This window comes from Microcoleus sp. S28C3 (assembly GCF_036700785.1).
Taxonomy (GTDB): Bacteria; Cyanobacteriota; Cyanobacteriia; order Cyanobacteriales; family Microcoleaceae; genus Microcoleus; species Microcoleus asticus.
Window position 1 is genome coordinate 1 of the sequence record NZ_JAUBPO010000066.1, and the last position, 44,970, is coordinate 44,970.

33 protein-coding genes are annotated in these 44,970 nt (G+C 47.5%); 19 read left to right on the forward strand and 14 right to left on the reverse strand.

Translation table 11 applies throughout. The features are described from left to right. Positions 1-97: 97 nt before the first annotated feature. The 3 genes from dcm to pyrE all read right to left on the reverse strand — a co-directional run bounded on the left by dcm (position 98) and on the right by pyrE (position 3,190). Complete coding sequence (gene dcm / locus QUA13_RS19545) at positions 98-1,384, reverse strand: DNA (cytosine-5-)-methyltransferase (RefSeq protein WP_333201104.1); 1,287 nt, start codon at positions 1,382-1,384, stop codon at positions 98-100. Between the two features lie 53 nt (positions 1,385-1,437). Continuing rightward, the gene (locus QUA13_RS19550; RefSeq protein ID WP_333201106.1) at positions 1,438-2,490 is read right to left on the reverse strand and encodes a restriction endonuclease; all 1,053 of its coding nucleotides are present in this window, start codon (positions 2,488-2,490) and stop codon (positions 1,438-1,440) included. A gap of 124 nt (positions 2,491-2,614) precedes the next feature. Continuing rightward, positions 2,615-3,190, reverse strand: coding sequence for an orotate phosphoribosyltransferase (gene pyrE / locus QUA13_RS19555; RefSeq protein ID WP_333201108.1), 576 nt, complete (start codon positions 3,188-3,190; stop codon positions 2,615-2,617). Between the two features lie 85 nt (positions 3,191-3,275). Here pyrE and QUA13_RS19560 point away from each other — a divergent pair, with 85 nt between their 5' ends. Beyond that, positions 3,276-3,803 carry a hypothetical protein gene (locus tag QUA13_RS19560; RefSeq protein WP_333201110.1) on the forward strand — a complete coding sequence of 176 codons (528 nt, stop codon included), beginning with the start codon at positions 3,276-3,278 and terminating at the stop codon, positions 3,801-3,803. A 176-nt stretch (positions 3,804-3,979) separates the two neighbouring features. On the opposite strand, the gene QUA13_RS19565 is transcribed toward QUA13_RS19560, so the two are convergent. Then, the gene (locus QUA13_RS19565; RefSeq protein WP_172192639.1) at positions 3,980-4,726 is read right to left on the reverse strand and encodes a pentapeptide repeat-containing protein; all 747 of its coding nucleotides are present in this window, start codon (positions 4,724-4,726) and stop codon (positions 3,980-3,982) included. A gap of 20 nt (positions 4,727-4,746) precedes the next feature. Then, positions 4,747-5,391, reverse strand: a complete 645-nt coding sequence (locus tag QUA13_RS19570; protein WP_172192637.1) for a hypothetical protein — start codon at positions 5,389-5,391, stop codon at positions 4,747-4,749. A gap of 322 nt (positions 5,392-5,713) precedes the next feature. Between QUA13_RS19570 and QUA13_RS19575 the strand changes: the two genes are divergently transcribed. Then, a complete protein-coding gene (locus QUA13_RS19575) occupies positions 5,714-6,037 on the forward strand; it encodes a WGxxGxxG family protein (protein WP_172192635.1) in 324 nt (107 codons plus the stop codon). A 373-nt stretch (positions 6,038-6,410) separates the two neighbouring features. On the opposite strand, the gene QUA13_RS19580 is transcribed toward QUA13_RS19575, so the two are convergent. Continuing rightward, on the reverse strand, positions 6,411-11,765 hold the full coding sequence (locus QUA13_RS19580; RefSeq protein ID WP_333201113.1) for a PAS domain S-box protein: 5,355 nt from the start codon (positions 11,763-11,765) through the stop codon (positions 6,411-6,413). A gap of 184 nt (positions 11,766-11,949) precedes the next feature. Between QUA13_RS19580 and QUA13_RS19585 the strand changes: the two genes are divergently transcribed. Both QUA13_RS19585 and QUA13_RS19590 read left to right on the forward strand, forming a co-directional pair. Then, positions 11,950-12,753 (forward strand): creatininase family protein, encoded by an 804-nt coding sequence (locus QUA13_RS19585; RefSeq protein ID WP_333201114.1) that lies wholly within the window; start codon positions 11,950-11,952, stop codon positions 12,751-12,753. 81 nt (positions 12,754-12,834) lie between these two features. Beyond that, entirely contained in the window at positions 12,835-13,590 is a 756-nt protein-coding gene (locus QUA13_RS19590) for a DUF561 domain-containing protein (RefSeq protein WP_333201116.1), read from the forward strand. A 110-nt stretch (positions 13,591-13,700) separates the two neighbouring features. Here QUA13_RS19590 and QUA13_RS19595 read toward each other — a convergent pair whose 3' ends face one another. Next, the gene (locus QUA13_RS19595; RefSeq protein WP_333201118.1) at positions 13,701-14,378 is read right to left on the reverse strand and encodes a hypothetical protein; all 678 of its coding nucleotides are present in this window, start codon (positions 14,376-14,378) and stop codon (positions 13,701-13,703) included. Positions 14,379-14,458: 80 nt separating this feature from the next. Between QUA13_RS19595 and QUA13_RS19600 the strand changes: the two genes are divergently transcribed. From QUA13_RS19600 to dprA, 3 genes are all read left to right on the forward strand, one after another. Then, entirely contained in the window at positions 14,459-15,106 is a 648-nt protein-coding gene (locus QUA13_RS19600) for a DUF2301 domain-containing membrane protein (RefSeq protein ID WP_172192465.1), read from the forward strand. 87 nt (positions 15,107-15,193) lie between these two features. Next, positions 15,194-15,838, forward strand: coding sequence for a YdcF family protein (locus tag QUA13_RS19605; protein WP_333201121.1), 645 nt, complete (start codon positions 15,194-15,196; stop codon positions 15,836-15,838). A 262-nt stretch (positions 15,839-16,100) separates the two neighbouring features. After that, entirely contained in the window at positions 16,101-17,252 is a 1,152-nt protein-coding gene (gene dprA, locus QUA13_RS19610; protein ID WP_333201123.1) for a DNA-processing protein DprA, read from the forward strand. A 400-nt stretch (positions 17,253-17,652) separates the two neighbouring features. Here dprA and QUA13_RS19615 read toward each other — a convergent pair whose 3' ends face one another. From QUA13_RS19615 to QUA13_RS19630, 4 genes are all read right to left on the reverse strand, one after another. Continuing rightward, the gene (locus QUA13_RS19615) at positions 17,653-26,103 is read right to left on the reverse strand and encodes an FG-GAP-like repeat-containing protein (protein ID WP_333201125.1); all 8,451 of its coding nucleotides are present in this window, start codon (positions 26,101-26,103) and stop codon (positions 17,653-17,655) included. A gap of 456 nt (positions 26,104-26,559) precedes the next feature. Further along, complete coding sequence (locus QUA13_RS19620) at positions 26,560-27,438, reverse strand: inositol monophosphatase family protein (RefSeq protein WP_333201127.1); 879 nt, start codon at positions 27,436-27,438, stop codon at positions 26,560-26,562. Between the two features lie 98 nt (positions 27,439-27,536). Then, positions 27,537-28,661 (reverse strand): cupin-like domain-containing protein, encoded by a 1,125-nt coding sequence (locus QUA13_RS19625; protein WP_333201129.1) that lies wholly within the window; start codon positions 28,659-28,661, stop codon positions 27,537-27,539. Positions 28,662-28,893: 232 nt separating this feature from the next. Further along, positions 28,894-29,751 carry a sugar kinase gene (locus QUA13_RS19630; protein WP_333201131.1) on the reverse strand — a complete coding sequence of 286 codons (858 nt, stop codon included), beginning with the start codon at positions 29,749-29,751 and terminating at the stop codon, positions 28,894-28,896. A gap of 70 nt (positions 29,752-29,821) precedes the next feature. Here QUA13_RS19630 and rsmI point away from each other — a divergent pair, with 70 nt between their 5' ends. From rsmI to QUA13_RS19665, 7 genes are all read left to right on the forward strand, one after another. Then, complete coding sequence (rsmI, locus tag QUA13_RS19635) at positions 29,822-30,703, forward strand: 16S rRNA (cytidine(1402)-2'-O)-methyltransferase (RefSeq protein ID WP_333201133.1); 882 nt, start codon at positions 29,822-29,824, stop codon at positions 30,701-30,703. Positions 30,704-30,805: 102 nt separating this feature from the next. Further along, the gene (locus QUA13_RS19640; RefSeq protein WP_333201136.1) at positions 30,806-32,029 is read left to right on the forward strand and encodes a glycosyltransferase; all 1,224 of its coding nucleotides are present in this window, start codon (positions 30,806-30,808) and stop codon (positions 32,027-32,029) included. Between the two features lie 232 nt (positions 32,030-32,261). Beyond that, entirely contained in the window at positions 32,262-33,422 is a 1,161-nt protein-coding gene (gene hpxO / locus QUA13_RS19645; RefSeq protein ID WP_333201138.1) for an FAD-dependent urate hydroxylase HpxO, read from the forward strand. A gap of 109 nt (positions 33,423-33,531) precedes the next feature. Next, on the forward strand, positions 33,532-33,894 hold the full coding sequence (gene uraH / locus QUA13_RS19650; RefSeq protein WP_172186179.1) for a hydroxyisourate hydrolase: 363 nt from the start codon (positions 33,532-33,534) through the stop codon (positions 33,892-33,894). Between the two features lie 205 nt (positions 33,895-34,099). Then, positions 34,100-34,315, forward strand: a complete 216-nt coding sequence (locus QUA13_RS19655) for a hypothetical protein (protein WP_333201142.1) — start codon at positions 34,100-34,102, stop codon at positions 34,313-34,315. A gap of 59 nt (positions 34,316-34,374) precedes the next feature. Beyond that, positions 34,375-34,875: a 2-oxo-4-hydroxy-4-carboxy-5-ureidoimidazoline decarboxylase gene (gene uraD, locus QUA13_RS19660; RefSeq protein WP_333201144.1), complete on the forward strand. Its 501-nt coding sequence runs from the start codon at positions 34,375-34,377 to the stop codon at positions 34,873-34,875. Between the two features lie 276 nt (positions 34,876-35,151). Beyond that, positions 35,152-35,307, forward strand: a complete 156-nt coding sequence (locus tag QUA13_RS19665) for a hypothetical protein (protein WP_172186176.1) — start codon at positions 35,152-35,154, stop codon at positions 35,305-35,307. Here the strand turns inward: QUA13_RS19665 and QUA13_RS19670 are convergent. Together QUA13_RS19670 and QUA13_RS19675 are read right to left on the reverse strand one after the other, a co-directional pair. After that, the gene (locus QUA13_RS19670) at positions 35,292-36,062 is read right to left on the reverse strand and encodes an ABC transporter permease (RefSeq protein ID WP_333201147.1); all 771 of its coding nucleotides are present in this window, start codon (positions 36,060-36,062) and stop codon (positions 35,292-35,294) included. The genes QUA13_RS19665 and QUA13_RS19670 overlap by 16 nt on opposite strands. Positions 36,063-36,075: 13 nt before the next feature. Continuing rightward, positions 36,076-36,903 (reverse strand): ABC transporter ATP-binding protein, encoded by an 828-nt coding sequence (locus QUA13_RS19675; protein WP_333201149.1) that lies wholly within the window; start codon positions 36,901-36,903, stop codon positions 36,076-36,078. A 421-nt stretch (positions 36,904-37,324) separates the two neighbouring features. On the opposite strand from QUA13_RS19675, the gene QUA13_RS19680 reads away from it, so the two are divergent. The 4 genes from QUA13_RS19680 to puuE all read left to right on the forward strand — a co-directional run bounded on the left by QUA13_RS19680 (position 37,325) and on the right by puuE (position 42,886). Then, positions 37,325-38,446, forward strand: a complete 1,122-nt coding sequence (locus QUA13_RS19680) for an ABC transporter substrate-binding protein (protein ID WP_333201152.1) — start codon at positions 37,325-37,327, stop codon at positions 38,444-38,446. A 182-nt stretch (positions 38,447-38,628) separates the two neighbouring features. Further along, a complete protein-coding gene (locus QUA13_RS19685) occupies positions 38,629-40,866 on the forward strand; it encodes an iron uptake porin (RefSeq protein WP_333201154.1) in 2,238 nt (745 codons plus the stop codon). A 277-nt stretch (positions 40,867-41,143) separates the two neighbouring features. Further along, complete coding sequence (locus tag QUA13_RS19690) at positions 41,144-41,857, forward strand: GntR family transcriptional regulator (RefSeq protein WP_333201157.1); 714 nt, start codon at positions 41,144-41,146, stop codon at positions 41,855-41,857. A 105-nt stretch (positions 41,858-41,962) separates the two neighbouring features. Continuing rightward, on the forward strand, positions 41,963-42,886 hold the full coding sequence (gene puuE / locus QUA13_RS19695) for an allantoinase PuuE (RefSeq protein WP_333201159.1): 924 nt from the start codon (positions 41,963-41,965) through the stop codon (positions 42,884-42,886). A gap of 82 nt (positions 42,887-42,968) precedes the next feature. Here the strand turns inward: puuE and QUA13_RS19700 are convergent, their stop codons facing one another. Continuing rightward, a complete protein-coding gene (locus QUA13_RS19700; RefSeq protein ID WP_333201162.1) occupies positions 42,969-43,472 on the reverse strand; it encodes an allophanate hydrolase-related protein in 504 nt (167 codons plus the stop codon). Between the two features lie 97 nt (positions 43,473-43,569). On the opposite strand from QUA13_RS19700, the gene QUA13_RS19705 reads away from it, so the two are divergent. After that, positions 43,570-44,808, forward strand: coding sequence for a Zn-dependent hydrolase (locus QUA13_RS19705; RefSeq protein WP_333201165.1), 1,239 nt, complete (start codon positions 43,570-43,572; stop codon positions 44,806-44,808). Positions 44,809-44,970 lie beyond the last annotated feature (162 nt).

Sequence of the window (44,970 nt, forward strand, 5' to 3'; positions counted from 1 at the left end):
GGAATCTCTCTCTAAATTCACCATAATTTCTACTCAGCTCCTTCTGAGTAAATTTGTGCTTAGTCTAAACTCCAGTACTCCGCCCACCCTTCCCAATTCACCAGGAGCTAACTTTTTGTTTGGTAGAACACAAAACATTCTGGATAACTTCTAGAGCAACAGCTTTAACTACATTAATACTTACACTATTACCCAGTTGATGATAAGCTTTATCATCATTAGGATGCAAAATAAAACTATCGGGAAAACCTTGTAATCGTGATGCTTCGCGGGGAGTAATCCTGCGAACTCGGTTATGAGAGTAAACCCCTAATCTATTAGCATCACTGGCAACAATTGTTACCGAAATCTTATGCGGATCGAGAAATTTATAGACTTCAAAGGAAAAGTTACCGGATACAGGTTTGTACTGATTGTTGTTCCGTTGCAGGTACTTTTTTGTTACCAAGGAATCCAGAATTTCAACGAGATTGGGATGAGCAAAAAAAGTAGCTATTTGCTCTTTAGTTAATAGCTTGCCATCTTGGTCAGCTCCAAATTCTTTATTGCGCCTTTTCAATATAAAAAGATTCATTAATTCAATTTCGTCTAAACTGCACTCGCCTCGCAAACCCAGTTCCCAAGAATGAATCGAATTGCCGCCGCGATAGTCAATTAGCCGCCTACCGTGCAAGCGACTAAAATCATTGTTAACTATTTGTTTCAAGGCCTTAACAAATTCTGGCGAACAATCATATTTTGGATCTGGATTGTCTTCCAAAATATCTGCAACTGTGACAGGTTTACTTAACGGGGAAAATAACGATAGCTGTTGATGACTAGAGGAATGCGAATCTTTTGGGCCTAAGTCGGAAATTAAGCCAAATTGGGGCGAAGCATTTAAAATTCCTACTAGGTAAACTCGGACACGGTTCTGAGGTAAGCTAAAGTTAGAGCTGTTGAGCAAGAAATAATCGAAGCTGTAACCTCGGCTTTTGATTTCGCCCTTAATAGTTTCGAGGGTTCTACCGCCGTCGTGGCTGACAAGCCCCCGCACGTTCTCGAAAATAAATGCTTGAGGTTTAAAGGTATCAATTAACCTTGCAATCTCAAAAAATAGGGTGCCTCTGGTGTCTCCAAAGCCCTCTTTTTTGCCAGCATAGGAGAAAGACTGACAAGGAAATCCCGCTAGTAAAATTTCATGTTCAGGCAGTTTGTCAATTAATCGGATGTCGCCTAAAGGTGTGTCGGCAAAGTTTTTCTGGTAAACTAATTGAGCGTCGGGATTGATTTCGCTGCTTAATACGCATTCTGTTTCCAGATTCAAGGAACGAGCGGCGGATTCAAACGCTAATCTCATGCCGCCTATTCCTGAGAATAAGTCAATAAAACGGATTTTTGGCATAATAATTTTAGTTAGTTGAGATTTTAACAGCATTTCTTCAGTATACCATCTCTTTACTCATTGTTAGGCACAAAGTAATCCCTCAAAAAATCGCAAAGTACATTAAGTTCATTGTGGGAAAATGCCACAGTGCAATGACTATACGTACACAAGGTTCTGATTGCATTTTCCCTCTCAAAGTTACCAGCACCATCAATGACATAAGCCATTTTATAACCTGCATTTTCAATCTGCTCAAATCTAGCTCTTGCTTGTCCAGCTTTACGTTCAATTACACTATTTGTTGTTACCTGAAAGCTAATCTCTATTGCAACAAACTTATCTTCTTTAGAAAGAACCAGATCAAATGTTGTTAGTCCTTTTTCGCTTTCTTGGTCAGTATGTCTAACGCCGGGTAAATGACCGTTAGGTCTAATAGCTATATCTATAACCCCTAAATTATCTTGTAAGTATTCTTTGACAAAGTTTTGAGCGATTTGACCTAAAGTATTGGCTTGTGACCCAGAGGTTATCCGGCTAACCCAGATATATCGTTGTTTAATAAACTTATTTAATTTATCGGGTTGACCTAAGTAATTACCAATTTCACATTTAGCTAAAACCTCAGCGCTTTTTTCATTCAGTGAACTAGCGCCGAACAAAAGAATTGCTATTAAATCTTTATGTGCCAAAGATAGAGATTGATTTTGGAGTATTTTTTTACCGTCAATCCCTAGTTTATTATTGGTTAGTTGACCTGATGCTGGTAGAAAAGTGAATTGATAAGAGTAAGTTTGCAGGTTCCAAAGGTAATCTAATCTCTTTAAGGGAAACATAGAATTAAACTGACTATTCACTCTTTTTATCATTTCTCCCCCAAAGTCCGCCAGTACAATTAAATGTTTCAGGAACATATTTGCCGAAAGTGTTGAAGCTTCTACTATTTGAAATAATCCGCTTAACTCCGAAACAGGGACGCTAAGAATAGCAATAAATTGCTCTTGAGTTTCTATCAATTTTGGTATGACACTGAGTTCTGCTTCCTTTTGAGATAAGTCGGAAGGCCAAAACATAGAAGCTAACTCACGGATTTCTTCAACTGTTCTTCTGTAATTGTGAGTTGACATTTTGGGCTTTGTGTGATATTGAGTGCTGTGAGTTTGATGAGATCGCCCGCCCTTCTCGCTATTAAATGTTCGGCGGCCGTTGACGCGATTTTTCAGGGGAGGAGGCTGGCGATCGCACTTTTCCCTATTTCTTGCTACTAATCCATTCCTTAAGATCCGCGATCGTAAAAATGGCTTGAAAATCCAATCCCGCCTCGCGATATAATTCCCCTCCACCTTGCTCCCTGTCAATCAGCGACAACACGCGATCGACTTTATAACCGGCACCCCGCAACCGTTCCACCGCCTGCATCGCCGACTTACCCGTCGTCACCACATCCTCCAAAACCGCCACATTTGTCCCCTCTGGCAACAGTGGACCCTCAATATACGCCATTGTCCCGTGTCCCTTCGTCTCCTTTCTGACAATTAAAGCTGGTATAGGTCGACCTTCGAGAGCCGAAACCACGCTCACCGCAGTTACAATCGGGTCAGCACCCAAAGTCAAACCGCCCACCGCTTGCACATCCGACGACAGCATCGACAACAGCAAACGTCCCGTTGCCAAAGCACCTTCAGCGTGCAGCGTCACCGGTTTGCAGTTAATGTAATAAGAACTTTTCTGCCCCGAAGACAGCACAAAATCGCCTTCACGATAAGCAAACTCGCACAACAAATCTAGAAGTCGATCGCGCAACACCTTTAAATCCGCAGCATCCATAACTCACACCGTGTAAAAAACACAAATAATCCGCCGATAATCAGTTTATAGTGGAATCGGAATTAATTAAGGAGGCTGAAATATTATGAGTCAAAAGTTAAAAAGCCTGAGCGGCGCGTTGATTCTCGCTGTCGCCTCTGCCGCACTGGCATCCGTCAAACCAGCTCAAGCACAAACAGCTCGATTTCACCCGATTGCCGACGACTTCAACCGACAATTCTTTGAAGCTTCAGGAGACTTTTACCACAACGTCAGCTTGCAAGGTTACTTGGGCGACTATTTAGGCATCGGTTCCCCCAGCGGCGTCGTTGCCTTTCCCGAAAAAGAAATCGAGCGGGATGCCAGTCGCGTCAACGGCTTCTACCGACGAGTAATGCAGCGCCAAGTTTCCAGCGATCCGATTCTCCGCGTCCCAGATGCCGTCAATCCCTTCGATGCCTCAGTCATGGCACTGCCTGCTGCTTGCCAGCTAGCACCTCAACCGAGCGGCTGTTTCCCCACTCCCGCCGGGCTTCAAGATCAGTTTACACTTCCAACACAGCAGCAAGATTCACAGACCGATCCAGGCCCCGTCAGAGGACTTTATCAAGTATCGCCGGCCGGCAAAAATTAGTCGATCGACAGTTGCGAGTTTTGAGCCGAGGCGGGTTTACTAAATCTCGGATTTGTATGAGAGAAAGTCTGAACCCGCCCCAAAATTTCATGTTTTGGCGATGCTGTCGGTAAACGCGCAACTGGATTTTTTTTAACTATCGCGGTTATTTTACAGGACTAAATATTATCCAATATTTATGAAATAATGCTGCCGTCAGGCATGATTGTTCCTTTCAAAATAGCTTCGCCCAGATTAGCTCCCGCCAAGTTCGCTCCTCTGAGATTTGCCCGGGTCAAATTCGCCCCTCTCAAATCAGCTTTGCCGAGGTTTGCCCACCGGAAATCGGCAGCGCTCAACTCCGCAAAACAGAGATTTGCCTTGAAAAGATAGGCGGCAGTGAAGTGAGCTTCCCCGAGGTTAGCCTTAGAGAAATTGGCTGCATAGCAATGTGTTTCAATGAATTCGGCTTGAGTGAGATTGGCTTGACTGAGATTAGCAAAATTGAGGTTCGCGCCGATCGCATTAACTCGAAACATTACCGCACCGATTAAATTCGCATCTGCGAAATCGGTTTGTTGGAGATTGGCCGCCGTGATGTCAGACCCAATTAAATTAGCACCGCTCAAATCAGCTCGCCTCATGTCGGCCGATCGCAGGTTGGTTCCAGTTAAATTAGCTTTAATTAAATTAGTTTCGAGCAGTTGCGCTCCGGCAAGATTTGCTAAACTAAGATTTGATTCGGCGAGGTTAGCCGCAATTAATTTAGCCTTAAACAAGTCTGTTTTAAAAAGATTTGAGCGCCAAAGATGCGCACCTCTTAGATTTGCTTCAGCGAGGTTAGCTTCGCTGAGATCCGGTTCTATATTTGGGTTGAGACTTCTCCATTCAATCCAAGTAACAGCACCTTTTTTTAACAGCGCTAAATGCTGTGTGTTTGCCATAATTGCATCTCCTTTAACGGCTATTCCTTGCGACCAAAAATTGCTTGATTTTCTCGACCCGTTACGTTTTCCACCGCCGCAATTGCTGCCTGGGAACCTGCTATAATATCTCGTTCTGCGCCGCCGAGGTAAAGCCGTCCGAAACTGCCTACAGCCTGAACCTCTAAGATGTTAATAGATGCGCCTTTTTCTGCTTCATTGGCCGCCAGCGCTGCATAAGCAGCCGGTTCTACTTCTAAAACGTAAAGCGTTTGTCCCGCCAGCAGCAACTGTCCGCGGCGGGTGCGGTTGATTAATTGTGTTTGGTGGGGGTCAATGTTGCGAATAATTTGACTGGAAATCACTCGCGGTTTGATACCTTCTTCTCTGCGGACTCCCATGAATTCTAGAATTGCTTTGCCTGCGGCCCGCGTTTCCCCTTGCTGACTTGAGTGTACTTCCAGAAGGCCGTACAAGCGTTCGACTATCTGCACTCCCGGGCGCACGGAGGCTGATTTTAAGGCGACATCGGTTATTCGGTTAATTTCGATACCGGGCGAGATTTCTATCCACAGCGACGCATCCCCCGGCAGCGGCAAGAATCCGGCGGCGACTGTACCGATGTATGCTGCGTGCTGCGGCTGCAAATTGTCTAGAAATACGTAGCTGCGTAGCTCTATTCCCAAAAGTTTTTATCTCCGTCGATCGAGTTCCAACAGTTGTCTGTGCAATATCTGAGTTTACCTTTTTTTGTCAACAACACCTTGTCTGTTGTCGGGAGCGCGGGAGTGCCTCACAACCGAGTCTGGTGCCAGACCCGCGATTTCTAGTGCCGGAGTGCCTCCGCGAGCAATCTTTAATTTCGTGCGCCTGCTAAAAATTTGATATCAATCTGTAGTTATACGTGGAACATAACAATGTTTACTGCTAGAGGTGGATTTAACTTTAATAGCCGATCGATATAGTGATGATAGTTAAAGATTTTTGCCAACAGAGAGCATTTGAATTATGAAACGTTCTGATTTATCCAAAGCAATCGGTGCAGGCATTCTAGCTGCTGGTTTAGCCATGGTACCAGGTAATCTGCCTGCTTCGGCTCAGACAGATACAACTGGCGGTACAACTGGCGGTACTAACAGCACTACCACCACCACAACTCCTCGCTCCGATGTCTACAATGCTGAGACAGATCGCGATTTTGACTGGGGATGGTTGGGATTGCTTGGCTTGTCCGGTTTGTTAGGTTTGATTCCCCGCAAACGCGAAGAAAATGTCCGCTATACCACTACAACGGGCGATCGCGATCCAGCCGTGCGTACTGACTACCGCTAATAATCGAGTATTAGGGCTGTGGGCATCATGCAGGGACAGGATGTTTTAACCTGTCCGACGATCGCCAATAATCATCAAAAAACCTCCATCTGTGAGGTTTTTTTGTTTGAGATGAGGCGCGATCGAACGACTGTAAAATTGGTTGCATCTGAGATATTGCACCATTGTCAAGGACTGGTTTTCCGGCCTGTTTCACAATAGATGGATTTTCTTATGTGCCGTTGCTCCGACGCTGCCTATAAAAGCTTTATTGAGAATGGTGCCACATCTCAAATCTAACCGGATTTGATATTATTTATTTCTTCCTTTCTTCTTCGCGTTATTTGCGTCTTGGCGGTTCGTTAAATAAAGACTTTTCAGACATAAAAAGACCTTAAATAATGTTGTTTCCGCCCGATCGACCGAGTACCTCCCAAATCGCCTGCACCAACTTGTCCACGTCAAAAGGCTTAGAAAGGTGCCGCTGGAAGCCTGCAGCCTGGGCCTGCTGATAGTTAATTTCTCCAGCATAAGCGGTGAGGGCGATCGCCGGAACCAGTCCCCCTTGCTCTGGCGCCAGAGCCCGAACCTGCCGCAGCAACAGATAACCGTTAGTGTCGGGCATTCCAATATCGCTCAACAGCACATCCGGCACAGACTGACCTAAAACCGCCAAGGCATCGTCGGCGTTAGAAACTGCTGTAACGCTTGCCCCACAATTTTCAAGCACAAAAACCACCAAATCTCGCGCATCGGCATTATCATCCACCGCTAACACGTTGATACCGCTCAAATTGAAGAATTGCTCCGGCGCAGCCGCTGCAGGACTTGTCTGAGGTTGCGCGGGCATCAGGGGTATCGTGACGGTAAATGTGGCGCCTTGTGCTTCGCCTGCACTTTCCGATTTCACCGTGCCGCCGTGGAGTTCGAGGAGATGGCGGACGATCGCCAATCCTAAACCCAATCCGCCAAACTTGCGCGTCATAGTGCTGTCAGCTTGCCGGAAGTAGTCGAATACATAGGGTAGAAAATCAGCTTCGATACCTTTTCCAGTATCAGTTACAGTAATTTGGGCGTCGGTGTCAACCCGATCGAGAACGACTTCAATTTTGCCTCTCGGCGGGGTGAACTTGACGGCATTGGACAGCAAATTCCAGAGTACCTGCTGAAGTCTCCCCGCATCGCCCAACACCGGGCCGAGATTCGGTGCAAATTGAGTGCTGATTTGAATCGACTTGACTTCCGCCGCCAGACGCACCGTTTCAATAGCAGCGCCGATCACCCCGGCTAAATCCACAGGTGCAATATTCAAGCTGACCTTGCCTTGCAGAATCCCCGACACGTCGAGCAAATCTTCGATAAGCTGGGTTTGCAGTTTGGCGTTGCGCTCGATCGTCTCTAAGGCGTAACGCTGCTTTTCCGGTGTCAGAGAGTTCGATCGCAGCAGCTTCGTCCAGCCCACAATCGGGTTTAAGGGAGTCCGCAATTCGTGGGACAAAACAGCCAAAAATTCGTCTTTGACGCGGTTAGCCTGTTCTGCTTGTTCCCGCGCTGCCTTTTCCCGGGCTAGAAGGCGTTCCCGTTCCGCTTCTGCAACTTTGCGATGGGTAATGTCGGTGTTGGTGCCGCACCAGCGCAGCACATTGCCTCTATCGTCGCGAATCGGCACGGCGCGGGAGAGAAACCAGCCGTAAGATCCGTCTTTGCCGCGCAAGGGGAAAGTATCTTCCCATAGTTCGCCTGTTTCAATGCAGCGCCTAAATTTTGCGACAACCCGATCGAGGTGTTCCGGGTGTTGCACCAGTTGCCAGCCCCAGCCTCGCATCTCTTCTAGGGTTGTGCCCGTGTAGTCAAACCAGCGCTGGTTGTACCATAAACTCCCCCCAGTGGGATCTGTCATCCAGGCCAACTGAGCGATGTTGTCAGCTAGAGCGCGGAACCGAGCCTCGCTTTCGTGCAGCTCATGCAGGGCTCGCGCGTGCAGGATCACCGTCCAGAGGCGAGCCACCACTTCTTGCATCAGCCAAACTTCATCGGGCCGCCAGTGCCGCACCGCCTTTGATGTCACCAGCAAAAGAGCCACCCAGCGCCCTTCCTGAAGGCAGGGAACATCGACCAAAGCGCGAATCGACACGGCACCGTAGTTATCGAATAAATGCGCTGTGTGGGAATAATTAGCGATATCTGAGATGACAAGTGTTTGACCTGCCATAGACAGGGCTTTCAGTTCTGCCGTCTTAAAGTCGGAGATTTGATAGGTGCCGGCGGCACTGGCAAGGTCTGACTGATGCCAGTCTTGGTGGACAATTGCCAGATCGGCTTCTACATCGATTTCGTGCCAGATGCAGCGATCTGCCTGTAAATATTCTCCCAGACTGTTCATCGCTTCCGACAACATTTCTGCGGGGTTGGAGCGCTGCCGCAAGCGGACTTCGAGCTCGGAGAGAAACTGCTCATTCAGTTGGGCTTGTTTGCGATCGTGAATATCGGTATACGTGCCGATCCACTCGACAATTTCGCCCCCCGCGCCGCGAAATGGCACGGCGCGGGACAAATGCCAGCGTTCCATTTGGTCTGCTGCCCGCCGCAGGCGCAGCTCAACTTGATAAACTTCTCCGGTGATTTGACATTCTTGCCAGCGGGCAAAAGCTTCTGCCGCATCGGACGGCGGCACCAGGGACTCCCAATTGTTGTGAACGGCTTCCTCGTAACACATTCCCAGATATTCCGACCATTTTTGTTGATTCGTAAAACGAATTGCCCCGCCGGAGTCTACGTTCCAAATCAGGTGGGGCAGCGACTCAGCCAGGAAGCGGAAGCGGCGGTCGCTTTCTGCTAAGCTTTCTTCGGCTCGTTTGCGATCGTCAATATCAATGCCGATCCCGGCCCATTGCAGCACCTGTCCCTTCGCGTCTTTGATGGGTACAAGTCGCGCTAAATGCCAGCGGTAGGTGTTGTCAAACCGCAGCACCCGACACTCGAATTCGTAGGCTTCCCCTGCTTCAATTGCCTTGGTGCGCGTGGGGACAACTGTTGGCAGATCCTCAGGATGAAATAAGTGCAGCACCGGCGCAGCCAGCGGCAATTCTGCTGGCCTTATGCCCGTGTAGATTTTCCAGTGTTGGTTGCAAAACTCTAACCTGCCGTCGGCGGTGTTGATCCACATTAATTGCGGGACGCCATCGGCGATGGTGCGGTAGCGATTTTCGCTTTGCCGCAGTGCTTCTTCTATTTGCCGGCGCTCGGTTTTGTCCTGCATGATTTTGAGGAAACCTTGCACATCGCCTGCTGCGTCGCGCAGGGGCATCACCAGCCCGCTGCCCCAAAAGCGGCTGCCATCTTTGCGGAGGTGCCAGCGCTCGTTTACTGCCTTTCCCTGAGTCAGGGCGAGGTGCATTTCTAGTTCCGGCTTTCCGGCTGCTGAGTCTTCTGGGGTGAAGATAATTCGTCCGTGGTGTCCGAGGATTTCAGCTTCGGTATAGCCCAGCAATCTTTCCGCGCCTGAGTTCCAAGTGGTAAAGTGTCCGCCGGTGTCGAGGGTGAAGATGGCGTAGTCTTTGGCGCTGTCGAGAATCAATTGCAGGTGGGTTTCGCGATCGCGCAGTGCTGCTTCTGTTTGTTTGCGCTTGGTAATGTCGCTGGTGAAGCCGACTATTTTGGTCAGTTCACCTTGCTGGTTGCGCATCGAACAGCCGCGCTCCCAAACATCGATCCAGCGCCCGTCTTGGTGCCGGACTCGGTACTCGATTTCATAGCGCTCGGCACTGAAGATTGAGTCCGCTCCGGCTTGGATGCGCGGCAAATCGAGGGGATGAATGCGTTCTCTCCACCACTCTGGTGTTGCGGGTGCGTCCTCTGGGCGGACACCGACGAGGGAGTACAGTCCCTCGGAACGGTAAACAGAGTTCCTTGCCAAATCCCACTCAAACACGATGCCGTCGATCGCCCTTGTAGCTAACTCAAAGCGGTTGTTGCTTTCTTGCAAGGCGAGTTCGGCGATTTTGCGATCGGTAATTTCCTGTACCGCGACATTCATCCCGACAATCTCCCCGCCCGTGTCTTTGAGCGGCCACCAATTCACGAGCCAAGTGCGTACAACACCGGGTTGAGCTTTGGTTTCACCGCTGATTTCACAATTTTGCATCGGTTCTCCGGTTTCGACAAGGCTGCGGAACACAGCTTCGGCTGTGTCTGCCAAGCCGGGGAATATTTCGCGCACCGTCCGGCCGATGTGCGTTTCCACGGGCAAGCCGTTGATTTGGGCTAACCGCTGGTTGAGCCGCACGTACCGCAAATCTGTGTCTAAAACGGCCAAACCCACGGGAGTTGTTTGGTAGAGCGACTCTATCTCTAGAAGTTGACGGCGCACGGTTTGCTCGCTCTGGTGGAGGGCGAGTTCGGCCATTTTGCGATCGGTAGCATCAAATAATACTCCGATAAACCGCACTGCTTCGCCTGCGGCGTCGTAGAGATAGCGCCCGAACGAGCTCAACCAGCGGATTTCTCCGCTGTCGGCCCGGATGATGCGGTATTGGGGGGAGTAGAGCGATCGGGTTTGCCGAGCTGTTTCTATTGCCTCCAGGACTTGCTTTAAGTCGTCTGGATGCACGCAGTTTTGCCACGCAGCGAAGGTTGTTTCGCCGCCCGGTGTCGGTTGGCAGCCCAAAATGCTGAAATGGGTCGCCGACCAAATTACTCGATTTGTTCGCACGTCTAAATCCCAGGTTGCCATGCCTGAGCCTTCGATGGCGATGCTCAAACGTTCTTCGCTTTGTTTTAAGGCAATTTCAGTTTGTTTGCGATCGCTGATATCTGTGAGGGAGCCCACGGCCCGCAAGGGATTGCCTGACTCGTCCCAAATTGCTCGCCCTCTGGCTAAAATCCATTTGTAGCGCCCGTCGGGACAGCCAATGCGGTACTCGCAGCAGTAATGTGAGGTTTCTCGATGCAAGTGTCGCTGCCAATTGCTTTGCACCATCTCCAAATCATCGGGATGAATGTAGCTTAAAAATTGGCTGAAGTGCTTGACTTCTTCGGGCCGACGTTCCAAAATCTCTAAACCGCGATCGCTCAGGATCTGGAAATTGGTTTGCAGGTTCTGATCCCAAATGCCGTCGTTGTTTCCCTGCAAGGCTAGCTGCCAGCGTTCTTCGCTTTCTCGCAAAGCTTCTTTGGTTCGATTGGCGCGATCGATTTGTACGGCGGCAACGGCAAAGTCTGCTAGGGCGATCGCGATCTGCAAGTCTTCGGCATCGAATTGGCGATCGGAATCGTGAGATACAATCCATATTGCCCCCAGCGGTTGATTTTCTGCTTGCAGCGGCACGACTAACGCTTCGGCGATCGGCAATTCTAGCTGCTGCAAGTCGGTGAAGTATTGTTCTGGAGCGAAGTAAAGCTGGGGAGTTTGGCGATCGAAACCAGCTCCCGACAAACGCAATTTGCGCGGTGTGTTTGTGTGTTCTGCGGCTTCCCACGCGCCCGCCAAGGCTTCCCAGCCAAATATTTGTTCGGAAGTTGCATTTTCTTCTAGCAAGCAGACTCCGACGCTTCCTGCGTCGCACAAATCTTGAGCGATCGCAACCAGTGTTTTGAGCAGCGTGTGGGGTGAGGTTGCCAGTTGTCGAGCCAGCATTTGTAGCGCTCGGTTTTCTGCTTTTCGATCGTGCGATCGAGGGGTGCGGCGCGACAGTTCCTCGGCGATCGGAATGTCGGTTAAATTAGTTTGTGGGGTTTGCCAAGCTTCCATCAATTAGTCGTCTCTACGTCTTTCGGTATGTCTGAGCTGGCGAGCGTCTATCAGCGCGAAATTAAAGCATCTGATATATTATATTATCTACCCACAGACAGAATATGCGATCTATCTTGGGAATTACTTTTTAGTTTTCAGCTTAGTTGATTGCCTTGTTTGCCGATGCTCTTGCCGCCACAATATGCACAATTTTATTCCCGAATCACGCTTTTTTCCATATCTGACTTGGACAGAAATTGAGTCTATGTCGGACAAGGAAAATACAGTTATAATTCAGCCGCTAGGTGCGATCGAACAGCACGGCCCGCATTTGCCTTTAATTGTAGATGCGGCAATTAGCGTGGCGGTTACTGGCAAAGCGCTGGCAAAGTTAGAGGCAAATATTCCCGCTTATGCTTTGCCGCCTTTGTACTACGGCAAGTCAAACGAACACTGCCATTTTCCTGGTACAATTATGCTCAGTGCTCAGACACTTTTAGCAGTAATCGGTGAAATGGCGGACAGTATTTACCGGGCAGGATTTCGGAAATTAGTGTTAATGAATGGTCACGGCGGACAGCCGCAGGTGATGGAAATTGCGGCGCGGGATATTCATCAAAAATATCAGGATTTTTCGGTTTTTCCGCTGTTTGTTTGGCGCGTTCCGAATGTAGCTGCTGAGTTATTGAGTGCGAAGGAGTTGGAATTTGGGATTCACGCTGGTGATGCAGAAACGAGTTTGATGTTGGCAATTTTGCCATCGCAGGTGAAAATGGAACTGGCTGTTACAGAATATCCGAAAAATTTGCCGATCGACAGTTTGCTGAGTATGGAAGGGAATTTGCCTTTTGCTTGGCTGACGCGAGAGTTGACTGAAAGTGGTGTGTTGGGCGATGTGACGGCGGCGGCGAAAGAAAAGGGATCTCGTATTCTCGAATCTCTCTCTGACGGCTGGGTACAAGTTATCAAAGATGCGATCAAATTTCGACAGCCGGGAAGTAATTAAAAATTAAGAATTAAAAATCAGAAATTGTTCTAATCCGTGTCAAAATAAGTCTAAGAAATTTTTTGAGTTGGAAAACTAACGATGAGTGTAAATTCTAAATTGCAGCGCGCATTTGAGCAAGGTCGCGCCCTGAAAATTATCAGCGGTTTAAATAATTTTGATGCCGCGAACGTTGCGGCTGTCGTCAAAGCAGCGGATCTCGGCGGTGCTTCCTTTGTCGATATTGCTGCCGATCGAGATTTGGTATTGATGGCAAAACAATTGACAAATTTGCCAATTTGTGTATCGGCTGTGGAACCGGAAAAGTTTGTGTCTGCGGTAGAAGCTGGCGCTGATTTGATTGAAATTGGCAACTTTGATGCTTTCTACGCAGTAGGCCGCCGCTTTGAAGCTGAGGAAGTTTTGCAGTTGACTCGCGAAACTCGATCGCTATTTCCGAACATCACTCTTTCTGTGACAGTTCCCCACATTTTGGCACTCGACAAACAAGTGCAATTAGCAACAGAATTAGTCAAAGCTGGGGCTAACATCATCCAAACTGAAGGCGGCACCAGCGCCCAGCCAATTCACGCCGGCACCTTGGGATTAATTGAAAAAGCAGCGCCTACTTTAGCCGCAGCCTTTGAAATTTCCCGCGCCGTATCCGTCCCCGTACTCTGCGCTTCCGGCATCTCCAGCGTCACCGCACCCCTCGCTATTGGAGCCGGTGCTGCGGGTATTGGTGTCGGTTCTGCTGTCAGCCAACTTAATAGCGAAGTGGCGATGATTGCGGCTGTTCGCAGTTTGGTTGAAGCTTTGGCTTTGGTTTCGCGATCGCACTTTGCCGCTTCAATTTAATTAAGAAGTTCGGCAACGAATTTAACGGATAGATGTTGAGGGAATAAGTCAAGCGTGAAGATTTTTTTCCCTCTCCTCTTCTCCCTCTCTCTCCCTCTTCCAAGACTTCCTTAATAATTGGCAACCCACACGGCATAATCATCTAATAACTGATTGTTCGGGGAAATCATATCAACTGATTCTAACTCGGATAAAGGCAACATAAACTTTTGGCACTCGCCGACGCGCTGCACTTCCACAAATATGCCTTCTTCCTCAACCCTAAAATCCTCAAACCGATTAATTTTGAATCTATCAGTAGAAAAAGGTTGAGTTTTTTTGAGCCTTGCATATTCTTTTTGACTGCCAGAACCTATCGTATATTCTTCTTCCCATTCAAACTCTTCTATACCGGTAACGTGGCACGGGAGTTGAATATTTTGCTTGATGTACTCTAGATATTTGGCTGAATTTTCAAGGCTGACATCAATATTTTTCGATCCTAAAATTTTCCTAATTTTACTTTCAAATTGCTTGAGACTAAAGGGGATACTTTCATGGAGATGGGCGAACATTTCTGGATCGAACCCCGAGCTAAATTCGGGTACTTCCGCCAGCAGGCGCTGGAAGTCGTTTAGCGGTTTCGGTCTTCTGCCTGCTACAATGGTTTCATCAAGCTGAACTACAGGAAGTTCGGATTGTGAAGGAAGGGATTTGCTTGGATCTGGGCGATCGTCCAATTTAGATTTGTTAACTTTAGACTGGTTAAGTTTAGGCTGGTTAAGTTTAGGCTTGTTAAATTTAGGCATCGCTCGGTCTCGCTATATCGGTTTATCAATAAAGTATATCTTGGCAGAAGTACATTCGTGTCTAATAGGAGGAAGCTGTAATGCAACTACTGAAATCGCCTGATGAATCGGAAGTCTATCAAGGACAATTCGGCGAGTTTACGATTACTCAAAGCGATCGCGCGGGAGTGTTGATTTACCGCGCTGGATTGGGGGTGGCGGCGCTGTGTTTTGCGATCGGCGCTACTCTGGTGCTGCAACAGGGCGACAACCCGATTGCAATCCAAGCTGTAACGCCTGTTTTTGCTTGTTTCTGGATAGCTTTAGGCGTCAGCTTGGCAACTATTCACATTTACATGATTGCGCTGCACCGAGCACTACAGGCGTTTTGGGCGATCGGTGGCGCGGCAGCATTGTTTGTCGCCCTACAAAGCAGCCAACCTCTAGCTTTAGCAGTGTACGAACATCCAGCCACGTTGTGGGGAATTGGCTTTACTTTTGCTGCCTTAAATGGCGTTTATTTTAAGGAAGCATTCTGCTTTAACCGCCTAGAAACTAAGTTTTTGACTCCGGGAGTTCCTCTCTTAATTTTAGGACATATTTTCGGCTTTTTGTCAGCCGAAAATGAACAGTTTTTGCTAGCAGTTTGGGCGGCTTTGTTTATCATCTTTGCTGTGCGCAAGTTTTTTCAACCGATGCCACAGGATATCGGAGATAAAAGCGTTTTTGAGTATCTGAAACACCAATAGTATAGTAGAAGGAAGAATATCTGACTTCCTTCTTCCTTCTACATCTGCTATATGAATTTTGCAATCCTGCGAAAACTCAAAATCAAAATGAGTCTAATCCGCCGAGAAATGTGGGCAATTACCAGGAAACTTTGGGTAGTTGCTCTGATGGTATTAATAATTGCAATGCTCTTAATTATCACAAATATCCATCCGTTTTTGGCGGTAAATGCGCCGATTAAAGCAGATATATTGGTTGTCGAAGGCTGGTTACCCGATTATGCGATCGAAAGTGCGATCGCCGAATTCAAAAAAGGCAAATACCGCCAATTAATTACCACAGGAGTTCCTTTAAGTAAAGGCTACTATCTGGCTGAATATAAAAATTATGCGGAACTGACTGCCGCGACTTGTATTGCGCTAGGATTTGATAAAAACAAAGTAGTAGCTGTACCAGCAGCGAGTGTTGTGAAACACCGCACTGCTGCTTCTGCGATCGCACTTCGCGATTGGCTGGCTGCTTCTGCCATAAAAGTTGACTCAATTAATCTTTATTCTTTTGGCCCTCACGCCCGCCGAAGTTGGATTGTTTTCAAAGAAGTGCTGAATCCTGCCATTAAAGTCGGCATTATAGCGGCTGAACCGCAAGATTACAATTCCCAAGAATGGTGGAAATCGAGCGAAGGTTTTCGGACTGTGATCGGAGAAATTATTGCTTATATTTACGCCCGTTTCGTAGATTGGAAAACCTAGCCAGTAATTGTCAACCTACCTCTTAATTCCCTTCACGTTCTTAGCGCTTTCGCGGTTCGTCAAAATATATTTATATAACAGTTTTAAATCCGTGGAAATACAGGACAGGGCAGTGCCGTTTTCCTACCCGGGCATCTGTGGAAATACAGGACAGGGCAGTGCCATTTCCTACCCAAGGGATACAGGACACGGCAGTGCCGTTTCCCTACTATATTCAACCGAAGATGATAAAATTATTATCAGATAAGTTGAGGGCAACTCGTTGCTAGAAGAACGCGCTTACTGGTTAGCATGGTCGCAAATTAACGGTATCGGGCCGATTTTGTTGCAAAGATTGCATCAAAATTTTAATAGTTTGGCAGAAGCTTGGACGGCAAAACCAGTAGATTTAATGCGAGTCGAAGGGTTTGGCAAGCAGATAATTGAAACAATTTTGCAAGAACGAAATAAACTTATTCCTGAAGAATTTATCGAAAAACATCTTATAAAAAATCCCTGTTTTTGGACGCCCGCAGATCCAGATTACCCCCGCTTATTATTGGAAATTCCCAATCCGCCGCCGGTGCTGTATTATCGCGGTTTAGTCGAGGTAAAAGAGAATCAAGGAATTACGCCGACGGTGGCAATTGTTGGCACTCGCAGCCCTTCGGAATACGGCAGAAGGTGGGCTCGCAAAATTAGTACGGCTTTGGCTAAAAGCGGTTTTACTGTGGTTTCGGGATTGGCCGCGGGCATTGATACAGAGGCTCATACAGGCTGTTTGGAGACGGGAGGAAGGACTTTTGCAGTGGTGGGAACGGGAGTAGATATTGTATATCCTAAACAAAATGAGAGGTTGTGCGATCGCATTTTGCAGCAGGGATTGGTAATTAGCGAATATCCGGCGGGTACTCAACCGAATAAAACTAATTTTCCGCGCCGAAATCGCATAATTGCTGGCTTAAGCCGCGCTACAATTGTGATAGAAGCTCCGCATAAATCGGGTGCTTTAATTACTGCTTATCAAGCGAATGATTTTTGCCGGGATGTGTATGTTTTGACGGGCAGATTGGATGATGAGCGTTCTTTTGGTTGTTTGGAATTGCTGAGTAAAGGTGCTCATCCGATTCTGCCAAATAGCGATCGAATGTTAAGCGAAGACAGGTTATTGGAAATGCTCGGAGCTATGCCAAAATTGGATACAGCCGAGCAGTTGTCGCTCTTTCCTCCAAATCCGACGGTTGAGAAGCAAGGGCCGCCGTTGGAGCCGGAATTGGCTAAGGTGTTAAGTGCGATCGAATCTGGACCGATTTCTTTTGATACTATTGTCGAAGCGTCTGGATTAGAAGCGGGAACAGTTTCTAGTATACTTTTGCAGTTGGAATTATTGGGATTAGTCTCGCAGTTACCGGGAATGAGATATCAGCGGTGCTGATGTTAAATCCGCATTTTATACAGATAGTATTTAACCCGAATTTAGACAACGGAGGACACGGCATTGCCGTCTCCCTACCCAAAAATAATCAATCTTTCTCGCGAGTATCTAAGCATCCCCCAATTAATTGTAGGGAAACGGCACTGCCGTGTCCTAATTTCGGGTAACGGGTAAAATCAACCGGATTGGATGATGAAATTGCCCGATTCACCCCCCTCGGATATAACCATCGACAACACACGGCTACGAAGGACACGTCAATGCCGTTTCCCTACCCCAAAACGTCGTAGCAAGGGCGAGGATCCGACGCCCTCGCCCAATCGAATATAACTATCGACAACACTGCCATTGAGGACACGGCAATTCAACAATTGAGGACACGGCATTGCCGTGTCCCTACTCAAATCAATCCGAAATTAACGGCACTGATACTGCTAGCAGAAACTCCGGCCATAGAAGCTAAAATCTCCCCTGTTTGTGCAAACCGGATTAAAGTTGAACCGCTATCTTGAGCAATTGCCAATTGCGAGAAACTCAGCCCGTTACCTAATACAAACAAGTCTTTACCGACTTCAAAATCGGTAATCGTATCAGTACCGGAATTGGTAGACAGTAGGAATTTATCTACTCCCATTCCTCCTATCAAAGTATCAATTCCCAAACCCCCATTGAGTAAATCGTCTCCCTTACCTCCGTAAAGAATATCATTACCATCATCGCCGTTCAAAATGTCAGCACCGCGGCCGGCAAGCAAGGCATCCTCACCGCTACTTCCCAGGATTGTATCGCTACCTTTGCCGCCGAAAATAGTGTCATTCCCCAGAACTCCATCGAGGGAATCATTGCCCCTCATGCCCATCAACACATTATTCCCGCTGTCGCCAGTCAGGATATCGTCGCCATTTGTACCGAGAATTGCATCCGGGGAATTGCTGCCCAAATCAGCATCGCCGCTGACAACAGGAGTTGCAATCCCAACAGGCAATACTACAGCTTCAATTCTGCTATCCAAAGCAGTACCAGTGTTGTCAGCAACTAGCTGGGAAATAGGTTTATTTCCCGTACCAACTTCTTTGAAGTCTTGAGTTGTTGGGCCCAAGGCTACTTGTTGGAGGCGGGCAAGTGATTCAGGAATTGATGTTCCTGTTGGGTTGGAGACAGCCGCATCAATGCGTTGATTGGCTGTTGCCATTACTGTCGCTGCTTGCGATGTAATTTGGCTGACTTGTTGAGTGTTGAAACTGGGGTCAATTTGCTGGATTTTAGCGGCTGCTTGCTGAATGATTGGTTCTAAGGCTGCTGCATTACTGAGGTTTAAGACTGTACCGGATTGAATTTGAGCCGTAATTGAACTGACAACAGCCTTGACAATATCGGTATTGACTGCACTGGAAGCACCGTTAATCAAACCGCTAGTTTGGGTGATGAAGTTTTGCACTTTCACCATTGCGACTAAGACTTGGACGCCGCCCGGTTGATTGTTGTTGGTAGCTTCTATTGGATCGAAGCTAGTTAAGTCAACATCACCGGGGAGAGAAAGGGCTGCTTTGACTAAAGATTGTGCTTCTTCAGGTGCAATTCCTTTGTCGGTTAAGTCGGCGACTAAGGTGGTTAGGAGGGTGACTACAGTAGAATCTGGGGGTGCGGTGACTGGTGTTTCTAGGGGTAAGCCGGTGGCGGTGTCAATGCCTCCTGTGGCTACTAAATTGCCTTCTGATGGGTCGATTTCTCCGTTTTTGTTGGTGTCGAATGTCTCGAAGGGGATATCGAGATTGAATTCACCATTGCTGTCAGTAGTAGTTGATGGTTCATTGGTATCGAGGACGGCGTTTTTATTAGCATCTAAGAACACAGTTGCACCGGAGATATAACCATCAATGACCCAGCGCCCATCTTTCGTTGTTACCGTAAAAGTCTGTTCGCTACTGGCATTTTGAGAGTCTGTAGCTATTAACTTCGCCTGGAAGGGTTGCGAACCGCTTGGGGGAGTTCCGGTGAATGTGATTGTGTTTTCCGAGGGGTTCGATTGAAGTCTGAGCCAATTGGTGTTTGAGCCACCATTTTCTAAAGGACTGCCATCAGGTAGAGTTAACTGGTAATAAATCGGGTCGCCATCGAGGTCAGTGTATACATCTTTGATGGCTTGGTTAAAATCTGTGTACCGAGAACCCAGGTGAATCTGCTCTTCTGGCGGGCTGTTCTCCGTAATCTCGGTGGCGCTTAAATTATAGTCGCCCTCCGCACCACTCCTGTAACTGGTGGTTCGCACGAGGTAATTGATATTTGGCTGCACTTTGAAGCTGAGTTGGGAGTTCAAACTTCCGCCAAAGTCATCGTTAAATTTGATGACCTCGTTAGTATCTGCATTAACCAGTTGCAGGTAGGTGTCAAAGGGTGCATCGAGATTGATTTTTACCTTCTGCCCCGGCGTTACTCCAACAAGGGTGTAGTCGTCTCGGTAGTGGCCTGTACGAGCTGGGTTGTCGGGGTCAGTGCTGCTGAGTGTCCCGCTTAAGGTCTGAGGAACGCTTAGGTTAAGCCCTGTAGAGCTGTTGGCAAGAGTAAAACTCCCTTCTGTGGCAAAGGGCGAACCTGCCCAAGCAGTGTCAATTGCCTGCACGCTCCAGTGATAAGTCCCCAAAGGCAAGTCTTTAATTTGCCACTGGGTGTTTTGATTGACATTGCCCAAGCCCACCAATTGCCGAGTTCCATCATCGAGAGACATCGGGGAAATAATATCCTTGCCCCCTGACGTAGTGCCAACTCGCAGGTTGTAGCTTAAACCGAGACTTGGAGTTTGAGCATCTGTCGCCCGGTTCCACTTAAAAGTCACATTTCGACCATCAGGTTCAACCGTCAGCCCTGTGGGTGGACTGGGAGGAGTGTTCGTATTAGAGGTATTGTTGTGGAAGACTTTTGTGGTAATGCCGTCGTGTGTTAGCAGAATATCTAGTTTGCCATCGCTGTCGTAGTCACCCCAAGTGGTAGAATGGACTTTATCATAACCCCCAAAAGACCCTAAATCACTGTATATCTGTACACCGTCGTCAAAGCTATCGCTGCTTCCACTGCTTGTATTACGATAGATTTTGGTTATGTACTGTCCTGCTTCGTAATATGGGCGATCGCGACCTCTTAGCAGAATATCGAGCCTCCCATCATTGTCGTAGTCTCCCCAAGTCGCTTGAGCATCATACAAACCAGGTATTTGCACACCACTCTCGTAAAAGCCTTTAGGATCGTTGATGCTGGTTTGATTGCGGTAAACTTTAACAATAGGTTTTCCTTCACCATCCAGACCTGTGAACAGGATATCGAGTTTGCCATCGTTGTTGGAGTCTCCCCAAGCAACCGAAAAGACAAAATCGAAATATCCCAAACCGGGCAGTTTTAAACCAATGTCACTGAAAGTGCCATCGCCCAGGTTGCGGTAGAGTTTGGCGGTTGTATAGCCGTTGGAATTCGGCACTGTCAGCAGAATATCAAGTTTACCGTCGTTGTCATAGTCGCCCCAAGCGGCATCGCCACTGGGTGGTAGCGGTAGTGGGAGATCCCAATTATTAAAGCTGTATTGACCGTTGACAGCACCTTCGTTGCGGTAGAGCTTGGTACTAAACCCCAAATAATTAACGCCTGTTCGCAAGATATCAAGACGACCATCATTGTTAGAATCTCCCGAAGTCACCTGGGAATCGTACGGGTAAACATCAGGTAGCTGTCTCTCAAACGTAAAGTCATTACCTATGTTGCGGTAGATTTGTGTGCTTTCAGCATTACGACCCGAAGTATAGTTAAATTCGTAGCGGCTCAGCGTGACATCTAGTAGCCCATCATTGTTGTAATCTCCCCACGCTGAGTTACTACCTGGCAAGTCTTTTCGGTTAGATTCGCTAAAGCCATATTCGGTATAGCTCCCGTCGGTATTGTTGGAGATTCGGGTGTTGTCGTAGATTTGGCTGTCTCCGAGGATATCCAGTTTGCCGTCATTGTTGTAGTCTCCCCAGATGGCGGGTGAACGCAAACCAATCGGAACGTTCGTGTCGGTGAAAAGTGAGTCAGGATCAAATAACTGTGAGTCAGGATCAAAAATTTGCAAGGTAGCAGAGCTTTGAGAGCCAATATTGGCATTACCTCGCTCGGTGATCCGAAACTCAATTTCTTCTGTTCCCTCAACTTGAGCATCCCGTAAGATGTCAATTGTGAAAGTTTTGCTATTTTCGTTTGGGTTAAAGGTGAGTTCACCAGAGAACATGGGGGGAAAGTTCCAATCTGTTCCCCGAGTCGCTGAACCAGTATGGGGTTCTAGGTACACCCTGGAAATATTACTTAGATCCCCAGTGCGAGTAAGAGTAATTTTTGTCTGAACGCCTCCTATGGAACTTTCATTGACTTTGTAAGTAGCTTGGGAAAAACTTACCGTGGGATCACCACTAGCAATCCGATTGAAATTAGGACGACCAGCAATCGGATTGTTAGAGGGCGGTATGGTGTTACCCCTGTTAACAACAGTCGCATCCGGTGCGTTAAGGCCGTTGTAGTCGCTATCCGCACTGACAGCAGGGGCAGTGACAATCTGATAACTCTTATCGATGTCAAATACTCGATCGTCCACACCCGTTACCGTAACCGTCTGCCACTGATTCCAATTAGCAGAATTGAAAGTAATTGATTGCGTCGAAATTACTCCTTCTGCCTCATTATTGCTACGCAAACCAATCGTTACATCCGCAGTAGGTTGGCTATTTAGTTTGATGGTGAATTGGTCTGTGCCACCAGTTTCTGTAGTTACTAATCCCGATACCGGACTAATAGTAATGCCGGGACTTCCTATTGGTTGCGGATCGACAGCTACTGGTGGATCGACGACTACTGGCGGATCGACAACTACTGGCGGATCGACAGCTACTGGTGGATCGACGACTACTGGCGGATCGACAGCTACTGGCGGATCGACAGCTACTGGCGGATCGACGACTACTGGCGGATCGACGACTACTGGCGGATCGACGACTACTGGCGGATCGACAACTACTGGCGGATCGACAACTACTGGCGGATCGACAACTACTGGCGGATCGACAACTACTGGCGGATCGACAGCTACTGGCGGATCGACAGCTACTGGCGGATCGACGACTACTGGCGGATCGACGACTACTGGCGGATCGACGACTACTGGCGGATCGACAACTACTGGCGGATCGACAACTACTGGCGGATCGACAACTACTGGCGGTGCAGTGTCGTTATCTACGATCGCCACTGTCACACCCGGAATCGAGATCGCACTATACTTACTATCAGCACTCTGGGCCGTATGAGAAATACTGCCTGTATGATTTCCTTCAACAACCGCATCGTCTGTAGCCGTTACAGTCACTGCTTTCGCGACATTCCAGTTAGTAGAGTCGAAGGTAACATCAGCGATCGCATTAATTTGATCGCCATTGGCAAAACTAATCGTCACAGGCGCACTCGGCACAGAAGTTAGTTGAACGCTGTATGTGCCATTCGTCAATCCTTCGGTAGCAGTTGTACTCGTTGTTGAAATACTCACGCCTGCGGTATCGTTGTCAGCAATCGTGGCAGTCACAGGAGAAATTGTCAGCGCATTATACTTGGTATCGGTGCTGGCAGAAGTGTGAGTAATCGTGCCGCCGTGGGTTCCTTGGGCTATGCTGTCATCGATCGCACTAACAGTGACAGTCTGATCCACATTCCAGTTACTGCTGTCAAAAGTAATTGGGGCGATCGCGTTTATTTGATCCCCTGTAGCGAAACTAACCGTCACAGGCGCGATCGGCTGGGATTTTAACTTAACCCTGTACGTGCCCGCACCGCCTTCGGTAGCAGTTGTACTCGTAGGTGAAATACTCACGCCTGCGGTATCGTTGTCAGTAATTGTGGCAGTCACAGGAGAAATCGTTAGCCCATTATACAAATTATCGGTACTGACAGAAGTGTGAGTAATCGTGCCGCTGCGGGTTCCTTGGGCTATGCTGTCCTCGATCGCACTAACAGTCACATTTTGAGCAACATTCCAATTATTTGGGGTGAAAGTCAGTGGTGCGATCGCACTAATTTGACTGCCAGCGTCAAAATTAATCGTAACGTTGGCAGCAGGTGCGGTAGTCAAAACCACGCCGTAGGTAGCCGTTGCACCGCCTTCAGCAATATTTGTACTGCCTGCCGATTGCACAATGGAAACACCGGGACTATCGTTATCCGTAATCGAAGCCGTCACATCGGGCATCGCTTTGGCGTTATAACTGGCATCGGTACTGGTAACTGTGTGAGCGATCGTACCGCTGTGGGTTCCTTGTGCTACAGTGTCGTCGATCGCACTAACAGTCACAGTTTGATCGACATTCCAGTTAGTGCTGTCAAAAGTAATCGGTGTGGCGATCGGGCTAATTGCATTGCCAGTATTAAAGCTAATATTAACCGGTGCAGAAGGTTCCGAAGTTAGCTTGACTTTGTAACTGCCAGTTGCGCCGCCTTCTGTAGCAGTGATGTTCGTAGGTGCAATGCTGAAACCGGCAGAGTCATCATTTGTGATGGTAGTTGTAGCAGTTGCAGCAGTAAAGGTAGGTGTCGGCCCCGGTGCAACAGGATTCGACAGCGTAAGTTCAACTGTTTCGTCGGGTTCTACTAATCCGTCGCCTACCACATTTAATGTAATAGTTTTAGATGTTTCTGCTACCGCAAAATTGATTGTGCCACTAATACCCGTTGCCCCAGAAGTGCCGCCGATACTGTTGTAATCGCTGACGTTTGTAGCAGTTCCTCCAATTGCATAATTTACGCTACTTGCTACACCAGTGCCGCCGCTGCGAGTCACGGTAAAAGTCAGAGGAGTTGTGCCGTTATTACCTTCGGGAATGCTTGCAATATCGGCTGCGACAGCGTAAGAAACACTACCGTTAGCTGCAATAGTTAGTATTGTTTGTTTTGTTGGACCTGCAATGCCACCAGTAATTGTGCCAAAGTTGAGGATTGCGGTTTCGGCGTTTTCAGGGAGATTGTCGGGTTTGATAGTAACTGCAATATTCTGGGTGAGGGTAGTAGTGCCGGCGGGGAATGTAATCGAGGTAGGCGAAAAGGCGTAGTCGGAATTTTCGGTGGCTGTGCTGCTGGGGTCTATCGCAATTGGCACAGTTACATCGCTGAAGGGAGTGCCAGTGATAGTAACGGGAATATTGACTACCGTATCCGCAGTTCCTTCAGTACCAGCGTAAGTTGCAGCCCCGAAATTTACCGCCGGGGTTGTATTTAGCAGCACCGAAACGTCGTTAGTCCAATAGTTCGACGTGGCTAGGTCAGGCTTCCCATCCCCATTCAAGTCGGCGGCAGTGACAGTCCAGGGATTTGACCCCAAGCTATAGTTGGCGGCAGGGCTAAAAGTACCCGTGCCTGTCCCCAACAGAACCGAGAGGTTATTAGCAACAGGAGTCGAGTTGCCAACACCGTTCGCCGTAGCTAAGTCAATTTTGCCGTCTGCGTTAAAGTCACCTACAGTAACGGAACGAGGCCCTGTCCCCACAGCAAAGTTAGTGGTAGCCCCAAAGCCACCTGTGCCATTTCCTAAGAGTACCGATACATTATTAGAGACTTCGTTGGCTGTGGCTATGTCAGGGTTGGCATCCCCATTAAAATCTTGCACAGCAACAGAATAGGGGTTTGTTCCCACAGTAAAATTAGTGGCAGTGCCAAAGCTGCCCGTGCCAGTCCCCAATATAATTGAGACATTATTTGAGGTAAAGTTCGCCGTAGCTAGGTCAAGTTTGCCGTCTTTGTTAAAGTCGCCTACAGATACAGATTGGGGTTTTGTCCCGACGATAAAGTTCGTGGCAGGGCCAAAGCTGCCTGTACCTGTCCCTAATAGAATAGAGACATCGTTTGAGTCAATGTTGGCTGTGGCTAGGTCAATCTTGCCATCTCCATTGAAGTCGCCGGACGTAACTGACCAAGGACTCGACCCGACGTTAAAGTTGGTAGCAGTACCAAAACTGCCTGTCCCTGTTCCTAACAAAATTGAGACGTTACTACTCCCCCAGTTGGCAACGGCTAGGTCAAGCTTGGTGTCTCCATTAAAGTCTGCCACCGTGACAGCAAAGGCATATTGTCCCACAGGAAAATTAGTGGCAGCACTAAAGCTGCCTGTACCTGTCCCTAGTAGGATAGAAACGTTGTTACCGGCACGATTCGGCACGGCTAAGTCAGGCTTGGTGTCGCCGTTGAAGTCTCCTACGCCGACGAATTGCGGTAGATTCCCCGCGCCAAAATTAGTTGCAGCACCAAAAGTAGGCAGAACATACTCGTAACCTGCTAATACTTCGGGTTCAAATACCAGCGGCGTTTCTATTTTCCCGGTTCTGACTTCCAGTTCCCAGTCGCCACCTTTGGCTACACTTCCGGTGAGGTTTTGGGAAGCTGCAACACTAGCGCCGGTTAACTCACTCAAGCGTTTGACAAATGCTTTACCTGTCTCGCCTGCTGCTACGGAGCACCCGTACAGGAGGATACTCGGTCGATTTTTGCTCCTTGAGTTGGTTTGTGGCGAAAACCACTGCTGTAGAGAATCCCGATCGCACTCTATATCATCTAAACCCAAGCTACCGTCGCCCAGTTGCAAGCTGCCCGGAGCACCGTGAGAAACAATGTGAATGCTGTCAATATTGGTACGAAGAGCTAAAATTTGAGTAATTTGGTTGATCGCATCCCGGTTCCCATCCAAAACCACTACTTCCGTACCCGCTTTTACACCGGCAATCAAACTTTGATAATTTTCAACTTTCGGATCTATAAAGGCGATCGTACTTCCTGAAACTTGATTATTTAAATTTGGCATAATACACCTATTTGATAGCTAAAAAAAGACAATAATTTCCCTGTTTCGCGACTTGCGTCCGAAACATTTCTGAAGGTTGTAGTAACCATAACTGTTTTTTATGAAAATCTATATAAACTTTTCTTTATAAACACTTTTTTAATTAAAGTTTTGATAAAGATGGGGAATTTTATTAAGTAATATTACGGATGAGCCAGCGCGAGGTAGATGATATAACACAAAAACCGTTCAATAGCAAGTGTGATGATACTGAAATATTAAGAGCGGGATTTTTGATAGATATCTGCGATCGGGTTGGGCCGGGGTTGAAACCCCTGGGGGACTTTCGGGCAAGGGTGGGGCGGGTTTACGAGATAATTGGTATTAGGCAATTATTTAGGGTAAAACCCGCCCCTAAAACTTATTCGTTAGAATCTTTAGGGGCGATTCCCTACGGGATAGCTTCGCTTCACGCACTTACTTCAAACTCGCATCTATCCCTGCTAAAATCTCCTCAGCTTCCCTGCAAATAGCAGCGTGACAGCAACCGTTACTCGCCAACAATCCCCCCCACTGACTCACATCTCCGCGGTTATATTGCAAAGCAGTACCGTCAAAACGAGTAAATCGGCCGCCCGCTTCAGTCAAAATTAATTCCGGTGCAGCTAAATCCCAATCTTTAGGTGCAGACTTTCCGGAAAGCGCAATATAAACATCAGCTTTTTGTTCGACAATTGTCGCAATTTTACAGCCAATACTGCCGACAGCTAGTTGATTTTGACAAGGCAGTTTGTGCAATAATTGATTAAAGCGATCGCCCCGGTGACTGCGGCTAGTTACTATAGATAAATCTGCCACTATATTTCGCGCCGAAACCTGCAATTTTACCGCAGAACCGCCCCGATTTTCCACAAAAGCACCCGCATCGCGGATTGCGTAATAAATCTTTTGCAGTTGGGGCCAAGCCACAACTGCCAATACCGGTCTTCCCTCGAACGCTAAAGCAATGTGAACGGCAAATTCCCCTGTCCTGTCAATAAAATCTCGCGTTCCGTCCAAAGGGTCAATAATCCAAACCCAACTTTGAGGTAAGGGAATTTGACCGTTTTTTTCTAAATAAGATTTGTAAGTTTCTTCGCTGAGATAGCCAAATTCTGCATTCCCTAAAGCCGACTGCAATTCGTCGAGAATGTAAGAATTGACAGCGACATCGGCGGCGGTGACGGGGCCATCTTTTTTCTCTTGGATATCGAGGTTAGGAGTGTTGCAATCCTGGCGATAATAGGATTGTAGGATATCTGATGCACTCCAGGCGATCGATCGGGCAATTTCGCTGATTTCTTCGAGAGTTTTCATGAATTTCTTTTTTTTGAACCGCAGATAAACGCCGATTAACGCAGATTTCTGTAGGGGCGGTGCCCCCGTGCCCGCCCCTGGGAACCATACATTAGCAATTACCAATTAATATGAGGATATTTCCATTCATAATAATTGGGAAACACGAAATTAGTAAACGAAACCGAAATACTAACTTCCAAGGATTTTACATGATGCCACCAACCGACAGGAATAAAGATAGCCTCTCCCGGTTCCAAAATCACTTCAATAATTTTTGCATCTCTGTAAAGCGGGTATTTGTCATAATCGGGATTTTCGCCGTCAACTTTGCTGAAAACGCCGACGTGATTGTAAAGCAGAGGTGTTTGCTGCGGAGAAATCAATTTAATTAGTTTGCGACCCGACACTTGAGCTAAAATTAAATTAACTGGGTCGTGGTGGAGTGGCGTAATCGTGCCTTTCGGACCGAACCAAAAGAAAACTCTGCCTTTTGTATCCGTTGGATTGAGGTATTCTGGGAATATTTCAATGTCGTTAAATAGCGGTTTAAATTCCTCTCTTTCCAGAGTTTGGTTGTTAGCAACCATGTAGTAGTCGTTGCTAGGTCCGCCCTTGACCACCATCTCTACATATTTCCGGAACAAAACAATTTTTTTGTGATTTTCTATCTTAATTTCGTAATTAGGGTCGGAGTTGCGGTTGGCTTGAATTTGTACCTCTGCATCGCCGTATTTTTGCTGTAAATACTCCGGCGTCCACAACTGCAACGCTTTCCAGTTGTGCATGATATTGGTAATAATTACTGGAGTATTTTTGGCGTAGTAATTTTCGAGAAAATACTCTCTCGAAAGGCTGCTTTTGCGTTCGATTGTGCCAAACTTGGAAGACAAGGCAGCTAATTGATTGTTAATCCTGAGATGCGATTCTAATTTCTGCAATAACTGCACGTAATGGCTGCCTGCTTGGAAGTAGGGATGAGAGGATATTTCCCTAACTTCTGCGGTGGCTGTTTCCGCATCTATGCCGGTATTTATTAGCGCTTGAATGATTTCTGCGTCGGGTTGATTTAATAATTTGTTCGCCGCCACCCACTGTTTCATATTGTCGGGGACTTCTTGTTTGCTTGGGGTGAGTAGATTGGGCAAGTTTTGTGTCAGCCATTCTAAGTTAACTTGCTGTTGTTCTGTTAGGGTAATCCGCAAAGGGGGAAGGGTGATACTTAGAGGTTGGGTGTCAGACATGATTCGGGTATGTTGTTTTGGGAGTGTTTTGTGTGACTTTAACTTGTCTTACTAATATAGCAATTTTGTTAACGAACCGCGACGGCGCTAAGGGCGCTAAGGAAGAGAAGAGAGAACTTCACAAATTTTGTCGAGGTTGCTGTCAGGATTTTAACTCAACAAGTGTTGCCTGTTCAAGTTTTCTAGCTTTGAGCGGTTTTAACCGGATAGTTTGGTTAATTTTAATTTAAAATTAACCCTTATTCATCCAGGCGCGGGTTCCAAAGTTTTTGCAGGAATCGGAAGCGATTTTAGCTGCGGCGTTGAGAGTATCTGTAAAGTTATTTTGCAGAATGTAGTGACAGAAAGCCCCGTGAAAAATATCGCCTGCCCCTAAAGTGTCTGTGGCTTGAATTTGAGGTGTTTCTATATGACCGTAAGTGCCATTGCTGAGGTATAAAATTGATTTTTCGCCGCGAGTGATGGCAATATGGGAAATTCCGGCTGCTGATAGGTAAGCAAAAACTTGTTCTGAATTTTCGCACTCTGGTGGATGAAAGTTATCGGAACATACCGCCCATTCTATAAAAGGCAATATTTCCTCTAATCCGGGTTTCCAACTGCCGCCGTCGAGGACAATGGGAATGTTTTTTGACTTGGCAAGTTGAGCAATTTCTTGGCTGGCTGCGATTTGATGTCCGTCAACCAGTACAATATTAACGGATGTTAAAATATCCTGGTTAATAGTTTGACTGTCAACTTGCGATTTCGTAGCATTGATGGAAATTACCGATCGATCGCCCGTTGCTTCAGTTACAATAATCGAGGAAACTGGCGGCGAGTGCGATCGCCCGGGATCCAAATCAATTATCCTGACATTATACTCCGCTAAGTCTGCACGAATTAATTGGGCGATCGCGTGAGTGCCCAAAACGCCAGCCCATACCGCCGCATTCCCCAAATAGCTAAAAGTGACCGCAGCATTCGCCGCCGGCCCGCCCGCAGCAATGGTACAATCAGAAGCAACAACTTTCTGATTTTCACCCGGAGGCTTCTCGGCCAAATAAACTAAATCTAAAGTTGCCAATCCCAAAAACAATCCCGTTTTCATATCTTCTTAAATATGTGGCATTGGCGTCCCGCCCGTGCTTTATCTGCGGTTAAAAAATCCAAATCTTAAAATGCAAGCAAATCCCAATACAGGAACACTTTACATCGTAGGAACCCCGATCGGTAACCTCGAAGACATGACATTTCGCGCCATCCGAATCTTGCAAACAGCAGACTTCATCGCCGCCGAAGATACCCGCCATACCGGCAAACTTTTGCACCACTTTCAAATCAAAACCCCCCAAATCAGCTATCACGAACACAACCAACACCAACGACTCCCGGAATTAATCGACAAACTGCTTTTAGGAAAAAGTATCGCCCTCGTCACAGACGCCGGAATGCCCGGAATTTCCGACCCCGGATACGAGTTAGTAAAAGCTTGCGCCGAGGCTAATATTAACATTATTCCGATTCCCGGCCCGACCGCCTGCATTGTTGGCATAACTGCATCAGGATTGCCCACAGAGAGATTTGTATTTGAAGGTTTCTTACCCACCAAAGGTCAAGAACGCCAACAGACTTTAGAAGCTTTGCAAATAGAATCCCGCACTATAATCTTATACGAATCTCCCCACCGATTGCGGCAAACTTTACAAGATTTAGCAAATAGTTTGGGAAGCGACAGACAGATTGTGCTGGCGAGAGAGTTAACTAAAATGCACGAAGAGTTTTGGCGTGGTAGTATGGAAAGTGCGATCGAACTTTACACCAATCGCGAACCCCAGGGAGAATTTACCCTCGTAATTGCCGGCATCCAAACAGCCGCCCCAATATTTTCCGAAGACGCCATTAAAGCAGAATTGCAAACATTAATTGCAGAAGGCATAAGTCGTTCCCAAGCCAGCCGCCAGCTAGCGCAACAAACCTCCCTTCCCCGCCGCCAAATCTACCAACTCGCCCTCACAATTGGCGACAATGAATCAGTAAAAGAACCCTTGGATGAGTTGTGAATATCTCTTTTCTCTTCTCCTCTGCGGCCTCTGCGGTTCATTAAAAACAATCTTGTTCACACAATAAATAACATTGCTATACAATAATACCAAAAAACTTCTATGGTACGCGGAAACTACGATCGACAAAAGCCATATTTACGCAACCCCCACATCAACAAACCAATCGCCGAAATCTATGCAGACTTAGACGCCTTTAGCTGGGAGATATTTGAAGACCAACCCCACCGCTTCGATACCGTCAGTTTTTACGTCTTGCTTCCTCCACTGTTTTACGAAGGGCGTTTCATTAAAGGAATTTATTTTAGCGAAGCAGTCGAACTCATCAACAAACTATTTCCCCAACTTTCCTCAGTATTTTTATCCTTCACCTATTCCCCCGGCACATCCTATTCCTGGGCACCGGTAGCCGACGCTTACTCCAGTTTATACAAAAACCCGCAGCGAGATAAGTGGTTTCGCGAAACTTATCCCGATCGCGCCCACAAACCAATCATACCTCTACAAGACACCGACTTCATCAACGAATACTTAATTTCCCCCCGAAACGTCCCCGCAAAAGACATCGACCTCCTCGCCGTCGCCCGAATTTCCGAAGAAAAAAATTTGCCAATCATAGCCAAAGCCTTAAAAGTTTACCGCCAAAAATATCCGCAAAAACCCATAAAATTAACAGTAGTCAGCGGCCACGAATTTGATGCTAGCAACCTGAATACTCTCGACGAGTACGCATTAAAAGAATGGCGACAAGTGGAGGCAATTTTAGGCAATCCCTCCGACTACATTAACTTAGAGCCAAGAGTAGACTACTACAGCGAAATCCCCACATACTATTCGCGATCCCAAGCATTCGTCCTCGGTTCCCTCCTCGAAGGGAAAAACCGGGGAATTACCGAAGCAATGAGTTGCAACGTACCAGTAATTTGTTTTGAAGAATTCAACCAATACGCCAGAGGAAACTCGCCAGTTTTCCCCGAAGGTGCGGGTCTTTACGCCAAATTTAACCCAGAATCTCTCGCAGATACTATATATACAGTATTGGAAAATCAAACAGAATTCAAACCGCGATATCAGTATTTAAAGCATTGCGGCCGCAAGAACTTTTTCAATACTTGTATAGACAGTTTTCCTTACTATCAGCACAACATTCCTGACTACAAATCGGGAGAAGCCTTTAAGAATTTATGGCTGGATTTGGCGGTACAGCAAAATTATCAAGTTAGTTTGAACAGCTTTTTGTACGGAGGTTCACCCCTTTCTCACTTGCGCGGGATAAATACGATTCAGCAAAATCTCGGCGAGTTAACAAAATTTATAGCTGAGTAAGATACCCACAGTAGGGACACGGTAATGCCGTGTCCCTACGGGGATATACCGCACCAAAGCCGATCGCAATTGTCTAAAACCGCATAAATTAGTAATTTACGATACAGTAAAAACAGCAATTATAGTATTATAAAATATAGTGAATTTCAAAATTCGGGCAGACTGAAGACAAAAGTTTTTTAAGTGTTATGAATTCTTGAAATAAGATGTCATTCAGCAGGAGAAACAGAGAATGCACGACTTGAAAGTTGTCATCATCGGTGCGGGAATTGGCGGCTTAACTGCGGGCATAGCCCTCGAACAAGCGGGCTATCAAGTTGAAATTTACGATCGCGTTAAAGAACTGCGCCCCGCAGGAGCAGGAATCTCCCTGTGGTCGAACGGCGTCAAAGTTCTCAACCGACTCGGTTTAGGCGAAAAAATGGCAAAAATTGGCGGGCAAATGGAGCGCATGGAATACCGCACCAAAACCGGCGAACTCTTGAATGACATCGATTTAATGCCGCTAATTCAACAAGTCGGTCAGCGCCCCTATCCGGTTGCCCGCCGAGATTTGCAAAATATGTTGCTAGCAGGATTTAAGGGAGAAGTCAAGCTCGATCGCAAGTGTATTTCTGTAGAAGAAGACGAAACTGGAGTAACAGCAATCTTTGAAAACGGAGACAAAGCGCGGGGCGATTTGTTAGTGGCGGCTGACGGCGTGCGATCGATTTTGCGTACATATATATTGGGTCGCGAAATAGAGCCGAAATACGGCGGCTATATCAACTGGAACGGGTTAGTTCCCGCTGCGGAAGAACTGGCGCCGAAAAACACTTGGGCGATATATGTCGGCGATCACAAACGGGCGTCAATGATGCCGGTAGCGGGCGATCGATTTTACTTTTTCTTAGATGTTCCCTTGCCCAAAGGCACTCCCGCCAATCCCGACAATTACAAAGCCGAACTTAAAGAACATTTTAAAGGCTGGGCCGAGCCCGTGCAATTGCTGATAGACAGGTTCGATCCGGGTGCAGTTGCGCGGCCGGAAATTCACGACGTAGGGCCGATCGACCGCTTCGTTCGCGGTAAAGTTGCTTTGCTGGGAGATTCCGCCCACGCCACGTGTCCGGATCTCGGACAAGGAGGCTGTCAAGCGATGGAAGATGGGCTGGTACTGAGCAACTACCTTTTGAGTACGAATTTGGGCGTAGAATACGCGCTAAAACGTTACGAAACCGAGCGCAAACAGCGGGCCAATGCAGTTGTAGAAAAAGCCCGACAGCGCGCAGAACAAATACACGGCAAAGATCCGGTTGTCACAGAAAAATGGTACGCACAATTGGCTGATGAAAAGCCAACTGATGTCACCGATGCGATCGCCAAAGTCATCGCGGCCGGCCCGTTACACTAATAGAAACAGATAATTGCCAGGACACAGCACTGCTGTGTCCCTACGGATACCGGGTTCATTTAAATTGCAGCGCAAAATAGATCGAACACTAACATTTAACCTTACAAAAATGTCAGGCAAACTTACTACTCACGTTCTCGATACAGCCCGCGGCTGTGCGGCAGCAAATATGTCGATAGCCCTGCAATCTATTGACCCAAACTCCGGCGAAAAAACCCTGCTGAAAACAGTAACAACTAATGCTGACGGTCGCACCGCAGTTCCGTTACTATCAGAAAGCGAACTCAAACCGGGAGTTTACGAATTAGTCTTTTCCGTTGGCGAATACTTCGCACAGTGCGCCGAAACTTTGCCAGAACCGCCGTTTTTAAACAGCGTTCCGATTCAGTTCGGCATCGCCGATTCCACCGCACACTATCACGTACCTTTGCTAGTTTCCCCTTGGTCCTACAGCACTTATAGAGGTAGCTGAATAAAATTTAGTTGTCAGTTGCGGTGCCTGATCGCGCAGTCGAAGGGTGATTCGATTTTAGATTTGAGATTTTGGATTTTGGATTGACCCCACGGATAAATTCGGGGGCTTGAGGATTTTAGATTTGAGATTTTGGATTGATTCCACGGATAAATCACGTGGCGGGTACCATCAAGAAATTCTTGGTCAGTTTATAGTCAATACGATGACTCCGATTAACGATTCGACTTCTCAAATGGTGCAATTTTGCCTCCGCAACGATACGGAAGCCGATGCAAAAACGATCGATATTATTGCCTTCGATCGCGCCGTTACATTAGTAGAACATTATTTACTTCTTCCCCCTTCTTCCCTCTTCCTTCGTACCCTACCCTTCGGGAACTGCTTCGCAGAACGCGTCTTCGCGGTTCAAGAAAAATAATTCCTCCGATACCAAACGAATAAAACAAACCTAATTAAAATTAATCAACCCAATTCAAAATGCCATATTCTTTAGTTCAACTCAACCAAATCAGCCAGGAAGAATTTACACAAGCCCTGGGCGAGATTTTTGAACACACACCCGCCATCGCCCGCCGCACTTGGGACGATCGCCCTTTTGCCTCCACAGCCGATTTGCACGCCAAAATGGTAACAGTTGTCAGCGCCATGACTGATGCCGAAAAATTAGCTTTGATTCAAGCGCATCCCGACTTAGGAAGCAAAGCAAAAATGGCGGAAGCATCAGTTAGCGAACAGACAGGTGTAGGTTTAGATCGGCTATCTGTTGAGGAGTTCGATCGCTTTCAATTCCTCAATCGATCGTACCGCGAAAAGTTTGATTTCCCCTTCATTGTGGCGGTTAAAAAACACACTAAAACCAGCATTCTCGAAGCATTTAAACAGCGCCTCGATAATTCCTTTGAAACTGAAATGCAGCAGGCTTTAGCTGAAATTTGCGAGATTGCCCGCTTTCGGATCGAGTCGGCAATCCGAAATTAATCGGGCGGGCAGGATGCCCACCCCACAAGAAAATTCAATTTTTGTGGAACAAGCATCTTGCCTGTTGCGGGCGGGCAGGATGCCCACCCCACAAGAAAATTCAATTTTTGCCCCCATGCCTAAGTCAATATCACCCGATCGGGTGATACTTCCCGCCCAAAAAGTTCTATAATAGTATCATAAGGCACAGAAAAAGATTCGGACATACCAAATCAAGCTGGTATGGTGACAGGTTTCCATGTGTCTCCCAGAAACCACTCTCTTGGAGGCAAATCTATGACATTCTTCAATCGCCAACTCACAAAAAAATCCCCCGCGCCAGTACCTGTAGAAGAAATTAAACAGGCTCAGCACGAAGAACCTGTAGGCCACCTGCACGGCATTTTCCGGCACTGGATGTGGCTTAGCCCATCCAATCACCGCGCCCAGTAAATCAGGTATTTCTCCGCCGCCGCAAACAAGCCGTAAAGTACGGTTCCCATCACAGCCAAAACCATCAATCCTGCAAAACCTAAAGGCACGTCAAAGTTAGAACTCGCGGTGACAATTAAGTAACCGAGGCCTTTGTTGGATGCTACTGTTTCCGAAATTACAGCACCGACAAAGGCGAGGGAAATTGCTACTTTTAGGGATGCAAAAACGTAGGGTAAGGTGTGGGGGAACCCGACTTTTTGGAAAATTTCGATTTGGGATGCACCAAGCGATCGCATCACATCTTTCATCTCGGGTTCAACTGTATCTAATCCTAAAGCTACGTTAACGGCGATCGGGAAAAATGCCAGCAAAAAAGCAGTCAGAATTGCCGGCACCGTACCGATGCCAAACCACAGCGCAAACAGCGGTACTAACGCTACCTTCGGTACAGTATTAAACCCAACTAATAGCGGGTACAGAACTACATAGGCAATCCGCGAATATCCGATTAGAAACCCCAGCACTACGCCTGCCACAATGGCGAGGATGAAACCCGCTAGAGTTGTAAACAGGGTTTGTCCCGTGTTTTCGATCAGTGCCTTGCTTTGAGTGAAGGTTGCTGCGATGATGGCGGAGGGTGCGGGCAAGTTGTACGGGGGAATTTTGAACAGGAATACCAGAATTTCCCACACCACGAACAGCAAGATTGTGGCAGCAATTGGCAGAACAATGCTTGCTGTTTTTGAGCGCGCAAATTTTTCTAAATTATCCATTGCTTTTTCGTTTTTAATTGCGGTGAATGTGGCGGCGCAGTTCTGCAACGATGCGGTTGAATTCATCCGACATCATCATATCTAGAGTGCAGGGACGTTGCAGGTTGACCTTGACTTTATAGACGATCGAACTCGGACGCGGGCCCATTACATAAACTGTATCCGACAAGAATACTGCCTCCCGCAAATCGTGAGTGATCAGGATGCAAACGCACTTCACCCGCATCCACAAATCTTGCAGCATCACCCACATTTCCTCGCGGGTGAAAGCATCTAGCGCCCCAAAAGGTTCGTCCAGCAGCAGTATTTCCGGTTGGTGAATTAACCCCCGACACAGGGAAGCCCTCTGCCGCATTCCTCCCGACAATTGCCAGGGAAACTGTTTCTGAAAGTCTTGCAATCCGACTGTAGCTAACAATTCTTGGGCTTGGCGCACAAACTTTTCGCGCCGCTTCGGATCTTTAGATTCCCGCTTGTAAGGCTGCACTACTTCCAGCGGCAGCAGTACGTTATCGAGGGTATTTCGCCAAGGCAACAGCACGGGATTTTGAAACGCAATTCCGACATTTTTGAGCGGTTTGGTAATCTTTTTGTCCCGAATCCGAATTTCGCCGATCGGCGCTGGAGATAGCCCGGAGACCATCCTCAAAATAGAAGTTTTACCGCAGCCGCTCGGTCCCACAAACGACACAAATTCCCCCTGGGCGATCGACAGAGAAATCTCGTCAATAATTCGCCTCGGTTGCCCGTCAACTCGATACTCTAAGCCCACCCGATCGAATTCCAAAAGAGTCGGTTCTTGCGTTTCGATCGCATCTGTTATAATTTTAGGCTGTACCACGATTAGTCTACCTCCTTTCTTTAATAGAAAATCAGATGAGGATGCGGTAAACAGTATTATCTCAACATTATCCCGTCACCTCTATCCTGTATACAAAAACTATTTCAAATTTATCTATTTATTGTTGATAATTGGGAATTGTGCTGTATCAGATACTACAAACTTTCGCATAAACAAGTAAGCGATCGCAGCATCAGCTAGTGCATCCGAAAAGAGCAACTTATCTATTTAATTGTTGTTTGACAAAAACCAAAAAAATGTGTTTTTGTATACAGTATGTCAACTAATTAGAGTATACGGTATACGGCAAGCCAGAGCGCTGCTTAACTTGGACGCAAGATCCGCAGAGATTAGCGATCGTGTTTGGCGGGCTAAATAGGTTTTTTCTTTGGTTGGTTGTCCAAATAGCAAGCTTTTCTCCATGAAAAATACGTGGTTAGTACGATCGCTATCCCTAGTGCTGATTGCAAGTCCAGTCATCCTGAGTAGCTGCCAATCTCAGCAGCCGAATGCCGCAACCACCCCTGCATCCGGGGGAACAACAGCAACAACGGCCGCTGACACCGCACAGAAACGCAGTATCAAAGTCAATCCATCTTGGCTGCTGCAAGGCGACAATGCACCGCTAACAATTGCCATTGAAAAAGGCTATTTCCCAGCCGAAGGATTGGATGTCAAAATCGAGCGGGGCTACGGTTCATCTGACACAATTACCAAAGTTGCAGCAGGCCAATTCGAGCTCGGATTTGGCGATATTTACTCGATGATGGAGTTCAACGCCAAGAATCCAAACGATCCAGTAGTAGCAGTTGCAATACCTTACAACCAATCGGCTTTTGCAATTGTTGCCCTCAAGTCGAGCAACATTGCAGATCCTAAAGGATTAGCCGGCAAAAAGCTAGGAGCTCCCGCAGGAGATGCACCCCGCAAATTGTGGCCGGTATTTGCCCAAAAAACGGGCGTGCAGGCAGACTCGGTAGAGTGGATTACAATGGAGCCCAAGCTGCGCGAAACATTATTAATTAAAGGCGATGTGGACGCGGTGAGCGGCTTTGCAACAACGATAATCCCTGCATTAGAAAAAGCAGGCAAAAAGCCGGAAGATATGAATGTCTTTTACTACACCGAGAACGGTTTAAATTTGTACGGAAATGCGATCGTTGTTAAAAAAGCCTTTTTAGAAAAAAATCCAGAAGTAGTAAAAGGCTTTTTGAGAGCGTATTTTAAAGGACTTCAAGATACATTAAAAGATCCGGCAGCAGGATTGGAATCGGTGGTGAAAGCTGGAGATAGCTTGATGGACAAAAATGCGGAAAAGCGCCGCCTGCAAATTGCTTTAGAAAGGCTGTACGTCACTCCCGAAGTTGAAAAAGTTGGCTTGGGAGGAGTCGATCCAACTCGTCTGGAAGCCACAGCCAAACAAGTAGCAGAAGTCTTGCAAATAGCAGCTCCGCCAGTTAATCAGATATTTGATGAGAGCTATTTGCCTCCAAAAGAGGAGCGGGCTTTACCTGCTGCTGCCGATCGCAAACCCTTGACTTAAAAGTCGATCGAATATATTGCCGTTGTCCGAGATCGCTCGGCGGTTGAAACCGCTACTACACAAACAAAGTCCGCCTGCGCGGACTAAGAAATCGAGGGGTATTCTACTCGTTACCAGGCAGAGCCTGGTAACGCAGATCCGGAGGCTCTGCCTCTAATTTCGCTATTTACGGTGTGAGGATCATGTCTAAATTTTTGTTTTTCCAAATCCTGCTGACAGCAACGCCAGCCTTTTTTTGTATTAATTTTCTGCATTGTCCTGCCAGCTTTGCTGCGGAAATTGCCGCTGCTGAAACCGAGGAAGCAAAAGCCCTGACAGCAGAGTTACCGCTAGCAGAATTGGTTGCATCGCCAGTGGCGATCGCACCAAGTCAAACACAGATAAACCCTGCGGTAACGCCAGAAATAGCCGCCCAGATAGAACTAAACGATCGACAACAACAGGAGAATAATTTACTCACTCCAGACAGCGATAAAGTCACATCAGTTTCTCAGCTAAACGATGTTACACCTGCCAACATAGTAACTGAAGAATCCGGCGAAGCACAAATTGCGATCGCACCAATTCCCACCCAGATAAATCCAGCGGTCACACCAGAAAATTCCGCCGATATCGCACCCAAAAATCAACCAGAAACAGAGCCGGAAAAAGTTTCAGCATTTTCTCAAGAAAACGAGGTAAAACCTACAGAAACAGCAGCCCAAGAATCCGGCGGAGCGAACGTATTGGCAGAGTCAATGCAAACGCAGGAAAATCTGGCGCCGGCAAGTATTGACGATATCCAACAGATAGATAGCCTAGAAATAAACGACGCTTCCGAAATAGAGCAAGTCACCTCAGTTTCCCAACTCAGCGATGTCAAACCCACAGATTGGGCATTTCAAGCACTGCAATCATTAGTTGAACGCTACGGCTGCATCGCAGGATATCCCGACGGCACCTATCGCGGAAATCGAGCTATGACTCGCTACGAATTCGCCGCCGGCTTGAACGCTTGCCTCGATAAAATTTCCGAGTTGATAACAGGCGGAACCTCGAATTTTGTCAAAAAAGAAGATTTAGAAAAATTTCAGAAACTGCAAGAAGAATTTGCGGCAGAACTAGCAACGCTGCGCGGTAGAGTCGATGTATTAGAAGCTCGCACGGCGGAGCTAGAATCTAATCAATTCTCGACCACAACGAAACTCAATGCTACGGTTTGGTTCAACCTCACATCAGCATTTCCCACAGGCGACATCACTGCCGAACGCAGCCGCACTGCCCCGAACAGCGCCTTTGCTCCCCCAACTCGGGATGCAAACAATCGACCGACTCGCGTCGATCGCGATCGACCTGAAACTACTTTTAGCTACTACGCTTTCTTGACGCTAAATACCTCGTTTACGGGCAAAGATTCCCTGGTGACTCAGTTAGTTTTCGGCAACGGCAACTCGCCTGCGAACGAACTGGTATCGGCGGGTTTTTACAACTCTTGGGGAACGCCGTTTTTAGATCAAACTGGCGTGCCTGCGGCTAATAATGTGGGAATTCGCGAGATGTCCTACACGTTTCCGATAGGAGATAAAGTTCAAGTTTCGATCGGGCCGCGGTTGAATTATTATCGATACTTTGACGGCAACCGCTTCACGTTTTTTCTCAGAGGAGCAACGAGTTTTAACTCGAACGGAAGTACATTGTTGAATGCAGTAGATCGCGGATCGGGTGCTGCTGTCATTTGGCAAATTGCCAAACCAGTCAGGTTTACGGCTGCTTATATGGCTGAAAATACCGAATTTTTGAATCCTGCTGTATTTAATACCGCTAGCAATCCCAGCGATGGTTTGTTCAACAGTTCAAACACGATTACAGCGCAATTAGAATACTCTCCCAGCAACTCTTTCAATCTCAGGCTGATTTACGCGCGATCGAGCCTCAAACCTTATAATGGATTCATCGGCGGAGCAGTGGGCGAGCCGCTGCCTTACGGCTATGCAGATGACGGTTTTGGGGGAAGAGTTAGAGACTCCGGTGCAGATGCTTTTGTTGTCAATTTTGATTGGTTGCTGACCCGAAATTTTGGTTTATTCGGGCGGTATTCCTACGGGCAACTTGAGGTAAATCCGGTAAATCGCGATCGCTCTGGCGGAGATATTAAAGTACAGTCTTTTCAAGTCGGGATGGGATTTCCCGATTTGGGAAAAAAGGGCGCGCTGGGTGTACTTTCATTTGTGATTCCCCACAATTATATATCGGGTCGCAGATTTTTGCTCTCGGGCGGGGGTAATGGAGGTACTCAGTACGAGGTAGAGGGTTCGTACTATTACCCGATTACTAATAATATTGCGATCGTCCCGGCATTTTACGCTATTTTCAATGCCAACAATTTTGATGGCAACCCCACTGTATTTGTCGGAAATCTTCGCACTCAGTTTAGCTTTTAAGTAGGCACACGGCAATGCCGTGTGCCTATAGTTGCAGGTGCGGGTAGGGACACGGCACTGCCGTGTGCCTACAGGTGTCGCGTACAATCTATAGTCCCTACAAAGGTCACCTGCAATCTATACCTATCTGCTACAGAAGCGTCAATGTGCTGTATCATTGATAATGAGTCAGCCAAAACAAACTCTCATTTAACATAAAAGTTTTAGATAGGAGGCTGAATCAACCCTTTTTAACAATAGTAAACTAACTTTATTTTAAACTGAAGGAAAACTGATTTTGGGCCTTTCATTTCGCGCGATTCGCCGCACTCAATCCCTCCACGAACAAACTTACCAAGCTCTCCGAACTGCTATCCTGTCGGGGGAATTAGCAGGTGGAGAACGCCTGATCGAAACACAACTGGCCCAAATGCTAAACGTCAGCAGAACTCCGGTGAGAGAAGCTTTGTGCCAACTGCAACGAGAGAATTTAGTGACGGCCGATCCGAATAATGGATTGCGCGTCGCTACGCTTTCGATCGCCGATGCTGCGGATCTTTACGATTGCCGCATCGCTTTGGAACAGTTATCAGTGGCCGGGGCGAGTCAAAATGCGACACCAACTCAATTGAAACAACTCGAATCGATCGTCCAGCAGGCAGAAAGTACAACACCCTTGCGATCGGGCGAACTCACCAACTATCAATTGCTGTACGCAGACTGCCAATTTCACCGCTTGCTAGCGCAAAGTTCCGGCAATCTTTGGTTGGTAACTCTGTTGGATCAGGTGTTTGACAAAATGATATTAGTGCGGCTCCGCACAATGGAATACAATCCGGGAGTATTGGAAATCCGCAGCGAACACCGCCGCATTTATCAAGCTGTGAGCGAACAGAATGCTGCCGCCGCAGGGCAAGCAATTAAAGAACATTTAATCGCCAGCAAAGCGCGGGTAATTAAAGAAATTCAGGAGATAGAACAGCAGCACGGAAAAATAGATAAGTTAAAATAAAGGCGATCTTACCATTAAAAAGAATCTCTCCCGATCGCCAGAGCGACAATCTCAATTCGCGACAATCTCAATTAACGATCGCGAGCGGGACGCTCGCACTGTAATATGTCAGCAAATTATCCGCGAGAATTAATCGGTTACGGGCAAAATCCGCCCCACCCCAAATGGCCCGATCGAGCGCGCATAGCCGTGCAATTTGTCATCAATTACGAAGAAGGCGGAGAAACCTGCATCCTGCACGGAGATGCGTCTTCGGAAACGTTTCTGTCAGAAATTGTCGGGGCCGTCCCCCTATCGGGACTGCGCCACATGAATATGGAATCCTGTTACGAATACGGCAGTCGGGCCGGTTTGTGGCGGCTGCACCGGATGTTTGTTTCGAGGGGAATTCCGGTAACAGTATACGGAGTAGCGATGGCATTAGAAAGGCATCCCGAAGCAGTAGCAGCGATGTTAGAGGCCGATTGGGAAATTGCCAGTCACGGCTACCGCTGGATCGATTATAAGTATTTTGGAGAAGAAGCGGAACGGGAACACTTGCACAGGGCGATCGCCCTCCATACGCAAGTTACGGGCAGCCGTCCCCTCGGCTGGTATACCGGGCGCACGAGCCCCCATACTCGCAAGCTAGTAGCCGAGGAAGGCGGTTTTCTCTACGATGCCGACAGCTACGCGGATGACCTGCCTTACTGGGTGTACGAGTGCGCCAGACCCCACCTAGTCATTCCCTACACCCTCGACAACAACGATATGCGGTTTGCCACGAGTCAGGGGTTTAATTCCGGCGATCAGTTTTTTGCTTACCTGCGGGATGCTTTCGACTTACTCTACGCCGAGGGCGAGACAGCACCCAAGATGATGAGTGTGGGACTGCACTGCCGTTTGGCGGGCAGGCCGGGGCGCGCTGCTGCCCTGGCGCGTTTTTTGGATTACGTGCAGCAGCACGAAAAGGTGTGGGTATGCCGCCGCATTGATATTGCCCGACACTGGCACGAATATCACAAGCCGATAGTCTCCAAGGAGGACTGAAGTCCTCACTACAAACCTGAAATCCGTAGGGAAACGGCAGTGCCGTTTCTGAAATCCCTAGGGACACGGCAGTGCCGTGTCCCTACGAACCCGCTTTATAAGCGGCCCACCCACCTCGATCGGAAATATCCAGCCACTGGTACTTCTCCACTAACTCCCGCGGGTACAAGAAAGCCGTTAACACTTCCCCGTCCTCCAAAACCACATCCGACGGATACATATACGGCGGTTCTCCGGCTGCAAGCTGTTCAAATTGCTCTGGAGTCAGTTCGTACACTTCGCCCGGAATTGATACGCCGGAGGCGGTCACTTCGTAAATTGCAGGATGCCAGCCATTTTCTGCCGAGTGCAAGCGGTAAATCGGACGAGTTTTCGCTTCTCGGATAAACTTGGCTTCTCCAAGGTTGCTGTTGTCCGGCTGACCCCGAAGGGCAGAACCGCAAATGAACACTCGTTTGGCTGCAATTGCTGTTTGAGTCATATCCACCCGATAAAAAATTGTGCTTTTTTGTACAGTTAAATGGCCGCGATCGCCTTTATTCTGCTTACTGTGTTTTGCATACAGCAGTTTAAGTGCCAAAGCCATCGATTTTTGTAAACAAGGCTACATTGTTTCGCCTATTTAAATGCTATTGCATACAGTATACAACAATTAGTTATATCAATCAATAGCAGAACTTTAGATGACAGTTACATTTACACTTTCAGTCAACGGGTCGCGCCTCAACCGCAGCATCGCCCAACTCGCTCAAATCGGCAAACTACCGGGAGGAGGCGTCAGTCGGGTAGCATTTACCAAAGCAGATTTGCTTGCCCGCCAACTCGTTGAATCTTGGATGGTAGAAGCAGGGATGACAGTTCGCATTGACGCGGCGGGGAATATTATCGGTCGATATCCCGGAAAGCGCGAAGGTGCAGCGCTAGCCACAGGTTCTCACATCGACACCGTGACTGTGGGCGGCCATTACGACGGAGTTTTGGGAGTTTTGGCAGGCATTGAAGTGGTGCGGGTACTGCACGAAAATAACGTGCGCTTGGAACATCCCATTGAGACGATCGTATTTACTGACGAAGAATGCACCGTTATCGGCTGCAAAGCGATGGCCGGAAATACAATCAGCGATGCGGCATATTACCGACGCAGCGACGGTACTTCCATTGAAACTTGCTTGGAAAAAATTGGCGGAGATTGGTCAAAAATTGGGGATGCCAAACGCCATCCCCAAGAAATAGCAGCTTTTGTAGAACTGCACGTCGAACAAGGAGGCGTTTTGGAAAGTACCGGCGACGAAATAGGAGTAGTCAAAGGCATTGTCGGACAGTACCGCTATGCAGTGACGGTAACGGGCCGCCCGAATCATGCCGGATCTACGCCCATGCACGCCCGAAAAGATGCGCTCGTAGCTGCTGCCCAAATGGTACTGGCAGTCAACAAGTTGGGAGTAGAAACACCCGGAGAACAGGTAGCAACGGTGGGTTACTTAAATGTGTCGCCGAATGCTACAAATATTGTTCCGGGAAAGGTGGATTTTAAAATCGACTTGCGCGATATATCTCAAACTCATTTGGAAGAGTTGTTAGTTAAAATGAAACAGGAGTTTGGGGCGATCGCACTTGCCACCCAAACCGAAGTTGAAATGACCGAAATGCTGCACGTATTGCCGACGCTAGCAGCACCAAAAATTCAAAATGCAATTGCAGAAGTTTGCCGGGAATTAAGCTTGAGTTACACGCATTTAATCAGCCGCGCCGGACACGACGCTCAAGAAATCGGACGGTTTACCGATATGGGGATGATTTTCGTTGCTTCTCGCGGCGGCATCAGCCATGCAGAAGATGAATATACTTCCCCCGAACAGTGTACTCAGGGAGCAAATGCGCTGTTGCAAACGTTCTTGAAGCTCGATCGGCTTTACGACTAGGGCAGCAGAATAAGCGATGCTTTCAGCAATTCAAAACGTCCTAAAAACATAGGTTAGTTGACAAAATTCAGATGACAGATAATAACTGTAGTTTAGACTAAATAAAGATGAGAAAGGTGGCTTCAGAAGAACTAGAGCCACCGCGCTGGGAGAGAATAAGGG

Coding starts and splice junctions, on each gene's coding strand:
- QUA13_RS19560 (WP_333201110.1), top strand. CDS start 3,276: ATGAGTCAAAAGTTAAAAAGCCTGAGCGGCGCGTTGATTCTCGCTGTC.
- dcm (WP_333201104.1), bottom strand. CDS start 1,384: ATGCCAAAAATCCGTTTTATTGACTTATTCTCAGGAATAGGCGGCATG.
- QUA13_RS19685 (WP_333201154.1), top strand. CDS start 38,629: ATGTCTAAATTTTTGTTTTTCCAAATCCTGCTGACAGCAACGCCAGCC.
- QUA13_RS19585 (WP_333201114.1), top strand. CDS start 11,950: ATGCACAATTTTATTCCCGAATCACGCTTTTTTCCATATCTGACTTGG.
- QUA13_RS19565 (WP_172192639.1), bottom strand. CDS start 4,726: ATGGCAAACACACAGCATTTAGCGCTGTTAAAAAAAGGTGCTGTTACT.
- QUA13_RS19615 (WP_333201125.1), bottom strand. CDS start 26,103: ATGCCAAATTTAAATAATCAAGTTTCAGGAAGTACGATCGCCTTTATA.
- QUA13_RS19640 (WP_333201136.1), top strand. CDS start 30,806: ATGGTACGCGGAAACTACGATCGACAAAAGCCATATTTACGCAACCCC.
- QUA13_RS19670 (WP_333201147.1), bottom strand. CDS start 36,062: ATGGATAATTTAGAAAAATTTGCGCGCTCAAAAACAGCAAGCATTGTT.
- QUA13_RS19630 (WP_333201131.1), bottom strand. CDS start 29,751: ATGAAAACGGGATTGTTTTTGGGATTGGCAACTTTAGATTTAGTTTAT.
- pyrE (WP_333201108.1), bottom strand. CDS start 3,190: ATGGATGCTGCGGATTTAAAGGTGTTGCGCGATCGACTTCTAGATTTG.
- hpxO (WP_333201138.1), top strand. CDS start 32,262: ATGCACGACTTGAAAGTTGTCATCATCGGTGCGGGAATTGGCGGCTTA.
- QUA13_RS19620 (WP_333201127.1), bottom strand. CDS start 27,438: ATGAAAACTCTCGAAGAAATCAGCGAAATTGCCCGATCGATCGCCTGG.
- uraD (WP_333201144.1), top strand. CDS start 34,375: ATGCCATATTCTTTAGTTCAACTCAACCAAATCAGCCAGGAAGAATTT.
- QUA13_RS19580 (WP_333201113.1), bottom strand. CDS start 11,765: ATGGAAGCTTGGCAAACCCCACAAACTAATTTAACCGACATTCCGATC.
- QUA13_RS19625 (WP_333201129.1), bottom strand. CDS start 28,661: ATGTCTGACACCCAACCTCTAAGTATCACCCTTCCCCCTTTGCGGATT.
- QUA13_RS19605 (WP_333201121.1), top strand. CDS start 15,194: ATGAGTCTAATCCGCCGAGAAATGTGGGCAATTACCAGGAAACTTTGG.
- QUA13_RS19600 (WP_172192465.1), top strand. CDS start 14,459: ATGCAACTACTGAAATCGCCTGATGAATCGGAAGTCTATCAAGGACAA.
- QUA13_RS19550 (WP_333201106.1), bottom strand. CDS start 2,490: ATGTCAACTCACAATTACAGAAGAACAGTTGAAGAAATCCGTGAGTTA.
- QUA13_RS19655 (WP_333201142.1), top strand. CDS start 34,100: ATGACTCCGATTAACGATTCGACTTCTCAAATGGTGCAATTTTGCCTC.
- QUA13_RS19665 (WP_172186176.1), top strand. CDS start 35,152: ATGACATTCTTCAATCGCCAACTCACAAAAAAATCCCCCGCGCCAGTA.
- QUA13_RS19700 (WP_333201162.1), bottom strand. CDS start 43,472: ATGGCTTTGGCACTTAAACTGCTGTATGCAAAACACAGTAAGCAGAAT.
- QUA13_RS19680 (WP_333201152.1), top strand. CDS start 37,325: ATGAAAAATACGTGGTTAGTACGATCGCTATCCCTAGTGCTGATTGCA.
- QUA13_RS19590 (WP_333201116.1), top strand. CDS start 12,835: ATGAGTGTAAATTCTAAATTGCAGCGCGCATTTGAGCAAGGTCGCGCC.
- uraH (WP_172186179.1), top strand. CDS start 33,532: ATGTCAGGCAAACTTACTACTCACGTTCTCGATACAGCCCGCGGCTGT.
- QUA13_RS19705 (WP_333201165.1), top strand. CDS start 43,570: ATGACAGTTACATTTACACTTTCAGTCAACGGGTCGCGCCTCAACCGC.
- QUA13_RS19595 (WP_333201118.1), bottom strand. CDS start 14,378: ATGCCTAAATTTAACAAGCCTAAACTTAACCAGCCTAAACTTAACCAG.
- puuE (WP_333201159.1), top strand. CDS start 41,963: ATGTCAGCAAATTATCCGCGAGAATTAATCGGTTACGGGCAAAATCCG.
- rsmI (WP_333201133.1), top strand. CDS start 29,822: ATGCAAGCAAATCCCAATACAGGAACACTTTACATCGTAGGAACCCCG.
- QUA13_RS19575 (WP_172192635.1), top strand. CDS start 5,714: ATGAAACGTTCTGATTTATCCAAAGCAATCGGTGCAGGCATTCTAGCT.